Origin of the sequence: Chryseobacterium sp. MDT2-18, assembly GCF_030815285.1 — a bacterium.
GTDB lineage: Bacteria > Bacteroidota > Bacteroidia > Flavobacteriales > Weeksellaceae > Kaistella > Kaistella salivictor.
Genome location: NZ_JAUSWQ010000015.1, coordinates 1 through 57,671, shown reverse-complemented (window position 1 = coordinate 57,671; position 57,671 = coordinate 1). Strand labels below are relative to the sequence as shown.

Annotated in this window: 50 protein-coding genes; 33 read left to right on the top strand and 17 right to left on the bottom strand. The window is 37.2% G+C overall.

All coding sequences use genetic code 11. The features are described 5' to 3' along the window. Nucleotides 1-211: 211 nt before the first annotated feature. The gene (locus QF004_RS13245) at nt 212-1,306 is read right to left on the bottom strand and encodes a hypothetical protein (protein WP_307427180.1); all 1,095 of its coding nucleotides are present in this window, start codon (nt 1,304-1,306) and stop codon (nt 212-214) included. 1 nt (nt 1,307) lies between these two features. Continuing rightward, nucleotides 1,308-2,123: an RNA polymerase sigma factor gene (locus tag QF004_RS13240; protein WP_307427177.1), complete on the bottom strand. Its 816-nt coding sequence runs from the start codon at nt 2,121-2,123 to the stop codon at nt 1,308-1,310. Nucleotides 2,124-2,516: 393 nt separating this feature from the next. On the opposite strand from QF004_RS13240, the gene QF004_RS13235 reads away from it, so the two are divergent. From QF004_RS13235 to QF004_RS13170, 14 genes are all read left to right on the top strand, one after another. Then, a complete protein-coding gene (locus tag QF004_RS13235; protein ID WP_307427174.1) occupies nt 2,517-2,741 on the top strand; it encodes a helix-turn-helix domain-containing protein in 225 nt (74 codons plus the stop codon). A 724-nt stretch (nt 2,742-3,465) separates the two neighbouring features. Further along, nucleotides 3,466-4,455, top strand: a complete 990-nt coding sequence (locus tag QF004_RS13230) for a YafY family protein (RefSeq protein WP_307427170.1) — start codon at nt 3,466-3,468, stop codon at nt 4,453-4,455. Nucleotides 4,456-4,503: 48 nt separating this feature from the next. After that, complete coding sequence (locus tag QF004_RS13225) at nt 4,504-7,491, top strand: hypothetical protein (RefSeq protein WP_307427167.1); 2,988 nt, start codon at nt 4,504-4,506, stop codon at nt 7,489-7,491. A gap of 42 nt (nt 7,492-7,533) precedes the next feature. Further along, a complete protein-coding gene (locus QF004_RS13220) occupies nt 7,534-13,404 on the top strand; it encodes a DEAD/DEAH box helicase (protein WP_307427163.1) in 5,871 nt (1,956 codons plus the stop codon). A 101-nt stretch (nt 13,405-13,505) separates the two neighbouring features. After that, nucleotides 13,506-14,753, top strand: coding sequence for a DUF2130 domain-containing protein (locus tag QF004_RS13215; protein ID WP_307427161.1), 1,248 nt, complete (start codon nt 13,506-13,508; stop codon nt 14,751-14,753). Between the two features lie 19 nt (nt 14,754-14,772). After that, nucleotides 14,773-15,096: an HIRAN domain-containing protein gene (locus QF004_RS13210; protein ID WP_307427158.1), complete on the top strand. Its 324-nt coding sequence runs from the start codon at nt 14,773-14,775 to the stop codon at nt 15,094-15,096. A gap of 94 nt (nt 15,097-15,190) precedes the next feature. Continuing rightward, a complete protein-coding gene (locus tag QF004_RS13205; RefSeq protein WP_307427155.1) occupies nt 15,191-16,753 on the top strand; it encodes a class I SAM-dependent DNA methyltransferase in 1,563 nt (520 codons plus the stop codon). After that, nucleotides 16,753-17,847 carry a restriction endonuclease subunit S gene (locus tag QF004_RS13200; RefSeq protein WP_307427152.1) on the top strand — a complete coding sequence of 365 codons (1,095 nt, stop codon included), beginning with the start codon at nt 16,753-16,755 and terminating at the stop codon, nt 17,845-17,847. The genes QF004_RS13205 and QF004_RS13200 overlap by 1 nt, the downstream gene beginning before the upstream one ends. Before the next feature lie 166 nt (nt 17,848-18,013). Then, nucleotides 18,014-19,138: a Fic family protein gene (locus QF004_RS13195; RefSeq protein WP_307427149.1), complete on the top strand. Its 1,125-nt coding sequence runs from the start codon at nt 18,014-18,016 to the stop codon at nt 19,136-19,138. 19 nt (nt 19,139-19,157) lie between these two features. Further along, a complete protein-coding gene (locus QF004_RS13190) occupies nt 19,158-22,616 on the top strand; it encodes a DEAD/DEAH box helicase family protein (protein WP_307427146.1) in 3,459 nt (1,152 codons plus the stop codon). Nucleotides 22,617-22,807: 191 nt separating this feature from the next. Beyond that, a complete protein-coding gene (rhuM, locus tag QF004_RS13185) occupies nt 22,808-23,077 on the top strand; it encodes a RhuM family protein (protein ID WP_307427143.1) in 270 nt (89 codons plus the stop codon). A gap of 310 nt (nt 23,078-23,387) precedes the next feature. Beyond that, the gene (locus tag QF004_RS13180; protein WP_307427139.1) at nt 23,388-23,915 is read left to right on the top strand and encodes a hypothetical protein; all 528 of its coding nucleotides are present in this window, start codon (nt 23,388-23,390) and stop codon (nt 23,913-23,915) included. Nucleotides 23,916-24,113: 198 nt separating this feature from the next. Continuing rightward, nucleotides 24,114-24,731, top strand: a complete 618-nt coding sequence (locus QF004_RS13175; RefSeq protein WP_282904658.1) for a Panacea domain-containing protein — start codon at nt 24,114-24,116, stop codon at nt 24,729-24,731. Continuing rightward, nucleotides 24,732-25,190 (top strand): hypothetical protein, encoded by a 459-nt coding sequence (locus QF004_RS13170; RefSeq protein ID WP_282904659.1) that lies wholly within the window; start codon nt 24,732-24,734, stop codon nt 25,188-25,190. 77 nt (nt 25,191-25,267) lie between these two features. Here QF004_RS13170 and QF004_RS13165 read toward each other — a convergent pair whose 3' ends face one another. Beyond that, on the bottom strand, nt 25,268-25,444 hold the full coding sequence (locus tag QF004_RS13165; RefSeq protein ID WP_307427187.1) for a hypothetical protein: 177 nt from the start codon (nt 25,442-25,444) through the stop codon (nt 25,268-25,270). 7 nt (nt 25,445-25,451) lie between these two features. Beyond that, complete coding sequence (locus QF004_RS13160) at nt 25,452-25,664, bottom strand: helix-turn-helix transcriptional regulator (protein WP_307427135.1); 213 nt, start codon at nt 25,662-25,664, stop codon at nt 25,452-25,454. 380 nt (nt 25,665-26,044) lie between these two features. Here QF004_RS13160 and QF004_RS13155 point away from each other — a divergent pair, with 380 nt between their 5' ends. From QF004_RS13155 to arsB, 5 genes are all read left to right on the top strand, one after another. Continuing rightward, on the top strand, nt 26,045-26,377 hold the full coding sequence (locus tag QF004_RS13155; protein ID WP_133439683.1) for a helix-turn-helix transcriptional regulator: 333 nt from the start codon (nt 26,045-26,047) through the stop codon (nt 26,375-26,377). A 28-nt stretch (nt 26,378-26,405) separates the two neighbouring features. Further along, nucleotides 26,406-26,870, top strand: coding sequence for a DUF6428 family protein (locus QF004_RS13150; RefSeq protein ID WP_307427131.1), 465 nt, complete (start codon nt 26,406-26,408; stop codon nt 26,868-26,870). Nucleotides 26,871-26,921: 51 nt separating this feature from the next. Further along, a complete protein-coding gene (locus QF004_RS13145; RefSeq protein WP_307427128.1) occupies nt 26,922-27,530 on the top strand; it encodes a protein-tyrosine-phosphatase in 609 nt (202 codons plus the stop codon). Between the two features lie 103 nt (nt 27,531-27,633). Beyond that, nucleotides 27,634-29,421: an arsenical pump-driving ATPase gene (gene arsA / locus QF004_RS13140; RefSeq protein ID WP_307427125.1), complete on the top strand. Its 1,788-nt coding sequence runs from the start codon at nt 27,634-27,636 to the stop codon at nt 29,419-29,421. Nucleotides 29,422-29,424: 3 nt separating this feature from the next. Then, complete coding sequence (gene arsB, locus QF004_RS13135; protein ID WP_307427122.1) at nt 29,425-30,483, top strand: ACR3 family arsenite efflux transporter; 1,059 nt, start codon at nt 29,425-29,427, stop codon at nt 30,481-30,483. Nucleotides 30,484-30,695: 212 nt separating this feature from the next. Here arsB and ppsA read toward each other — a convergent pair whose 3' ends face one another. Next, on the bottom strand, nt 30,696-33,107 hold the full coding sequence (ppsA, locus tag QF004_RS13130) for a phosphoenolpyruvate synthase (protein ID WP_307427119.1): 2,412 nt from the start codon (nt 33,105-33,107) through the stop codon (nt 30,696-30,698). 98 nt (nt 33,108-33,205) lie between these two features. Beyond that, the gene (locus QF004_RS13125; protein ID WP_307427116.1) at nt 33,206-34,045 is read right to left on the bottom strand and encodes a universal stress protein; all 840 of its coding nucleotides are present in this window, start codon (nt 34,043-34,045) and stop codon (nt 33,206-33,208) included. Between the two features lie 335 nt (nt 34,046-34,380). Between QF004_RS13125 and QF004_RS13120 the strand changes: the two genes are divergently transcribed. Next, nucleotides 34,381-35,394, top strand: a complete 1,014-nt coding sequence (locus QF004_RS13120; RefSeq protein ID WP_307427113.1) for a nucleoid-associated protein — start codon at nt 34,381-34,383, stop codon at nt 35,392-35,394. Between the two features lie 39 nt (nt 35,395-35,433). Then, complete coding sequence (locus QF004_RS13115) at nt 35,434-36,162, top strand: hypothetical protein (RefSeq protein WP_307427110.1); 729 nt, start codon at nt 35,434-35,436, stop codon at nt 36,160-36,162. Nucleotides 36,163-36,547: 385 nt separating this feature from the next. Here QF004_RS13115 and cysK read toward each other — a convergent pair whose 3' ends face one another. After that, entirely contained in the window at nt 36,548-37,480 is a 933-nt protein-coding gene (gene cysK, locus QF004_RS13110) for a cysteine synthase A (protein ID WP_307427107.1), read from the bottom strand. A 61-nt stretch (nt 37,481-37,541) separates the two neighbouring features. Further along, complete coding sequence (gene epsC, locus QF004_RS13105; RefSeq protein ID WP_307427104.1) at nt 37,542-38,357, bottom strand: serine O-acetyltransferase EpsC; 816 nt, start codon at nt 38,355-38,357, stop codon at nt 37,542-37,544. 308 nt (nt 38,358-38,665) lie between these two features. Here epsC and QF004_RS13100 point away from each other — a divergent pair, with 308 nt between their 5' ends. Together QF004_RS13100 and pafA are read left to right on the top strand one after the other, a co-directional pair. After that, nucleotides 38,666-39,592: a malate dehydrogenase gene (locus QF004_RS13100; RefSeq protein ID WP_307427101.1), complete on the top strand. Its 927-nt coding sequence runs from the start codon at nt 38,666-38,668 to the stop codon at nt 39,590-39,592. Between the two features lie 256 nt (nt 39,593-39,848). Then, nucleotides 39,849-41,492: an alkaline phosphatase PafA gene (gene pafA, locus QF004_RS13095; RefSeq protein WP_307427098.1), complete on the top strand. Its 1,644-nt coding sequence runs from the start codon at nt 39,849-39,851 to the stop codon at nt 41,490-41,492. Nucleotides 41,493-41,870: 378 nt separating this feature from the next. Here the strand turns inward: pafA and QF004_RS13090 are convergent, their stop codons facing one another. Both QF004_RS13090 and QF004_RS13085 read right to left on the bottom strand, forming a co-directional pair. Then, nucleotides 41,871-42,404: a DUF4136 domain-containing protein gene (locus QF004_RS13090; protein ID WP_133439696.1), complete on the bottom strand. Its 534-nt coding sequence runs from the start codon at nt 42,402-42,404 to the stop codon at nt 41,871-41,873. A gap of 71 nt (nt 42,405-42,475) precedes the next feature. Beyond that, nucleotides 42,476-42,676 carry a DUF5522 domain-containing protein gene (locus QF004_RS13085; RefSeq protein WP_133439697.1) on the bottom strand — a complete coding sequence of 67 codons (201 nt, stop codon included), beginning with the start codon at nt 42,674-42,676 and terminating at the stop codon, nt 42,476-42,478. A gap of 39 nt (nt 42,677-42,715) precedes the next feature. Here QF004_RS13085 and QF004_RS13080 point away from each other — a divergent pair, with 39 nt between their 5' ends. Next, complete coding sequence (locus QF004_RS13080) at nt 42,716-43,045, top strand: hypothetical protein (protein WP_307427094.1); 330 nt, start codon at nt 42,716-42,718, stop codon at nt 43,043-43,045. 82 nt (nt 43,046-43,127) lie between these two features. Here the strand turns inward: QF004_RS13080 and QF004_RS13075 are convergent, their stop codons facing one another. After that, the gene (locus tag QF004_RS13075; protein ID WP_133439699.1) at nt 43,128-43,544 is read right to left on the bottom strand and encodes a PIN domain-containing protein; all 417 of its coding nucleotides are present in this window, start codon (nt 43,542-43,544) and stop codon (nt 43,128-43,130) included. 1 nt (nt 43,545) lies between these two features. Next, a complete protein-coding gene (locus tag QF004_RS13070) occupies nt 43,546-43,800 on the bottom strand; it encodes a DUF6364 family protein (protein ID WP_307427089.1) in 255 nt (84 codons plus the stop codon). A 113-nt stretch (nt 43,801-43,913) separates the two neighbouring features. Between QF004_RS13070 and QF004_RS13065 the strand changes: the two genes are divergently transcribed. From QF004_RS13065 to hemL, 3 genes are all read left to right on the top strand, one after another. Beyond that, nucleotides 43,914-44,819, top strand: coding sequence for a 1-aminocyclopropane-1-carboxylate deaminase/D-cysteine desulfhydrase (locus QF004_RS13065; protein ID WP_307427086.1), 906 nt, complete (start codon nt 43,914-43,916; stop codon nt 44,817-44,819). A gap of 145 nt (nt 44,820-44,964) precedes the next feature. Then, nucleotides 44,965-46,014, top strand: coding sequence for a glucosaminidase domain-containing protein (locus tag QF004_RS13060; RefSeq protein ID WP_307427083.1), 1,050 nt, complete (start codon nt 44,965-44,967; stop codon nt 46,012-46,014). A gap of 120 nt (nt 46,015-46,134) precedes the next feature. Then, complete coding sequence (gene hemL, locus QF004_RS13055; RefSeq protein WP_307427081.1) at nt 46,135-47,418, top strand: glutamate-1-semialdehyde 2,1-aminomutase; 1,284 nt, start codon at nt 46,135-46,137, stop codon at nt 47,416-47,418. Nucleotides 47,419-47,527: 109 nt separating this feature from the next. On the opposite strand, the gene namA is transcribed toward hemL, so the two are convergent. Then, complete coding sequence (gene namA, locus QF004_RS13050; RefSeq protein WP_307427184.1) at nt 47,528-48,574, bottom strand: NADPH dehydrogenase NamA; 1,047 nt, start codon at nt 48,572-48,574, stop codon at nt 47,528-47,530. 147 nt (nt 48,575-48,721) lie between these two features. Next, nucleotides 48,722-49,279, bottom strand: coding sequence for a ferritin-like domain-containing protein (locus tag QF004_RS13045; protein ID WP_307427078.1), 558 nt, complete (start codon nt 49,277-49,279; stop codon nt 48,722-48,724). Between the two features lie 309 nt (nt 49,280-49,588). On the opposite strand from QF004_RS13045, the gene cdd reads away from it, so the two are divergent. Next, on the top strand, nt 49,589-50,068 hold the full coding sequence (gene cdd, locus QF004_RS13040) for a cytidine deaminase (RefSeq protein ID WP_133439705.1): 480 nt from the start codon (nt 49,589-49,591) through the stop codon (nt 50,066-50,068). A gap of 99 nt (nt 50,069-50,167) precedes the next feature. Then, entirely contained in the window at nt 50,168-51,052 is an 885-nt protein-coding gene (locus tag QF004_RS13035) for an exopolyphosphatase (protein WP_307427075.1), read from the top strand. Nucleotides 51,053-51,063: 11 nt separating this feature from the next. Here QF004_RS13035 and QF004_RS13030 read toward each other — a convergent pair whose 3' ends face one another. Together QF004_RS13030 and QF004_RS13025 are read right to left on the bottom strand one after the other, a co-directional pair. Continuing rightward, nucleotides 51,064-51,540, bottom strand: a complete 477-nt coding sequence (locus QF004_RS13030; RefSeq protein WP_307427072.1) for a hypothetical protein — start codon at nt 51,538-51,540, stop codon at nt 51,064-51,066. A 239-nt stretch (nt 51,541-51,779) separates the two neighbouring features. Continuing rightward, complete coding sequence (locus QF004_RS13025) at nt 51,780-52,271, bottom strand: metallophosphoesterase (protein ID WP_307427069.1); 492 nt, start codon at nt 52,269-52,271, stop codon at nt 51,780-51,782. 256 nt (nt 52,272-52,527) lie between these two features. Between QF004_RS13025 and truA the strand changes: the two genes are divergently transcribed. Beyond that, nucleotides 52,528-53,259: a tRNA pseudouridine(38-40) synthase TruA gene (gene truA / locus QF004_RS13020; protein WP_307427061.1), complete on the top strand. Its 732-nt coding sequence runs from the start codon at nt 52,528-52,530 to the stop codon at nt 53,257-53,259. 91 nt (nt 53,260-53,350) lie between these two features. Next, on the top strand, nt 53,351-55,093 hold the full coding sequence (locus QF004_RS13015; protein ID WP_133439710.1) for an ABC transporter ATP-binding protein: 1,743 nt from the start codon (nt 53,351-53,353) through the stop codon (nt 55,091-55,093). Between the two features lie 61 nt (nt 55,094-55,154). On the opposite strand, the gene QF004_RS13010 is transcribed toward QF004_RS13015, so the two are convergent. Continuing rightward, entirely contained in the window at nt 55,155-56,441 is a 1,287-nt protein-coding gene (locus QF004_RS13010; RefSeq protein ID WP_307427057.1) for an aldehyde dehydrogenase family protein, read from the bottom strand. 267 nt (nt 56,442-56,708) lie between these two features. Between QF004_RS13010 and gcvH the strand changes: the two genes are divergently transcribed. Next, nucleotides 56,709-57,086, top strand: a complete 378-nt coding sequence (gcvH, locus tag QF004_RS13005; protein ID WP_133439712.1) for a glycine cleavage system protein GcvH — start codon at nt 56,709-56,711, stop codon at nt 57,084-57,086. Next, the gene (locus QF004_RS13000) at nt 57,079-57,438 is read left to right on the top strand and encodes a VanZ family protein (protein WP_133441074.1); all 360 of its coding nucleotides are present in this window, start codon (nt 57,079-57,081) and stop codon (nt 57,436-57,438) included. Before gcvH ends, QF004_RS13000 begins: the two co-directional genes overlap by 8 nt. Nucleotides 57,439-57,671 lie beyond the last annotated feature (233 nt).

Genomic DNA, 57,671 nt, shown 5'->3' with positions numbered 1-57,671 from the left:
TTGGCACCGGCAATGTTGGTCTAAAAGACCTGTTTCCTGCCAACAACGGATGCACTGAAAAAACACTCCAGATTCCTGCCAATGGAAGTGAATTCCTGCCTTTGTTGCATCAAAAAGAAAACCGCTCTGTTGTATATACTATTCAGTATTTTAGTGAGTGTTCAAGACCTCACCCTACGGGTGTACAAGCACCCTCGTTATTTTTTTTCAGCTAGCCGATGATCAGTTCGATACCTGCCTTTTCTGCTTTGTATTTTATTTTGGTCTGCAGTTCATAATAGCTCCAATTGCGAAGTATAAATTCCTGTTCTTTTGCAATTCCTATTTTGTTTTCCTGATCTTTCAGAATAAGGGTGCCCGCTTGCTGTTGAACGCAGAAATCGATCAACTTCCTGCTGTAGAGATGAAGCCGATGACTTACATACCGGCTTTCCAGGTTTTCTGTTTTGTGCAATGCCTTTCGTTTTCGTTTGGCACCATTTCCCGAATGGCAGAAAGCAATGCCGTTTTGAATCCTTTTCTGACTTGCCTGAATTGCCAACCTGCGGTATAAAAACTCTTCTTTCGTCCCAATATTCATTCGCACCTTATTGGCTTGTACTACGATCGGATGTTCCAAAGACAGAGAAGCTTCTGCAATGATTTCTGGTTTTAAAAGGTGGTCTTCTTTTTCAAATTCAAATACGGCGAGCCAATAGATCTTCCCGGCTTTCAACTGAATCTGTGAGGTACGAAGCTCTATCTCTTTTCGTAAAAGGCGTTCCATAATCACCCGCTTATCGGAGAAGTCTTTCCCTAAATACGTTTTCACCGGAATAGCAAGCATATTGAAACAAAATGCTTTCTTTTCTGGATCATACCGCATTTTGGTGATGCATTTTACCGGAAGCGGAATGGGAATGTCTTTTTTAAAATTCCTTAGTGATTTTAATCCCTGCCAGTAGTCTACCTTGTTTTTAGAAAAGGTTGACTGAATCGTATTGTTCAGGCTTCCCAGAATATCGGTAGGGATCTCTCCTTTGAAACGGTCGAATACCAATCTTGCAGTGGTGTTCGTTTTCGAACGGTTAAACATTCCCATTTCATTTTTGTTGACGTCGGCGAGCTTATATTGAATTTCTTCGGTGAGGTAAAAGAAATCCTTCATCATTTCCTGAACATATAGATGGGAAGCAATTAAATTAGCCGCGCGGAAACAGCGGTTCTGATACCGATACAGTTTATCCCACACCGCCTTTTTTTCCTCGGCAGGCAGATCAATCAGCAGCTGAATTTTTCGGGTCAAAGTCATCGTAGATTTTTCCATGTCAAAGTTTTATTTCAGAAGTGTTTTGATTTTGTAGATATTGGTAGGCATACAGAAATTCACGGTGGACTTCCTTTTCAGGCAGTTCGAGTGCTTTCGCAATTACTGCAAATGAAGATTTCTGTTCAAACCTTCTTTTAACAATCTCCAGCTGTTGACTGCTGAGCTTTTCTCGTTTTTCTTCATTATTGGTAGCTTTTTTCTGTGGCTTTTCAAAAGAACTTCTGTTCAAAATTTTCCGAAGATCATCGATGGCTCTGCTCACCTCATTGCTTATGTCTTTTACGCTGCTTCCCATTGCTTCTGCGATGTGTTTGTACTGAAAGCCATATTCAAGGCAAAGTTTGATCAGGTGTTTTCTTTTGGGATCCAATACGTTTAAAACCTTTTTAACTTCATCGAATCTTTTTTGATCGAATTCCTGGCTATGTAAATACTCTTTATCTTTCAAAGGGTCGTAACCTGCAAGATAATCCTGATAATTCTCAAAACTATCAAGAGAGGCCATTAATCGGTTGAATTTATTTCTTGGAGCAGTGACATACGATATACAGTCTCTTTTCATAACAAACCGTAAAAAGCCAAGAATGTGAGTTGGACTTTCAATGTTGTCGCGGTGTATCCACAATTTAAGGAAGGTATCCTGAACAATAGTGTTCACTACAAAATCATCCTTAAGCACCTGCCATCCAACCCAGAAAAGAAGTCTTTTGTAACGCAGATGAATGTGTTGTAGAGATGTAGGGTCGCCTTTTTTCAGCAGTTCGTACAACTGAAAATCGGTCAATATTCGGGGCAAAGAGTCTGTTCTTTTCATAAGCAGTGTTTTTTAGCAAATTATTGCTGGAAGGAACTGCTCAGATCTAAATATGAATTCTCTGCATCATTCAAAACACTATCTCACTACATCTTGCCCAAAATAAAAGGCGTGGAACTCAACTTACTGACTAGAGGTACTGGTATACCTGTGTACGATAAGTGAGCCCACGCCGAGGTCGTGGGCACATTTACTTATCTTCTCGTACACATAAAAATTACCAGTTTCCTAGTCGAGAATCTAAGCAATAGCTTCGATTATTGTTGAAGTATTGCAAAGTTACCTTTATTGTAACTTATTTAGCAAATATAAAACATTTTTCTCAATGTAGGTTAATTCAACTACAAAAATTTATTAAAAACTTATCATTTTGTTTGTTCAAAGTTAATCGCAATGGATAAATTGGAATTTAGAATAGCATTTGGTAAAAGAGTTGAGGAGTTTAGAAAAAAGCTGAATTTGAGTTACAGAGAGTTGGCTCAAAAATGTGATGTAGATCACAGTAACATTAGCAAAATAGAAAAAGGGGAAGTAGATCTTAGAATCTCTACTGTTCAAGAGTTGGCAAAAGGGTTAGATGTGCATCCACAGGAACTATTTGATTTTAAATTAAAGTAAGAAAAATTACTCTTGAACAATTTTTTAAACTTATAAATGAATAAAATACCGACGAGAGTTGGTATTTTTCTATTTTGTAAAAATGATGAGGAGTAAGTGGGATAGATATTATATCAGAGATAAATGTTGTCTGATCATTTTTTTTGTTTAATCTTTTTTACAAGTAGTAATTGATTGTCGGTAGTCGTTGTTTTTGAGCAAGTAAAAAGAACTGAATATATGGCCAGTTTTCCTGTAAAATAGCAACAGTCACTTGCATAGGAAACGATTGATTAATACTAGGTTTTTTGCGAGAAAATATGGAAAATTTATTTTGGGTAGGGCTGGATAGATGATATTGGGTCTTCTAATTTTGATGACTTCCTTAATCCTTGGTGCCAACTGGTACAAAGAAAGCATTCTATCAAAAAGTGAACTTCGAGAAAATTTTTTAAAGGAAATTGCTTCGGAAGGAAAAGTTATTTATGACAAAAACGAAATAAAATCTTTGTAAGAAAATACAAAACTTATTCAGTTGTAGATTAAAAATAATCCTAAAAAAAGCGGAAGGTTTTTTATGGTTTAAAGATGGGTTTGAGGCTAAAATGGGCAAATAGTAGGATTGATTTCGGTTATTGAATTTGATATAAAAAAAGAGGTTATTTCTATTTTTAGTCAATATTACGGTTTCCCGTATTAGTACAGATTTAGTTTTCATTATATTTACTTTTTTCAAATTTAATTAATGGCAACCAATAAAAACGCACAACTTCGGTATAAAGCACTTGATAAATGCTTTTCTAATCCTTACAAGAAATTTTTTATTGATGATCTAATTGCTTATTGTTCGCAAGTTTTGTCGGAGCATTATTTAGAGGAAACCACTGTTTCTCGTCGTCAGATTTTGATGGATTTAGGTTTTATGAAAAGTTTAGCAGGCTACGAAGCACCTATAGAGTCGTATAAAGATGGTCGAAAAACCTATTATCGTTATTCAGAAAAAGATTTTTCTATTCTGAAAAAACCACTAAATCCTTCGGAATTAAATACGTTGAATGAAGCATTGGAAACGCTTAGTAGAATGAATTCGCTTCCGGGTTTTGATTGGGTAAATTCTTTGCAAACCAAATTGAAATCTGGCTTGGATTTAGACAAAAACAACCGTCAAATAATTAGTTTCGAAGAGAATGAATTTTTGAAGGGTTTAGGATTTCTAAACGTTTTGTATCAATATATTTCCCAAAATCAATCGGCGGAAATTACCTACAAAAGTTTCAAATCTGATGCAGAATCACAATTTACGATTTCTCCATATTACTTGAAACAATACAATAATCGTTGGTTTCTCTTTGGTTGGAATCATCAATTCGGAAACATTCAAAATTTGGCTTTAGACAGAATCATTAATATTGAAAATTCAAATGAAACCTTCATTAACAATGAAATTGATTTCAATGATTATTTTGAAGACATCATTGGTGTAAGCAATAATTTGGAAGAAAATGCGGTGAAAATATCTATAAAACTTTCGGATAATATTATTCCTTATATCATCTCTAAACCAATCCACGGATCACAGAAAATCTCTGGAAACATTTTAAATCTTGAACTTAAATTGAACTATGAATTAGAATCGCTTATTCTATCTTTTGGAGAAAATATTCAGGTTTTGGAGCCTTTCCTTTTAGTTGAAAAAATAAAAGAAAGAATCAATAAAATAAAGTTTATCGACTAGTGCAGATAGACTGCATGAATGGTATTTACATTTGAAAAAATTACATCGATGAGTGAGTTTATTAAAATATTACAAGCGAGAAAACATAACTTTCACACAGGTCAACCTTTATGGAAATACAATATTTCAGATTTTGAATTCGAACAACTGAAAGTACGATTTCAAACTGTTGAAAAGGCTTCGCAACTTGATCCCAGAACATGTGCATTGTATTATGCAGAATGGTGGAAAAGAAAATACAATGGTGGTTATCCATCTAAAATAGAAGTATACGAATCTATTGACCGAAAAAACTTATGTTTCGACGATGAGGAATTTTTCAAGTTGGCAAAAAAGGGAGGTAATTATTTGAATTTTAACTGGATTAGAATTCAAAACACACTATATCTTAAGACATTGTTATTACAAGGAGGCTTACCCATAAATCATATTAAAAATAATAAAGGAAAATACCGTGACTTTCTTGTCAAGATTATACATTTAAATCCCAATACTATAGAGGATTTCTCATCTGATTATAAGATTATAAGTCTTTTACCAAAATCAAGTCAGAATGATATTATCTATTCGAGCTGTTTGGAAATCGTAAGAGCTGTTTTAGATAATGACGAATCGATATTATCTTCATTCCAACAGAACAATGATTTGACGGATATTACAAATGATCTTATTAAAGAAAGAGACAAAGTTGTAAAAAAAGGAAACTCACTAAAATTCAGATGGTTTTATGACAGTAAGAAGAAAGAATTTTTTTTAAATACTTCATTGAATTCAAGATTGACAAAAAACGACTTAGAGTATTTATTAAATGATCAACTTCATGAATCAGTCGGAGAGTACAAGTTATTTGTTGCTAGTAGTTTGATTGCAAAATTAGTAAAGAGAAATGATGACACATTTAAGGTAATTCAGGTAACAAATGCAATTAAACTTGAAGGAAAGCTTGATCCCGAAATATACCTTATCGATAGTTTTGAAAAAACTTATACTGCAAACCATTTGCTATACTATAAGTTGAACCTAGAAACACCAACCCTCTGGAACAGTAGTGATGATGAGATTTATTATTTAGACAAATCAAGATATACCCGTAATAATTCAGCTTTCGTTTTATGTGAAAGTTCTTATACTTGGCAGGGAGAGGTAGATTTAGAGGAAAAGTTAATCGTAAATAATAACGACTATTATTTTGTTAAATTCAAGAATCAATTAGTTTTAAAAAAGGATAGCGAAAATGGCTATAAATTTAAAACTAATATTGAAAACATCTTTGATTGGACAATATTGTCGGAGCGACCTAAGTGGATTCTGAAATCAAATTTAGAGATTATCAGAAATCAACTTCGCTTATTGGTTTATGATAAAAATGGACAAAGAATTTCTAACCCCACTATTCAATGGAAACCTGCAGGTAGGTTCGAATGGAATTCGATGAGTATCCCGCTTGCTAGAGGAGTTATAGATATTAAAATTTCGAAAGACGAGATTGAAGAGTTCGACAGGGTTTTCAACATTGCAGATTTGGACCTTATCGTAATATCTAAAAATCATCATTTTGTTTTTAAGAACAGTGAACCCTTTACTACAGAAATTTATCCCTCGGAACTTTATGATTTTGCAATAGACGGTTTTGTCACTAAGTTTAATATTATCGAACAAAGTTCTTTTCCAACGTCTGTGAAAACAAGATTTAGTATACAAAGTCAATCAGCTGGACTTATTACTGAAATAACTTCTCCCTTTCAAGGATTATGTATTGTTGATCAGAACAACCAAAAAGTTGATGATGAAATTCTATATCTTGATAATATGAGAGGTTGGAGGCTGGTTTCCAATTTGCATGAGAAAGAATTTGAAATTTCTTTTAGAAACAATAAAAATGATCAAATTATCATTCATGAATCAATTGACCGAAAAATAATTCCTCTGATTAAATTCTATGATACGCTCAAATCACTATTTCAGTTGTATAATGTTATTGATGAAGAAAATTACATAGAAGTAACTATTTCGGAGATTCTTCCTAATTCTAAAAGCAAAAAAATCAAAAATTATGTAGTAAAGCAATTTTCTAAAGTTGTAGTTTGGGAAGTGAGTGAGCATAATAAAATTCAATTTATTGATGATGATATAAATTTTGCAGATTCAGTATTTGCATTGCCTTTAGACTGTGAGCTTGATGATATAGATAAAATAGAACTTATAAAAGAGGAAGACTCTTTCTCATTGCAGAAAGGCAGTATCGAGAAATTTATTTTGTTTTCGAGTAAAAATTCATTTCCTAAAATAAAACCAGTGTTCATAAGTGTAAATCCTGAAAACAAATTCACAACTGATGATGATAGAAATGCAAGGATGGTAGATTTTGCATCTCAACTTTTACAACAAGATACTTCGGGCGTTATTTGGAATAAATTCTGGGTATACTATATTTTGTGTAAAGAAAATGATCTGCCTTATGCAACCTTCGATATTATAAAGTCGATTACAACTTCCTCTGAATTAGCGGCAAAAGCTTTTGTTTTTTTATCTGAAAGATTTGATAATGGACAATTTGCTTTTTCTGGGAATGATTTTACTGAACTTGAAAATGACCTGGGCTTTTCCTTCCATTGGGTAAAGCTTGAACACTGGTACAATCACCTTCAAATGAGTGAAGCAATTGCCACGATGTTGGGACATCATTTTCCAGAGCTTAAAGTTTGTTTACTGCAAAACAAATCCAAGAAAGATTTTGTTTTTCTAGCAGAATTGGATAAAGTAAGAAAATTATTGGGAAATCGTGTTCTCAGCAAACTACCTAAATATGATTTATCAACAGATCGAAATTCTTATATAAAACCAATACCAAATCAGCAATGGAATGACCAAGTAAATATTTTAGTGATTGCACCTCTGGCCGTAGCATCCTCTATAAAAAAAGAAAATATTGGGCTATGGCATACCAACGGTGATAACTATCGCAGAATGATAAAATATGTTGAAAATATTAATAAGAAATGGTATGAAGATTCACTTATCTACTATCTAAACTAAACACAAAAGAAACATTTATAATTTCAAAAAAAACTAATACTTATGAGTAACCTTATATTTAATAAAATCTACAAAGAAATTCAAGACAGACTTAAGGATTCTATACTTTCACTATGGGCAACAGGGGATGCACAATTTCAGAACTATCTTGAAGAGTTACTGCACAAAGAAAAACTTTTGGCTGAACCCGTCTTTCAAAATACCTTTCCTTGGACTCCGGCATCACAGACATTTGGAGACTTGACCCACCTTTTTGATAGCAATCTTATTAAAAACTTAGATAAAATAAAAGGAGAGTACGAATTTCCCAAAAATAGAAATCCTTATGTACATCAAATTACGAGCTGGGAAAAACTTCTCTCCAACAAAAAATCTATTGCAGTCACAACAGGTACCGGTTCTGGTAAGACGGAGTGCTTTATGTTACCTGTCTTACAAGACTTATATCAAAACTGCAAAACTGAAACTGGTGTAAGAGCAATTTTTCTTTATCCTCTAAATGCATTAATTGGCAGTCAGAAAAAACGTATTGATACTTGGGTAAAAGCAATCGGAGGATTAACCTATGCTGTATATAATGGAAATACCGAAGAAAATGCAACAGCGGCTCACGCAAAAAATGCTCTTCCTGAGCTTATATCACGAAAACAAATAAGAGATACTCCGCCTCAAATACTTTTTACAAATCCATCGATGCTGGAGTATTTGTTGGTAAGAGATAAAGATGTTCCGTTGCTGGAAAACTCTAAAGGGAAATTGAGGTGGATTTTGTTAGATGAAGCGCACACCCTGGTGGGATCTGCTGCGACAGAAATGGCGTTATTAATTAGAAGAGTAGTTGATGCCTTTGAAGTCGATGTAAAAGATTTACGTTTTGCCATTACTTCAGCAACGGTAGGATCAGGGGAAGAAAGTGATAAAAAATTAAAAGATTTCATGGCAAATCTTTGTGGCATTGATAGCAGCCAAATCGAGGTTATTACTGGAAATCGCGAACTTACTCCGCTGCAAGATGATTTTGAAATTGAAAACAAACAAGGAATTGAGCAACTGAGAACCAGAACCTACACATCGGCAGCGATTAAACTTTCTGAAATGACTAACGGCTTTGTAGGTAATAATAGTTCTACTGAAGATAAACTGGATTGGCTGGATCATATTGTTGAGAAAAAAGATCATCTTGATAATTCTATTTTGCCACTAAGAATGCATATGTTTTCCCGCGGAATCGGAGGCGTATATGCCTGTTCAAATCCGGAGTGTGATAAACACCATAATTTTGAAAACATAAGTCATATGGGGAATTTGACAACGTATACAGAGAAAACCTGTTCTCATTGTAACTTTCCTATGTTTGAACTGGTTGCCTGCAGATCTTGCGGTAACGAACTATTAAAAGCAGAAAAGGAAATAAACAAACAAGGTGTTGAAACACTTCAACTTTCAACATCTCTCAATCAGGATAATTTTGTATTAGATGATATTGATAATGATGAAGATTCTGAAGACAAACTTCCTACGCTTTCTTTTTTCTTTACAAGGAAAAATCCTCACAAAAGATTTGTCTTGGGAACAAATGAATTTGGTATTGATGATATCGGTAAGATAGATAGAAATAGAAATGATTTCGTAGAATCAGATAATAACAATGGTGAATGTGTATGTCCCCATTGCGCAACATCATTAGAAAACCCATTGCATTTTAGAATTTCTTCTTCGTACATGAACAGAAATTTATCCGACATTTTTCTTGAAAACACACCAGAGGCAGGTGAAATTAGACAAGAAACTTTATGGAACGGTCATAAATATATCTCATTTACAGATAGTCGTCAGGGAACGGCCAAAATATCTGCGCTTATTAATATTGATAATGAAAGCAATTGGATTCGTTCGCAGGTCTTTCATAAACTTTCATTAGAAAATTCGGTTGACGCGACACCAGATCCTGTTCGTAGTTTTTTAGAAGAACAAATAGAAAACACAATAAATCCTGTTGTGAAAAGAGAATTCGAAAGACAATTAGCTGCATTACCAATCTCTCCAACTAACTCAGTAAGACTAAGCTGGAAACAGATTTATGACTTTGTAAATCCAAAAACAGATTTAAAGACATTATTTAGAAATAACAATCCTCGGGAAGAAGATATTGTAAACATTGAAAAATATTCACGGGCTCTTTTATTCGATAATTTTTCGAGAAGATTACCCAGAGAGCGTTCATTGGAAAATTTGGGGTTGGTAAGTTTGGTCTATCCCGATTTAGATAATGTACAATTGCCATCAATTGCTGAACGCTGCAATATTTCTTTAGCAGAATGGAAAAGTCTTCTAAAAATTGGTTTAGATTATATAATCAGATATAAATTCAATTTTTTTGTTGATCCCGTAATTTATCCTTATTCAACTTCATTCTTAAGAAGTTCTCTGATTCATAATCCAAATTCGAATATTGTTGGTGCAATAGAATGGCCAACCTTCGAGAAAAACAATCTACGACCAAACAGACTTGCTTTACTACTGTGTGTTGGTTTAGGCTTTTCTGAAAGAGATGAAATCACCAATGAAATTGAGGATAATATTAATGAATTACTAAGGAATATTTGGCAAAATATCAGACCTCTTTTGACAGAAGATGGAAATCAAGCTTATAAATTAAACTTAGAAGAAAAAACGAGATTTCAGCTTGCCAATGAACTTTGGCTTTGCCCTGTGAAAAAACGTCTGGTTGACGCTCATTTTAAAGGTGTTTCACCTTGGATTAATGGAACTTTCACAGACGAGAATGTTCGTCATTACCGAATTGAAAACATACAATCAATAACATTTCCTGAACTCAAATTAAAAAAGGGAGATAACAATATAATGCAATCCGTAAAAGAATGGATTGCCGAAAACTCAGTAGATTGGAAACAAAAAGGTATTTGGAATAACATTCACGAAAAAGTAATTCTAAATAGACCTATTTATTTATCGGGAGAACATTCTGCTCAACAAAATGAGAAACGTTTAAAACAGCTTGAAACTAAATTTGAAAACTCAGAAATCAATATTCTTAATTGTTCTACTACAATGGAAATGGGAGTAGATATTGGAGGGATCTCTACGGTTGTAATGAATAATGTTCCTCCTGGTCCTGCAAATTATTTACAGAGAGCAGGTCGGGCAGGTCGTCGTAATGAATCTAAATCTTTGGCTTTTACCGTGTGTGCACCCAACCCCGTTGGCTTAAATGCGTTCAATACACCTACATGGGCTTTATCTCATAAAATTGCGCCACCCTTTATCTCATTCAATAGTCAGCAGGTTATTGAAAGACATATTAATGCATTCTTTCTAGGAAAGTTTGTTCAGACTGAGCAAGTGGGAGGTATGAGAGTAACTGATAAGATTAGCGATTTTTTCTTTGCCGAAATAAATCCTATTGCTTCAAGGTTCATGAGTTGGTTACTCAATGACGAAATTGCTTCATTCGATAGCAAGTTGAAGAGCATTACTAAAAACACAAGCTTTTCAGAAAGGAATTTTAATTTTATCATTAATAAAGTATTTTCAAATTTCAATAGAATATTACACTTTACACAAGCTAAAAAGCAAGGATTTGAGAGAAAACTTGCAGAGTTTGAGAATGAATTTGGCCAAAATTCCCCTGCTTATAAAGCTGTAAATATTCAGTATATACAGTTTGTAGAAAAAAACGCACTTTCTTTTTTAGCACAGGAAGGATTTCTTCCAACAGCAGGGCTTCCAACCGGAATTGTAGAGTTCGAAACCACAAATATTGATAACCTAAATAGAAGGCAAAAAAAGGAAAATCCTTCCTATTTTATCACCAGAGCACTGACAGAATTTGCTCCGGGCAACCATGTTGTCATTGACGGGATGAATTACAAATCTGCAGGAATTATTTTAGATAATAATCGCGGTTCTCAGGCCAGCAAAGAAATTATCCAGTTGTGTAATAGTTGTGGTTACCAAAGAATTGTGGAAATAGCAGATAATCAAACTATCGATTCTAGCTGTCCACATTGTAATAATCAAAGTTTTAGAGGTTTGATTTTCGATGATGAAGGTAATCGGGGAAGTTTCACCGAAATGATTCAACCTGCTGGTTTTGCAGTAGATGTCTATCAAACTCCTAATAGGAAGATATCTGAAACTTCAAGAACACAGTATGTTGATCCGTTATTGATTAATGTTAAACCATGGGAACAAAATACAACAAATATCATTGATATAAGAGAAAGTGAGGATAATGGGGAGATCTTATATTACAATGTTGGTAACGGAAATGGGTTTCATGTTTGTTTAAATTGTGGTAAAACAGGGTTTTCTTTAGAAGAATTGGAAGATCACAGACGTTTGAGAGGTGGGAAAGACGACCAGAATGGTGCAATTTGTCAAGGAAATTTTACACCTACATCTATTCGTCCCAATGTTATTTTGGGTGGACGTTTTAAAACCAATTTTTGTGAGATTAGAATTAAGGACAGCGATAGATATTCTACAGATGAAACGCTTCTATATTCCCTAGCTTCTGTTTTTGCAAAACAATTGGCATCATATCTTGCTGTAGAAGCTGCAGAGATCGACTTTGGTATAAAAAAATATGATTATTACAGCACAATTTTTATTTTTGATACAACAAAAGGAGGTGCAGGATATTCTACCAAGTTCTTTTTGTACGCCGACGAAATATTAAAAGCAGCTAAAGAAAAATTAGAATGTAATTGCACAGGAGCTTGTACAAAATGTTTAATCGACCGAAAAACCCAATGGCACATTAATCTTTTAGATCGCAATAAAGCTTTGGAGTGGTTGCAAAACATTGAGGAATTGAACATTCCGGAGGAGATAGAAAACAGTTATCCAAATCCAAAAAGAATATTAGGTGGTATAAGAGCAGATATTGTCAAAGTTTCTTATACCAATCAAATTGAAGAAATTTGGTTAAAAGTGGATCATGAAATTTCTAATTGGGATTTAGAGAATATAATATTCTTGGAAAATCTCAAAAAACAGTCAGAGATTAATTTAGTTTTTGAAACGAAACCGATATTATCGAATCCTCAAAATGTAATGACATTAATACAAGTTTCTTCTTGGGCGAAAGTATGGCTTCAGAAAGATAATTATAATGCCCATATTAAAGCTATTGCCTCAATCAAATTATCTGATGTAGATTACTGCTCATATCTCGTTAATGGCCACGTAAGCCTCGATTTAAATCAGTATTGGGGAGATACTGATAACGGTGAATTATATAGAGTCAATCAATTGGTGAAAATTGATTGTGATCCACTTGATGTTATGGATTATCTTAATTCGGATCAAATCTTTGAAGTGTATATCAATCCTACCGAAAATATTTCTTCAAAAAGTCTCGCTTCCATTTTAATTACGGGATTGAAAAATAAATGTGATCTACAATCATTAATGAATGGACAAAAATTCGATGTCTCATATTATGATCGTTATTTAAAAACACCTTTTGGATGCTTTTTGATGTTACAGTTCATTGACCAACTAAAAACAGAGCTAAATTTTGAATTGCAAAATTTTAGTTTTTATGGGCAGGATTTTAATAATGAAAGAAATCCTTTAAGGGTATTTCATGATTTTAGAAATCACAACTCAAGAAAATCATTTATTGAACTTTATAAATATGATCTTGATGTAGAAAATATGGAGATTATTAGTGATCAAATTCCACATTATCGTTATTTTGAATTTTCAAACGATCAATATAAAATTATCATAAGACCAGACGCAGGAGTAGAGCATGGATGGATTTTGGTTGATGGAAATACAGCGATTGAAGATTTAAACAGTTTGAATTACTCAATTGATATTTTAAAGAAAAATAATCTTCCAATTTTATATACCGTAAGTATTGAATCATTACAGAAATGATCATTTATGTACACATTTTAATCATTTATATTCAACTATGCACTTGCACTGCATAGTTGGATTCTACTTTTGCTTTATTAAACCAAGTAAAAGTTTTTATTATGAAAAATGCAACTACAATTCCTTGTCCTCATTGCGGAAAATCTATTGATGTAAATAATGTGCTGAAACTCCAAATTGAAGAGGGTATCAGAAATGAGTTTGAGGAGAAAGCAAAACTTCAAGAAACCGAATTTTCTAAAGAAAAAGAAAATTTAGAAAAAGCGAAAGTAGAATTTGAAAAAAAGAAGAAAGAAGAAAACGATCTTTTTGCGGAACGTTTAGAAAAAGCTAAAAAACTTTCTGAGAAAGAAATTACTGAAAAATTAAGAAAAACACTTGAAGATGAAAACAAAGAAAGCTTCGATTCTCTACAAAAAGAACTTTCTGAAAAATCTGAAAAAGTAAAAGATTATAATAAAATGCAAGCTCAAATTTCAACACTCCAAAGAGAAAAATCTGAAATGAGAGACGCAATAAAAGCGGAGTCTGAAAAAGAACTGAATGATAAAATTCTTGAAGAAAAACAAAAAATAAGAAAACAGTTGGAAGATGATAATGAATTGAAATTGGCAACGCTCAAAAAACAACTTGAAGATCAAAAGAAACTGACCGAAGAAATGAAACGCAAACAAGAACAAGGTTCTATGCAACTACAAGGCGAAGTTTTGGAGCTGGCTTTGGAAGACTTTCTTCATCAGAATTTCAGATGGGACAAAATTGAAGAAGTGCAAAAAGGAACACTTGGTGCAGATGTTTTGCAAACCGTAAACAACGAGATGCTTCAAAACTGTGGCAAAATTATCTACGAAACCAAACGCACCAAAAACTTTGACCAAAAATGGCTTGACAAACTACAACAAGACCAGCTGAATGCAAAAGCAGAAATCGCAGTTTTGGTTACCGAAACGTTGCCCAAAAATATAGAGAAATTTGATGTGCATAACGGAATTTGGATCTGTTCTTACCAAGAAGTAAAATCTTTGGTGGTGGTACTTCGTCAGATTTTAATAGAAACCCAAAAGGTAAAAATAGCCAACGAAAACCGAGGCGACAAAATGGAAATCTTGTACAGTTACTTTACAAGTGGTGAGTTTTCTCAAAAGACAAAAAGGATTTTAGAAATCTACGACGGAATGTTACTACAACTAGACTCTGAGAAAAAAGTAACCCACAAATTATGGGCAAAACGTGAGAAAGACATCAGCGTGATCAAAGAAAACCTTTCCATCGTTTCGGGCGATATTGCAGGAATTACCGGCAAAGAAATCAATCTTTTAGAAGAATATGACGCGCTTATTTTAGAATAATTAATTTTTAAAAAAAATTATGATGAACACAAAGAAAGAACACTTAGCCAACTTCAATATTGCAGGATTCACCTACTACGATGGAGCTTTAGCATTCAAAGATTTGAAAATTGGCTCAAAACTGAAACTCAAATTAGATTCGGATAATAAATATGATGCAAGAGCCCTTGCCATTTATTACAAAGACCACAAGCTCGGTTTTATCCCAAAAGCGGAAAATAGAATTTTTTACAAACTCTTTACAGTTGGTTTGCAGAAGTTTGTGGAAGCACGCATTCAAAGGATTTCCAAAGATGAACATCCCGAAAATCAAATTCAGGTGGTGGCACATCTCATCAATTAGTATTAATGCTAAACATTCGCAGTCTTCATTACAAATTGTTTTGAAGGCTGTTTCTTAATCCTTATTTTTACAAAATTTAACTTACCTATATAACATGATCACAGGCGAAATAAAATCTCAAATAGATAGAATCTGGAACGACTTCTGGACCGGTGGAATCTCTAATCCGCTTACTGTAATTGAGCAGTTTACCTATCTTATTTTTCTAAAGCAATTAGATGATAAACAAATTCTGATTGAAAAAGAAACCACCATTTTGGGATCTTCACTCAAAAAAAATATTTATTCGGCTGCACAAAGTGAACTTCGCTGGAGTTCATTCAAAGATAAAGATCCAGAGTTGATGTACCAATTGTTCACACGTCCTCAAGTGAATATTGATAATCTTACCGCGTTTGATTTTATGAAGACTTTGGGCGCAACTGGTGGTAAGTTTTCCGAATATATGAAAGGCGCAACCTTTATGATTGCTACCCCAAAATTATTGGATAAAGTAGTACAGCAAATAGACAAACTTCCCCTAAATAATAAAGATACCAAAGGCGATCTGTACGAATATATGCTCGGTAAAATTGCCGAAGCAGGAACGAACGGACAATTCCGTACACCAAGACATATTATCCGAATGATGGTCGACCTTTTAGCACCCAAAAAAGACGACACCATTTGCGATCCTTCCTTGGGAACTGCTGGTTTTTTGGTTGCTGCAAGTGAGTATATAAGAGAAACACAACCCGATTGGTTTTTAGAAAAAGATTTCCGAGAGCACTATAATACTCAAATGTTCAACGGAATGGAAATCGATCCTTCCATGATGCGAATCGCTTCGATGAATCTGCAATTGCATGGCATCGAAACACCTAATTTAATGGGCGGAAGTGCTTTGGCAGAAAGCAATGATACAACCAGTAAATATTCTGTCATTTTAGCCAATCCACCATTCAAAGGGGCGCTGGATTACGAAGAAGTAGAAAAAAGTTTACTACAAATTACCAAAACCAAAAAAACCGAACTTCTATTTCTTTCTCTAATTCTTCGAATGTTGAAATTAGGAGGTCGTGCTGCAGTTATTGTTCCAGATGGTGTTTTGTTTGGAAGCAGTACCGCACACAAAAATTTGAGAAAAGAATTGGTAGATAACCAACAATTGCAAGGCGTAATATCTATGCCAAGTGGTGTTTTCAAACCGTATGCAGGCGTAAGTACCGCCATTTTATTATTCACCAAAACCAATTCTGGCGGAACAGACAATGTTTGGTTTTATGATATGAAAGCCGATGGTTATAGTTTAGATGATAAACGGAATCTATTAATTTCTGAAGAGGCGCTGGAACAATGTTTCACCGAACCCGAAAATGTTTTACAAGGAACTGCCGGCAAATGTGATATCCCAAATATTCTTTTAGACTGGAATAAAATTGCCGATTTGTCTTCTTCGGCTGTTGCTGATCTTGTCGAAGCACGCACTCAGCAATCTTTTCTTGTTCCTAAAGCAGATATTGTAGCCAATGATTATGATTTAAGCATTAACCGATACAAAGAAACCATTTACGAAGAAGTGCATTACGAAAAACCAAGTGCTTTAATTGCAGATATTAAATCCATTGATGCAAAAAGACAAGCCGCCATTCTTGAACTTGAAAATATGTTGGGATAATGGAGAGAGTGAAATTAATTGATATTTGTAATCCAAAGCAATGGAAAACTATTTCAGGTAATGAGATTTTGAAAGAAGGCAAATATCCTGTTTATGGTGCAAATGGAAAAATTGGGTTTTATGATAAGTTTACTCATGAGTTTCCTACCGTTTTAATTACGTGTAGAGGCGCAACTTGTGGAAGTATAAATATTTCAGAACCTAAATCATATGTCAATGGAAACGCCATGGCTTTAGATAATTTAGTTAATGATTACGATTTAAACTATTTAGTTTATGTTTTAAAACAACGAGGTTTTCAGGATGTTATTTCAGGTTCAGCACAGCCTCAAATTACGAGACAAGGTTTGTTTAATGTTGAAGTTCCAAAACCTTCACTTTCCACTCAAAAAAACATTGCAGCAAAGTTGGACAAAGCACAGGAAATTATTTCTTACAACAAGCAATTGCTAGAAAAGTACGACCAACTTACCCAATCTCTTTTTATTGATATGTTTGGTGACCCTGTAAAAAATGAAAAAGGTTGGGGGAAAGTAAAGTTGGGAGAGATTTTAGATTTTATGACAAGCGGTTCAAGAGGTTGGGCAAAATATTACAGTGAAATAGGAGATGTTTTTCTACGAATACAAAACGTTGGATACAATAAACTTAAATTAAACGAAATCGGTTATGTAAATGCGCCTTCCAACGCAGAGGCTAAAAGAACAAGAGTAAAAGAGAACGATATTGTTTTGTCTATTACGGCTGATCTAGGAAGGACAGCGGTAATACCGAAGGATTTTCCTGACGCTTTTATAAACCAGCATTTAGCGATTTTAAGAGTAAATAATCAATTTAACCCAAACTTTGTAAGCGCATATATTGCAAGCAAAGGTGGACAACTAATGTTTAATAAGTTAGATAAAGGAGGTGTTAAAGCAGGTTTAAATTTTGCAGATATTCGCTCTTATGAAATATTTTTACTTTCTACTACACTTCAAAACCAATTTGCAGAACGCAGTGAGAAAATAGAAATCCAAAAACAAATGGCGCAGGAAACTTTAGCCAAAAGTGAGCACTTGTTCCAGAGTTTATTGAAAGAGAGTTTTAGATAGAAAGAGAAATAACTAAACTTCTTATTTCAATAAATGGTATTATTTTGAAATAAGAAATATCTTTAATTCAAAATACGCTACAATTTTGAAATAAGACATTGTGTTATTCTATATTTTGTTTTAAATTTGAATTTAATAGAAACCCAAATTCATTAATTCAGAAAAAATGAAATCATTCAAATCAGGAGTCCAAATTAATCAAGGATATTACAAAAGTTTTCAGCCCAATGAAATCTTTCGCGATTGGCTTTTTGATGATATGTCTATGCTCAATTTATTAAGCAAAGCAGATAGAAGTTTGGGAAGATTAGATATGTACTCAGAGTATGTGGATATAGAACACTTTATCAAAATGCACATTGCCAAGGAAGCCACTCAATCTTCTAAAATAGAAGGAACGCAGACCAATATAGAAGACGTTTTCTTGTCTAAAGAAGATGTCACAAGTGAGAAACGAAATGATTGGGAAGAAGTGCAAAATTATATTTCAGCGATGAATGAAGCGGTATTATTACTTCATTCACTTCCATTTTCCTCTAGGCTCATACGCCAAACGCATAAGATTCTTTTGCAAGGAGTAAGAGGAGCAGGAAAATTGCCAGGAGAATATAGAAGTAGCCAAAACTGGATTGGTGGTGCAAGTATCAATGATGCTACTTTTGTACCGCCGAATCAAGATTCGTTATCTGCATTAATGTCAGATTTAGAAAAATTCGCAAATGATGAATTACTGAGTATACCAGATCTTATAAAAATAGCCATCATTCATTATCAGTTTGAAACGATACACCCATTTTTAGACGGGAATGGAAGGGTTGGAAGATTGCTTATTACACTGTATCTCGTTGATAAAGGTATTTTGAAGAAGCCGATTCTGTATTTATCAGATTATTTTGAAAGAAATAGAAGTTTGTATTACGACAACTTAATGCGTGTTCGTACTCATAATGATATCAATCAATGGTTAAAGTTTTTCTTGAATGGAGTCATAGAAACATCAAAGAAAGGAGTAACGACTTTTGATGCGATAATGCAATTGGAAAAAATGACTGAGCAAAAATTAAAAGATACTGGAGTACGAAGTTTAGACGCTATGAAAGTAGTAAAAGCAATGTATAACAAACCTATTATCAATATACAGGATGTTGTAAATATCATTGAAAAATCTACCAATACGGCTTACAAAACAATAAGCCTGCTAGAAGATTTGAAAATACTGAAAGAAATTACTGGAGCACAAAGAGGAAAACTATATTTGTTTGAAGATTACGTGCAACTTTTCGAAAATTAATTGTTTTTACAAATAGCCAATGAATACCAACTTTACCTTTTTAAAAGAGGAGTTCCCGAAAATCTATGAAGAAATCGTAGAAGCAGAACGCCATACTTTTACTGCACCAAGATATGCAGCTTTGTTGTGCAGAAGTACATTGGAAAAAGCACTTTTTTGGCTCTATCAAAATGATGAAGATTTAGAGTTTCCTTACGACACCAAATTGGCGTCTTTACTTTTTAGCGATTCTTTCAAAAATGTCATCAAACCAAGTATGTTTGTAGAGTTAGACATCATTCGCAGATTTGGGAATGATGCTGCTCATGGTAAAAAAGTACGTGCTTTAGAAGCTTTGCAAACTTTAAAAAATGCTTTTAGATTTTTGTCCTGGCTTAGCAAATATTACAGCGAAAACGATCCGGAAATTCCAGCTTTTAATGAAGGTGTAATTCCGTATGGAGATATTAATGACAAATCGAATAAGCAACTTGAAGAACTTGCCAGAAAATTTGATAAGCATAGAAAAGAAACCGAACAAAGCAATAAAAAATACTTGATTCTGGTAGAAGAAAACCGTTTGTTAAAAAAACAAGCAGAAGAACAAGCCAGATTATTTGCAGAAAGAAAAGAAGAACGTACCAAAGAATACCACAACCAAGAAGCAGTTCCACAATTAACATCGGAAGTGGAAACCAGAAAAGTTCTCATTGATTTATTATTAAAAGAAGCAGGTTGGAATAGTTTGGTATCAGGAAAAGATATAGAATACCAAGTAGAAGGAATGCCATTATCTACCAATCCATCAGGAATTGGCTATGCAGATTATGTTTTGTGGGATGATAACGGGAAACCTTTGGCAGTTGTAGAAGCCAAAAAAACTTCACATGATGCAACAAAGGGAAGACACCAGGCAACTTTATATGCCGATTGTTTAGAAAAAGAATTCGGACAAAGACCTGTAATTTATTACACCAACGGTTTTAATACCTATATGTGGGATGACACTTTCTACACCACCAGAAAAGTATATGGTTTCTATAAAAAAGAAGAATTGCAATCCTTAATTCGTCGTAGAACCGAGCGTTTGGATTTACGATTATTTAATGTTAATAAAGATATAGTTGGAAGACCGTATCAGTTACAAGCAATACAGCGTGTTGCAGAAGCTTTAGTTACAGATAATCCGCAACATCAATTGGTAGGTAAAACCCGAAAGGCACTTTTGGTAATGGCAACAGGAAGCGGAAAAACCCGAACTGCAGCAGCAATTGTAGATATGATGATCAAATGCAGTTGGGCAAAAAGAATATTGTTTTTAGCAGATAGAAACGCTTTGGTTAACCAAGCAAAAAATGCTTTTAAAGAACATTTGCCACATCTTTCTGCGATTAATTTAACCAAAGAAAAAGAAGATCCGAACGCAAGAGTAGTTTTTTCTACTTATCCTACCATCATGAATAGAATAGATGGAAGCAAAGTTGAGGATCAAAAAATGTATGGTATCGGTCATTTTGATGTTATCATTATTGATGAGGCTCACAGATCTGTTTATCAAAAATACCAAGCCATTTTCGATTATTTTGATGCTATTTTAATTGGATTAACCGCAACGCCGAAAAAAGATATCGATATTAATACCTATCACTTATTTGAAATAGAAGACGACAACCCTACCTATTCTTATGAATTAGATGAAGCCGTAAAAAGCAATTATTTGGTGCCACCAAAAGCATTCACGCTTCCTGTAAAATTTCCAAGAGAAGGTGTGAAATACAAGGATTTGAGCGAAAAAGATAAAAAACAATTTGAAGAACTTTTTGGTATTGCGGCAAATACCGAAGAAGAAGATTATAATCCAATTATCGCTAAAAGTAAAATCAATAGTTTTCTTTTTAATGCAGATACTGTGGATTTGGTTTTAGATTATTTAATGACTGAAGGTCAACATGTACAAGAAGGCGATAAACTGGGTAAAACCATTATTTTTGCAAAAAACCATCGTCATGCAACTTTTATAGAGGAAAGATTTAATAAAAATTATCCCGAGTATAACGGTAAGTTTTTGCGGGTAATTGATAATTATGAAGACAAAGCCCAAGATTTATTAGAGAAGTTTTGTTTCGATAAAGGCGATGACAAAGATCCGCAAATTGCAGTTTCGGTAGATATGATGGATACTGGAGTTGATGCACCAAGAGTTTTGAATTTGATTTTTTTCAAAGAAGTGAAATCTTACGCTAAATATTGGCAAATGATTGGGAGAGGAACTCGTCTTTGTCCAGATATTTTCGGAATTGGACGTGATAAAAAACATTTCTTGATTTTTGATGTTTGTGGAAACTTTGAGTTCTTTGATGAATTTCCAGAAGGTACAAACGGAAATACGGTAAAATCTTTGCAAAAACAACTCTTCGAAGCACAACTTGAAGTGGTTCAAAGTATCAGAACTAATGAAAATTCTACTACTGAAGAAATGGAATTTGCCAATTTATACACCGATGAATTACACCGAAAAATTCTACAATTAGATGAAAATCGTTTTCAAGTTCGAAAGCATTGGGAATTTGTGGTTAAATATAAAAATAGAGCGGCATGGGAAAATTTGAATAATTCTGCAATGATCGAAATTCAGAATCACTTGTCAGATTTGGCTTCCTATAATGATGACAAAGATGAGATGGCTAAAAAGTTTGATTTAATTATTTATCAACTTCAGAATGCAATTCTTAATGCTTCCAAAAAGCAAAACTATTTTATTCAAAATATTATTCAAATAGGAACCTTACTACAAAAGAAATTGAATATTCCTTCTGTAAGAATGAAAGAACAAACCATTATTGCAATTGTTTCTGATGATTTTTGGAGTACCGTGAATCTTAAAAGATTAGAGAAAGTGCGGGAAGATCTTCGTAGTTTGATTCATTTGTTAAAAGATGAAGAAAAAGAGGTGCCAGTTTATTCTAATTTTGAAGATGTGCTGAATCTTAGTTTAGTGAAAGAACGAGATTTGTTAGAAAATTATACCACTTTACAAAGTTATAAAGACCGGGTAGAAAATTTTATCAGGAAAAATAAGCATCATTTGGTGATCGATAAAATTTATAAAAACATACCGATTACTCCATTAGAATTAACTTCTTTAGAGCAATTTTTAACCCACGAAAAATTTCAACTTTCTGAAATAGAGAAAGAGTATGGAACCAAATCTTTGGGCGTTTTTGTACGAAAGGTTTTAGGTTTAGATATAGAAGCGGCTAATCAACATTTTGCATCTTTTATTCAAGACGAAAACCTCAATGCAAATCAAATATTATTTGTACAAAAAATCATAGATTATTTAAACAAAAATGGAGTGTTAGAAAAGCAGATGTTAACGCGACCGCCATTTACGGATACCAATGACAATGGTGTTTTTGGCGTTTTTGAAGAAGACCAGAAAACTTTCAGAATTATTAAACTAATTGAAGAGATTTCCCAAAGTGCAGATATTGCGTGAGGTATGACAAAAAGATAACAATTCAGATCTATTTTATAAATTATGGAAATTAAAAAGCAGATAGAAATTTATCAAGCCAAACAGTATCCTGCTCAAATAGAAGTGCTATTTGAGCAGGATACTGTTTGGCTTGCACAAGCTCAAATGGCTGAACTGTTTCTACGATTACGGAGCATATTCAAAATATTTTTTTGGAAAATAAACTGTTACAAGAATCAACCTGTCGAAAATTCCGACAAGTTCGAACCGAAGGAAACAGAATTATTGAAAGGGAAATTGAGCACTACAATTTAGATGTCATAATTTCCGTTGGCCGCAGAGTGAAATCCAAACAGGGAACACCATTCAGATCTGGGGAAACAGCATTAAGAGAGTTGGAAATTTTCCAGCCGGCGATTGAACTTCAAAATCTGTTTGTAGAACACATTGAAAAAATAGAAATCCAAAAACAATTGGCGTAGGAAACTTTAGCCAAAAGTGAGCACTTGTTCCAGAGTTTATTGAAAGAGAGTTTTAGATAGAAAGTGAAATAACAGCATTCTTTATTTCAAAAAATGCTCGAAGCTGCACCAGTTTGGTTATCCAGCAATCACACAGGATGAGGTCTATAAAAATGTGCTGGAGCAGGCGGAGAATTTTAAGAGAAATAGATAAAGTTCGAAATGGACATCAGAAGTCAACAGCTTCTAGCGAATCCGGAAGTAAAGGATACTGAGGCTGCGACAATTATGGACTTTATTTTAGCAATTAACACCATCACAAAAGTACGTTATGATTGAAAATTTAGAATTAGAAAAGACCATTACTAAGTTGGGTCTTACCAAAGATGATTACCTTTTTCTAACGATTAAAACAGTTTACCTGTACCATATGAAATCGGGAGAAAAGAATGTTGAATACCGCGAGCCTGGTGACTTTATTCTGTCACGCCTATATAAAGATTTCAGAAAGAATAAATTTTCAGAACCTAAAAAAATCTCTCACGTTTTATTTCAGGCCGGTTATAATCCTGACAGTCCACGGATGCTCATTGAACTGCGCGGTTGGAATAATCAGGGCGAAAATCATCCTAAGAACCTAAATGTATCAGGTCACGAAATTGACCGCTATTCTGTGAATCTTTTGCTGGGAAAAATAGAGTACGAAAATCTGGATATGTCCAGAGAACAGGAATTTCTGAAAAAAAATGACCGCGAATATGCGCCTGCTCAAAAATCTGCAGTAGCAAAGGCCGCACTGCAACAGAAACTTTCTGCGCGCAGAAGTATAATACACAAGGGAAGTAATAGAAAAAGATAAGGTATTTAAAAATTACTGCAGTCAACCAATAAATGGCACTTACCTCAATCAATATAGATCCTCAAGAGTTTAGCTATCCGCCGATTACAGAGAATGAGGAGTATAAGAACGTGCTTTTTTTATGGCATTGTTTTGTATATCAAATAATTATACATTTGTAATGCGAAATTTGTATTTTTGCAAAACCATTTAACAACCATGTCTGCACATACTGAACATATCAAAATTGCTAACGCGCTCATTTATATTGCTGAAAAGTTAGGCGGTGTCTATTTAACGAAGGCATTGAAACTGCTTTATCTGTTAGATGAAACTTCGGTGAAGGAAACTGGCGTGCCTTTTTCCTGGATGGAATATAAAGCATGGAAAATGGGTCCTGTGCCAAAAGAATTATATACGGATTTACGCGAAGTTCTTCCTCACCAAAAGGAAGAGATTTATCTTTCGGAATTTATTGCCGTAAATAAAGTGCCTAATCCTGTGTCATCGGAAACACGTGATGCGTATGTCATCGTACCGAAAAAGCAATTTTCTGAAGATGAATTCTCAGAATATGATATTGAATTAATGGACAGGGTTTTAAAAGAATATGGACATTTATCTGGTGCCGATATCATTGAAATGCTTCATACTCAGGGTTCACTGTGGGATACCGTAGTTAAAGATAAGGAGTTGCAGCTGCAGTTTGCACTGATGCAGAACAGAAGCGATTTCACAATACCATTCACTGATCTGATTAAAGACGACGTGTATAAACAGATGGCCTATAAATCTGCATTTGAATCTTCGCTTTCGCACAACGAATTTTCTTTGTAAATGTTTACGAAGGGTAGTATTTATTTTATTGCAAACTATCGATATGAAGATGGAGGAACGCCCACGAATAAAATATTGCTCGTAGTCGGAATAGATGATGAAAATTCCTTATTACTTCGTGCATTAACAACATCACAGCAAAAGATACCGGATGATCTGGTAAAACACGGATGCACTAATAATGATTTCTTTTCTTTTTTCAGCTTTCTAAAAGACAGGATTATTGGAACTGATAAGAATGGAGGTGATTTTAGTTTTGATAAAAATACCTTTGTTTTTTTTAGAGACAATATTGAAGTAATTTCCTATAAAACCATTTTAAGTTATTTTCCAGATGACGCAAAATTAATGGGTCAGTTGTCAGAAGTAGAGTATAAAAGATTTCTAAAATGTATTACCGGAAGTAAACTGCTTCGTAAAAAACACCGGGAATTCCTGCTTTTAAATTTATCTGATTAGCGCATTCAAAGATTGCGTATTAAATCAAATAACAAAATATCCCGAGAACATTCTCAGGATATTTGTTTTATAATATTTTATTTCTCTTGAATAAATTTTTCCAACCGCCCCATCATCTTATCCTTCTCTTTCAACATCCTTTCATATAAAGCAATTTTGGGTTCAGGATTTTCAGAATTAAGGTATTCAGAATCATACTGAAAATGATAACCTTCACGATCTTCCGTAATAATTCCTGCAAAATTGTTGTGCATAAAAACTTTACCGCTCTTCATGATCTGTTATTTTAGTTGGAGATAACTCATGACCAAACAGTGATAGAACCTGATTCACTTTATCCATTCTCAAAGTGGGCTTGCCTTGTTCAAGTTCACGGATAAATCTTAAACCAACTCCTGCTTTTAAAGACAGATCTTCCTGGGTGAGTCCTGTCGACTTTCTTTTTTGTTTCACAAAATCACTTAAATTAGTCATAATATACCTTTACGGGTATAAAGATATATAAATTCTTTTATATTGTACCCCAAAGGGTATAAATATCTGATCTTTAATGTTTTTATACCCGATAGGGGTTTTTGAAAGTGAACGGAGTAAAAATAATAGAGAAAAGATAATAGAAAAAAGATAATAGAAAAAAGATAATAGAAAAAAGATAATAGAGTAAAGATAATAGAGAAAAGATAATAGAGAAAAGATAATAGAGAAAGATATTAAACCATAGATAACAGAGAGAAAAGATCATAGAGGAACGATGATGTAAGAAAGAACCAAACAGAAAATCAGCATTTTTAAGAAAAAAACATTTCAGTTTGCAAAACATATCGTAATATTGCAATAGAATAATACAGAAGAATATGGGGCTTACAAAAACAGAACATTTTACCGATGAACAGAATGAAATGGCGGTGCTGCTAAAGGCGATGGCGCACCCCGCCCGCATTGCGATTATCGATTACCTGCTTTCCACCGATACCTGTATCTGCAATGATATTGTGGACGTACTTCCATTGGCGCAGGCTACCGTATCGCAACATTTAAAGGAACTGAAAAATGCCGGAATCATCCAGGGAACCATCGAGGGAGCCTCAATAAAATATTGCATCAACAAAGAAACCATCCATCAATTCCAAACCTTTATCGACCATATTTTTCACAAAATCGAAAAACAGGAAAGCGGCTGCTGTTAAACTTTAACCTCATTAAAATCAACCAAATATGAAACTTTCAGAAATTAAAAACATCCTCAACGATCTTCAGGAACTTCACTTTGTTCTGGAAAACGGTGAGCAGGTTCCCCAACATTTCCACGTCACCGAAGTCGGCCAGATCAACAAAAGATTTATCGACTGTGGCGGGGTGATGCGCGACGAAAAAGCCATCAACTTCCAGCTGTGGTTTTCCACAGACAATGACCACCGCCTGGAAGCGGAAAAACTAAAAAAAATCATCGCTCTTTCCGAAGAAAAACTGGGTATTGAAGATGCAGAAATTGAAGTGGAATACCAACAGGCTACCATCGGTAAATTTGGGCTGGAATTCAACGGAAGCGCATTTGTGCTCACTGCAAAAACCACCGCGTGCCTTGCAGAGGATGCCTGTGGAATTCCGCAGGGAAAACCGAAACTTAAAATGGCTGATCTTCAGGGCAGCACCTGCGCTCCGGGATCCGGCTGCTGCTAAAAAAGATAACAATATCATTCAATACTTCTTTAATCAAATCACCATAACAGCATGTTCAAAAACGTAATGGAAAGCATTGAGGTCATTGCCATGATGACGATATCAGATAAAAGAATGGAAATCTTGAAGCCGCTGGCGGAATTCATTCAGAAAAAGGCAGACGCCGGTGAAAGAATCAACCTCAACTTTATCTGCACTCATAATTCGCGCAGAAGCCACCTTTCTCAGATTTGGGCGCAGGTGATGGCAGAACATTTCGGTATCAAAAATGTGTTCTGTTACTCCGGCGGTACCGAAGCCACGGCAATGTTTCCTAAAGTGGCAGAAACACTGGAATGGCAGGGACTGCAGATTCAGAAACTTTCAGAAACAGAAAATCCGGTGTATGCTGTAAAATATGCGGAAAATGCGCATCCGGTCATCTGTTTTTCCAAGAAATATGATGATGCCTTCAATCCTGTTTCGGGCTTTGCCGCCATCATAACCTGTTCCAATGCTGACGCGGGCTGTCCTTTCATAGCGGGAGCTGAGAAGCGAATTCCTGTACCGTTTGAAGATCCCAAATCCAGCGACGGTACGCATGAAATGGACCGCACTTACTTCAACCGAAGTCTGGAAATCGCAGCGGAAATGCATTATGTGATGAGCCGGATTAAATGATCCGCCCGGGGTTCCAATGAAGTGGAAAAACTTTGAGATAGCCACTGATACAACCCCTGTAAAGATGGATGGCGGAAACAGCTGTGATCCTTAACTCCTAAAAATGAAAGAGATGACGACAACTCCTTATTTGTTTTTCACCGGCAAAGGCGGTGTAGGAAAAACCACCATTGCATGCGCGGCCGCCATACAGCTTGCAGAAGAAGGAAAAAAGGTGCTGCTGGTCTGTACGGATCCAGCCTCAAACCTTGCGGAAGTTCTGCAAAGTGACGTCAACGGGCATACCAACCCTGTAAGCGGCATTAAAGGTCTTTTTGCCATCAATATTGATCCGGAAGTTGCAGCGGAGGAATACAGAAAACGTGCAACAGAACCTTTAAAAGATATTTTACCGGAGGCCGAACTTAAAAAAATAAAGGAAGAGCTTTCGGGAGCCTGCACGACAGAAATATCCGCTTTTGATGAGTTTTCGCGCTTTATCTCCGGCGAATATGAAGGCGACCCCTACGATGTTATCATTTTTGATACCGCCCCCACCGGTCATACATTGCGCCTGCTGGAACTTCCCGCGGCCTGGTCCTCATTTACCGAAGAAAATCCCGGTGGAGCTTCCTGTCTTGGCCCTTCTTCAGCTTTGAAAAGCAGTCAGCAGCGGTACAGAAAAGTAGTTGACCGGCTGAAAGATGCCTCTGAAACCACTTTTAATATTGTTACAAGACCTGAAAAATCATCGCTGAAAGAGGCTGCCCGCACCAGTGACGAACTGCGTGAACTCGGAATGAATAACCAGCAGCTGTATATCAACGGTGTTTTCTCTGCGATTGCGCGTAATGACGCCTTCGCTCTTAAAATGGAGGCCTTGGCAAAAGAGCAGATACAGCAGCTGCCATCCTCTCTAAAAGCGCTTCCACAGTATATACTTCCACTTTTGCCGTATAATATTCTGGGTATCGGAAAACTTCGCTCTGTTTTCCAGCCTGCGCTGCAGGCGGAATATTCTGCAGTTCCGGAGCAAAGTGTTCCGCTGGATTTTCATCTGAAAAATCTGAATGATTTGGTGGAGGAACTCAGCGCCGATCGGCAGTCCGGACTGATCATGACGATGGGGAAAGGCGGGGTAGGCAAAACGCTTACCGCTTCAGCAGTCGCACTGCTTTTGGCGCAGAAAGGTCTGGAAGTACTTCTGACCACTACGGATCCTGCGGCGCACCTTCAGGATTTCATCAGCCAGATTCCCCTCATCCCATCAAATCTTACGGTTGACCGTATTGATCCAAAAGAAGAAACCCAGCGGTACATCGATAAAATTCTTCAGCAAAAAGGGAAAAATCTTGATGAGGAGGGCCGCAAACTGCTGATGGAGGACCTGAAATCACCCTGCACCGAAGAAGTTGCCGTATTCCACGCATTTTCAAAAGCCATCAGCGAAAGCCGGAGGAAATTCGTAGTGATGGATACGGCACCGACCGGACATACCCTTTTGCTTTTGGACACTGCGGGAAGCTATCACCGGGAGGTCATGCGAAACATGCAGACTGAACACGGGAAAATCCGCACGCCGTATATGGCACTTCAGGATGTCTCACATTCGAAAGTGCTGCTGATCTCATTGCCTGAAACCACCCCCATGCAGGAAGCTGCTTCGCTGCAGGAAGATTTGAAAAGAGCCGGCATCAGTCCCTATGCGTGGATGATCAACCAAAGTTTATCCATGGTTCCGGGAATCACCGATCCATTGCTGAAAAGCCGTGCCCACGCAGAGGAAGAAATCATCAGTAACATTAAGGAAAATCTAACTGAAAGAATTTTCGGCATTCCATATATGCCTGTCAAAGATTTACTTCCGGAATTATTGGAACATGTAAAAACAAACTCCTCTCTTAAAAAATAAACAATGTCAGCAAACAACTGTGCACCCCACGAAAGAAAAGAGCTTTCCTTTCTGGATAAAAATCTTACGCTCTGGATCTTCCTGGCGATGTTCCTCGGAGTGGGTATCGGGTATTTTTATCCGGGTTCTTCCACCGTGATCAATAGGTTTTCTTATGGCACCACCAATATTCCTTTGGCCATCGGTCTGATTCTGATGATGTATCCGCCTTTTGCAAAAGTGCGGTACAAAGAACTGCCGAAGGTTTTCAAAAACACAAAGATCCTCGGAGTCTCCCTTCTTCTGAACTGGGTGATCGGGCCCCTTCTGATGTTTCTTCTGGCTGTTATTTTCCTGCATGACCAACCGGAATACATGACCGGACTGATCCTCATCGGTTTGGCAAGATGTATTGCGATGGTCATGGTCTGGAATGAACTCGCCGATGGAAACCGCGAATACGCAGCGGGGCTGGTTGCAATCAACAGTATCTTTCAGGTGATTTTCTACAGTTTTTACGCGTATCTTTTTATCACCGTTTTGCCACCGCTTTTTGGAATTTCGGGCTCCGAAGTCGATATTACGGTTGTGCAGATTGCTGAAAGTGTGGCCATCTATCTGGGAATTCCTTTTGTTCTGGGTTTCTTGACGCGGTATTTCCTGCTGAAAGCAAAAGGGGAGGAGTGGTATGACCGTGTTTTCATTCCGAAGGTTTCTCCCGTTACCTTAATCGCGCTGTTATTCACGATCGTCCTCATGTTCAGTCTAAAAGGAGACATGATCGTGCAGATCCCTTTTGATGTGTTGCGCATTGCTGTACCGCTCGTCCTCTATTTCGCGCTGATGTTTCTGGTAAGTTTCTTTCTCGGCAAAAAGCTAGGTGCGGATTATTCGCAAAATGCGGCGGTTTCCTTTACCGCTGCGGGCAATAATTTTGAACTCGCTATTGCCGTGGCGATAGGGGTTTACGGCATCAATTCCGGGCAGGCTTTTGCGGGAGTAATCGGTCCCCTGGTGGAAGTTCCCGCGCTGATTGCCTTGGTAAATGTCGCCTTTTGGCTGAAACGGAAATGGTATCCTTAAGAAAACCGAAAGACACAGTTATTCTAAAATAGATAAAGTGCAGGGCATGTGACACTCCAGAACATGCGCAGCTTCCTGAACAGACTCATTGAATGTCTGGAATATTAAATAAGAGAGGGTAGATTATAACAGATTTTTTTATCCGGTAAATAACAACTGCATTAATCCATGCCGTCGTTTTTCTCTGAAGCTGCCACTAAAGTGCTTTCCCATTATTGCTGTTTGACCAGACCATTATCGGGTTTCCTCCTCTTTAATTCTGCTTTTGAAATATTTTCAATTCCTTTTATCAATGAATCGGGTGTAAAAGAAATGGAATCGATACCCTGCTCTACGAGGAACTGGGAAAACTCCGGAAAGTCGCTGGGTGCCTGGCCGCATAAACCGATTTTAATCCCTGCTTTTTTTGCTGCAGCAATGGCCTGCGCAATCAGGATGGTGACCGCTTCATTGTTTTCATCAAATAAATGGCTTACGATATCCGAATCCCTGTCAAGACCCAAGGTTAACTGAGTAAGGTCGTTGGAGCCGATCGAAAAACCATCAAACAGTTGTGCAAACTGATCTGCCAGTATCACATTGCTTGGGATCTCGACCATTACATATACTTCCAACCCATTTTCGCCGCGTTTTAATCCGAATGATTCCATGGTCTGCAATACCATCTTCGCTTCATCAATTGTTCTGCAGAAAGGAATCATCACTTTTACATTCGTGAGGCCCATTTCATTTCTCACTTTTAGCACTGCTTCACATTCCAGTCCAAAACCGGGTAAATAACGCCGGTCGTAATACCGGGATGCACCCCGGAAACCAATCATCGGGTTTTCTTCTTTCGGCTCATAATACTGTCCGCCAACGAGTGAGGCATATTCATTGGTTTTAAAATCACTCATCCGCAAAATCACCTGATTGGGATGAAAGGCTGCTGCCACTTTTGCTATCGCTTCCGCCAGCTGCTGTACAAAATATTCGGTTTTGCTGTTGTAGCCCGCTGTCATCTGAGCAATGGTGTTTTTCACCGGACCTTCGGGCAACTGGTCAAACTGTACCAGTGCCATTGGGTGGATAAGAATACTGTTGTTGATGATAAACTCCATCCGAAGCAAACCTACGCCTTTCGCGGGATAATGTGAAAGCTCAAATGCCCGGTCCGGGTCAGCCAATATAAAGAGTGGAGTGGTCTCCGTTTCCGGTACTTTCGATAAGTCAGTCGTCACCATTTCAAACGGAATATTGCCCTCCAATACATGGCCTTCATCGCCTTCGGTATTGGCGACTGTTATGATCTGCCCATCACTGATCACCTGTGTGGCGTTGCCTGTTCCTACAATTGCGGCAATACCCAGTTCACGGGCAACAATGGAAGCGTGACTGGTGCGTCCGCCTTTGTTGGTTACAATACTTACGGCTTTTCGTAAAAGGGAATTCCAGTCGGGGTTCGTAATGTCTGCAACCAATATGTCGCCCTGCTGCAATTTGTGTGCTTCGCTTAAAGAATGAATGATGCAGGCACGGCCACTGATGATTTTTTTACCTACTGCTTTTCCCGTGCAGATCACCCTGCCTTTTTCTTTTAATTTATAAGTGTAAACTTCCCCATGGGTTTTCTGTGAATGAACCGTTTCGGGCCTTGCCTGTAAGATGTATATTTTATTACTGATACCATCCTTTCCCCATTCGATATCCATCGGAACCCGATAGTGTTTTTCTATTTCACAGCTCCATTTGGCCAACTGTAAAACTTCGGGGTCCGATAAAATCCAGGCGGTGCTTTTATTCAGGGGAGTCTCAACAGTTTTAACGGGTCTGCCTGATTCACCTGTTTCATCATACACCATCCTGTGTTTTTTTTCGCCTTTTTTACGGCTGATCAGTCCGTTTTTACCCTGAGCCAGCGTGGGCTTGAACACCCAGAACTCATCAGGGTTTACAGCGCCCTGTACCACATTTTCACCCAGACCCCATGCTCCTGTGATATAAATGACATTTTCAAATCCGCTTTCGGGGTCGATGGTAAAAATTACACCCGCACAGCCTTCATCTGACCGTACCATGTACTGCACGCCTACCGATAAGCCCACCTGCATGTGATCAAACCCATTATCAATCCTGTATTTTATGGCCCGGTCATTGAACAGAGAGACATAACATTGTTGTACGGCATTCAGTAAATTTTCCTCACCCCGAACATTTAAAAACGAATCGTGCTGTCCTGCAAAACTCGCGGTAGGAAGATCTTCAGCGGTAGCACTGCTCCTGACCGCTACCGGTAAATTATTTTTATCGGCTGCCAACAGGCGGTACGCGTTGATTATTTCAGTCTTCACCTCTTCCGGCAGATGGGCATTTGTTATCAGTGTGCGGCACTGTGCGGCCACTTTTGGAAGATTGGAAAGCGATTCGCGGTCGATGGTATCCAGTAATTGTTGGAGGGTTTCCCTCAGCTGATTCTGCAGCAGAAACGACCGGTAGCTTTCAACGGTCACCGCAAATCCGTCCGGCACTTCAATACCGAGTGGAGACAGTTTATTGAACATTTCGCCCAGAGATGCATTCTTGCCTCCTACCTGCGGAAGGGCACTAAGTTCGATCCTGTTAAAGGGAATGGTATATGCGTTCATTGGTTTGTATTTTTAAACTTTATCGGCAGGCTTTACGAGCCTTCGTTTTGTCTGGCAAGCAGGCAGAACCGCAATTTCCGAAGGGCTGGAAGATGTTGCTAAAGATGTGCGATAAACAAGGGCGTATCCAGTTCTGTCATCAGTATATCTGCCAGACTGGTCTTCAGCCAGCGGCTAAATTCACTGCGCCGGTAGGCGCCGAGCACGACCAGTTCATTTTCCTTATGATGGCGTAAATGGCCGGTGATCTGATTTTCAACGGTACCTTTAATAACAGTGAAACTGGCTTTCGGGAAATGTCTTTTGATAAACTCTCTCATCAGTTTATTATCAGGCAACCTTGAGGTAGCCATCGCATCCTCTTTTACGGTAACCACCTCCACCGGCACCTCCATAAAACTGTCAAAAAGGTAGCTGAACATTTTTACCGCATATAAAGACGAAGCCCCTCCATCATACAACAGGACTATTTTGTCAACCTTTTTAAAATTATTGGGCACCACCAGTACAGGGCACTGCACATCGCGAAGCAGATCTTTGATAAACCATGTCGGCGATTCCTGTTTGTTTCTTGTAAATGCTTCAAACTCATTGATCACCACCAGATCGGCAAACATGCTTTCCTGTTTCAGGTCGTTGATGGCAAAGCCCTTATCTCGGTGGATGGAAAAGTGGATACCGGCTTTGTTACATGCTTTCTGAAATTTCTGGGCAGCCGCATCTCTTTTCTTTTGATCTTTTGCGTCCAGTTCTTTCATTTTTTCTCCGTAATTCTCGTACGTCTTCATCACTTTTACCAGATTATAGCTTCGGTAAATAAATTCATCGAGAAATACACCCACCAGGTGGGCATCTGCAACTTTTGTAAGTTGTACCGCATAATCCAATGTGCTTTTTGACATATTAAATCCATCAAAAACTGCCAGAATTTTTTTCATATGATATTGTTTTGAATAAGGAGTTCTCCCTGTATTTGCTGTTGTGATTGGTGTAAAAGTAGCAGAGAAATCCGTTTCAGGCAATGATGCTGGTCATGATATAGAATGACAGTTGTCATTGGTCATCGGTAGTAAAAAAACACTCAGTACAGGCGTTCTGTATTATTTACTGAAAAAATTGCGGTTTTTGATGTCAACAATAATTTCACGCTTCTGCATTTTTTGAAAGTTTAATGGTTTTATAAAAACTTAACTTTTAACGGCTTTATTTTTCTTTAAAAATTTCCTGCTTCAATCTTTTAAAAATATCTTTGCAGTCTTAATTTGTCTAAACCATGATCGCCAAAATAATCATCCATAAAGTCGGAAACAAAATCAATCAGGAATCGCTGGTTCTTTCACAGGAGGAATATCAACCTGAGGAAGGCATGCTGGAATTACTCGAAGATTTTTTCCTCAAAGCCTTTAAATCCGAAGAACAGTTTCAGTTTTACAGTGATACCTATTTGGTTAATAATCCGGTGTTCAGTTCGGTTTCAGAAATTTTTGAAGACCCTGCCAAGTTCAGATATGAGTCCGAAAACATAGCCGAACATCTTTATGATATTACCGAGAATCCCCGTGTGCAGCCTGGTGAACTTTTTATATGTTATTTCGAAGGGGAAGAAACCGATGGCATAAAGATCGATTCTATAGGGATTTTTAAAACAGAAAGTAAAAACCCTTTCCTGAAAATCTCCCCCCAAGGCGAAACTTTTGAGATCGAAAAAGATTACGGAATCGGACTTACAAAACTGGATAAAGGCTGTATCATTTACAACAATTTCAAAGAATCCGGTTATGCGGTTTCTGTCGTAGACAATAATAAGAACGGCGATATGTATTACTGGTTCGAAGATTTCCTGAAGGTAAAACAACGCGACGACGAATATTTCCATACTCAGGAAACATTGTCCGTTTACAAAGAATTCATCACCAAACAATTGCCGCAGGAATTTGAAACTACAAAAGCGGATCAAGCGGAATTTCTTAATAAATCAATTGAGTTCTTTAAAGAGAAAGAACAGTTCGACTATGATGAATTTACCAAAGAAGTTTTGCGGGATGAGAACGTGATCGAAAGTTTCGGAAACTTTAAATCCGATTACGAACAGGAAATGCAGGTGTCGATTTCAGAAGATTTTGCCATCAACGAATCTGCCGTGAAAAAACAGAGCCGCGGTTTCAAAAGCATTATCAAGCTCGACAAAAACTTCAGTATTTACGTCCACGGTGACCGAAAAATGATTGAACAGGGCCAGGATGAAAATGGAAAATATTACCGGCTGTATTTCGAGAAAGAACAATAAGCTGTTCGACTGATTTACTCAACTTTTAAGAATTAAAAAATGCCGGAAGGACCATTCCTACTTTTTCTGAAAAATAAATTGCAACGTTACAAAGGGAAAACCGTTTCTGAAGTTTCGGGTGATGCCGCAATCGATAACACTTTATTTAATAAGGTAAATCTAATCGATATTCAGACTTTCGGTACACATTTCCTTTTTCTTTTTAAAGAATTCTTCGTGGCAATCGAAGTCAATTCGGTTGGAAATGTTTTGGTCAACAAACGCAAGAAAATCAACGCTGGTTTTTCATTCCATTTTGAGGAAAATGAAATCAATTTCTATAATTCCGAGCCTACAGTTTATCAGGGAAAACCGACCGATTATTTTAATTTCAAAACCGATATCTCCAAACCGGAGTTCGATGCTGAATTTGTTTTAAATGAATTGCAAACCAGGCACGCGGAAGAAAGTATTGGCGATGCTTTATTGAACCAAAATATTCTTGCAGGTGTTGGACCAATTATCAGAACTGAAACTTTATACCATGCCAAAATTCATCCAGATAGTTTGATTAAAGCTATTCCTGAGAAAAAGTTAATATTTCTGCTGAAGGTAACAGTTGATTACGCGGAAGAGATTTTGACTTTATTAAAAACAGACAGCGTAGAAAAAAACGCTTTAATCTTTGAAAAGAAAATCTGTCCGAAAGATAAATCTGCAATTATTATTGAAGAGAGCGGAAATAGTAAAACGTACGTTTGTCCAAAGTGTCAGAAGTTATTCAAATAAAAAGAAGCCGTCTCATAACTCAATGAAACGGCTTTTTTTGTAGTTTTCTCACGGACTCCTGTCCGAGCTTGGGTTGCGAATATCAAAATCTCAGAGCGCTATTTGAGGTATTGAGACACTTTCTTATGTTAAGCCTTTTTCTCTCTTTAAGAAGAAATTCTTTAAACTTTATGATCCAAAACTTTTGTGGTTAAAACTTTCTGGTTAAAAAAACAGAACCCTTATTTTTCACCATTAAGAAATTGAGGAAAATTAAGATTTCACTCGCAGATTTTATCGAAAGCCTTTTTTTCTCTTTAAGAAGAAATTCTTTAAACTTTATGATCCAAAACTTTTGTGACTGTTGTGGTTAAAAACTTCTTGTTAAACTTGTAGTATCACGACATTACGCCTTGAAAAGATTCTCTTCAAAAAGACCATCCACAGACCAATATCTTTCACCGGTATCATAATTAAAGGTTAAAATCTTAGAGCCTTCCGGAATTTCTGCCAGTTTTTTATTTATCGCCGCCAAAGAAGCGCCGGTAGAGATTCCACCTAAAATGCCTTCTTCGCTGGCCAATCTTTTTGTGAAGGCAAAAGCTTCATCTTTTTCGATCTGAACTGTTCCATCTAAGATCGCGGTATTCAAAACTTTTGGTACAAAGCCTGCGCCAATTCCCTGCAAAGGATGCGGTCCGGGCGCTCCTCCGGAAATTACGGCTGAATCTTTCGGTTCTACTGCGAAGCTTTTCATATTGGGGAATTTCTGTTTCAAAACTTCGGTGACACCAGTGATGTGTCCGCCGGTTCCAACACCGGTGATGAGGTAATCAAAACCTTGTGGGAAATCATTTAAAATTTCCTCTGCCGTCGTTTTTGCATGGATTTGTGGATTTGCAGGATTTTCAAACTGCTGCGGAATCCAGGAGTTTTCAATCTCAGCGGCCATTTCCGTCGCTTTGGCAATCGCGCCTGAAGTTCCTTTTTCTTTCGGGGTCAGAACAAACTGAGCGCCGTAGGAACTCATCAGTTTCCGGCGTTCTACACTCATGCTTTCCGGCATTACCAAAACGAGTCTGTAACCTTTCACCGCGCAGACCATGGCCAGACCAACCCCCGTATTTCCTGAAGTGGGTTCGATAATTAAAGTATCCTTATTGATTTTTCCTTCCTGCTCCGCTCTTTCAATCATCGCCAAAGCAATTCGGTCTTTTAAACTTCCGCCGGGATTTTGTCTTTCTAATTTCATCCAAACTTCTACGTTGGAGGGAAATATTTTATTGATTTTCACGACCGGTGTATTTCCGATGGCTTCTAATATGGTATTCAGTTTCATAAATGTCTTTTTTGGGTTAGTATTTGTGTTGGTAATTATTGATATGGAAAAATGATTTTATTTAAATGCTGAAAATGATCGGTTCATTACCCGGGAATTTATTTTTCACCGTGACTTGTCCTTTATGAAAAACCACCGAATTCGGGGCAATGCTTTGTGTAATCCAGACGTTTCCGCCAATCAATGCATTTTCTCCGATGACCGTGTCGCCACCGAGAATAGTGGCGTTGGCATAAATGACCACATGATCTTCAATCGTCGGATGGCGCTTGGTATTCTGCAAATTCTTAGTCACCGAATGGGCACCCAAAGTTACGCCCTGATAGATTTTCACATGATTTCCAATAACGGTGGTTTCACCGATGACGATTCCCGTGCCGTGGTCGATAACGAAATTATTACCGATTTCTGCTCCCGGATTGATGTCGATTCCGGTTTTACTGTGGGCAAATTCTGTCCATATTCTTGGGATTAACGGAACATCGCTTTTGTAGAGTTCGTGGGCGAAGCGATAAACGGCAATGGCAAAAAAACCTGGATAAGAAAACATGACCTCTTCCATACTTTTTGCGGCAGGGTCGTTATCGAAGATTGCCTGGGCATCTTTTTCCAGAGATTCGTAGATTTTGGGGAAGCTTTCAAAGAAAAGCTCTGTTTCAGGACTTTCTTTATCATCTGTAACCGAATACAGGATTTCTTTAAACTCATTTTTAAAATGATTCAAACGCATCTGGATGTCGCTAAGTTCTGAACACCGCTGATATTCCAAAAAAAATATAAAGCGGAAAAACCGGTCGATGAAGTTTTCGATCTTCTTTTTATCAAGGTCATATTTCCGGTGGGCATAACCCTGATGTAAACGTTTAGAAAAATCCATTCGGCATTTATATTTTGAGCAAAGTTACAGCATAAGCTTTGCCAAACAGGTTGATCTAGGGTAATAAATAAAAATAAAAACCATCATTGGCCTCAGCAGGAATTCTGAAAACCAGAACAGAACTTTAATAAGTGCAAAAATTGGTCAAAACTTTAACATTTCGTAAATTTGAATGCTGATATTTAATAAGATTCAGGAGTGTAAATGAAAACCCAGGTTTTGATGATCATTTAAAAAAAACAATAAATTAATAAATAGGAAAACGCAGGTTTCCATATTTCCATTAAAAAATAAATAAATAAATTAATATGAAAGTTACCGTAGTTGGAGCAGGAGCCGTTGGTGCAAGTTGTGCAGAATACATCGCGATGAAAAATTTCGCAGCAGAAGTTGTTTTGGTTGACATTAAAGAAGGTTTTGCCGAAGGGAAAGCCATGGATTTGATGCAAACTGCTTCTCTGAATGGATTCGATACTAAAATTACCGGAACAACCGGAGATTACAGCAAAACCGCTGGGTCAAAAGTTGCCGTAATTACTTCCGGAATCCCAAGAAAACCGGGAATGACCCGTGAGGAACTGATCGGGATCAATGCAGGAATCGTGAAAGAAGTGACTGCAAACCTGGTAAAACATTCACCAAACGTAATCATCATCGTGGTTTCTAATCCAATGGATACGATGGCGTATTTGGTTCACAAAACTTCTGGTTTACCAAAAAATCAAATCATTGGAATGGGTGGAGCTTTAGATTCTGCACGTTTCAAATACAGATTGGCGGAAGCATTGGAATGTCCAATTTCAGATGTTGACGGAATGGTCATCGCTGCTCACAGTGATACAGGAATGCTTCCTTTGATGACTAAAGCAACAAGAAACGGAGTTCCGGTGACTGAATTCTTAAGTGAAGAACAACAGAATTACGTTGCCGAAGAAACCAAAGTTGGTGGTGCAACATTGACGAAATTATTAGGAACTTCCGCTTGGTATGCACCGGGAGCAGCAGTTTCTGTAATGGTACAGGCCATTCTTTGCGACCATAAAAAAATGATTCCGTGTTCATTAATGTTGGACGGAGAATATGGTGAAAGCGACATCTGCTTAGGCGTTCCGGCAATTATCGGCGCAAACGGTGTTGAGAAAATCGTTGAAATCAGTTTAACTGACGCTGAAAAAGAAAAATTCGCAACCGCTGCAAAAGCAGTAAGAGAAGTGAATGGCGACTTGAAATTCTAAGAATTTTCTGTAATGATATTGAAAACGCATCTTGAAAAAGGTGCGTTTTTTTTAGTTTAAAACAGCAATAATTCTTCGTTATTAAATTGAAAATACGGCTTTTAAAAATGCTGAACACCGAAAAAATGACGCCCGCAGATCTGATAACATAACTCAGATTTGCTTTTGACCTAAAACCCCAAAACCTTTCAGATCATGAAAGGTTTTTAAAATCTGATAAGAAACATTACCTTTACAAAAGCTAAAAATTTATTAAATGTTCAGAAAAATTCAGATTATTGGGATTCTTGCGCTTTCCACTTTTTCGTTGAATGCACAGAAAAATAGATCAACACAACTCGAAAGACCCAAACTTGTGGTTGGATTAGTCGTCGATCAGATGCGTTGGGATTACCTCTACCGCTATTATGAAAAATACGGGAATGACGGTTTCAAAAGATTGTTGAACCAGGGTTATTCTCTCAATAATGTTCACATTAATTATATTCCGACCTATACGGCAATTGGTCACACTACCATTTATACTGGTTCTGTGCCTGCAATTCACGGGATTTCAGGCAATGACTGGTTTGATAAAACGACCGGAAAAAATGTGTACTGTACGGCAGATGATTCGGTAAAGCCGGTTGGGACCACCGATGTTAAAGTCGGCAGTCATTCGCCAAGAAATTTGTGGTCAACCACCATTACAGACGAACTTCTGTTGGCAACCAATTTTAAAGCAAAAGTGGTAGGCGTTTCTTTAAAGGATCGCGCGTCGATTCTTCCTGCCGGTCATAATCCTACGGGAGCTTATTGGTTCGATGATACCACCGGAAATTTTGTAACAAGTTCTTATTACAGGAATGAATTGCCAAAATGGGTGAATGATTTTAACAGCCAGAAAATGGGAGATCAACTGGTGAAAAACGGCTGGAGCACTTTGCTTCCTATTGCCGAATATACCGAGAGTTCACCTGATAATTCTCCGTGGGAAGGACTTTTGGGAAGTGCGAAAACGCCGACTTTTCCTTACAGTAATTTGGCCGCAGATTATCAGGCCAAGAAAGACAATATCCGTTCTACACCTTTCGGAAATACTTTAACATTGAAAGCAGCAGAAGCAGCCATCAAAGGAGAGCAGCTGGGCGCTGATGCCATTACCGATTTTCTCGCCGTCAATCTGGCTTCTACCGATTATGCGGGACATAAATTCGGCCCGAATTCTATTGAAGTTGAAGATGTTTATCTGAGATTAGACCGGGATTTGGCAGATTTCTTTAAATATTTAGATCAAACAGTTGGTAAGGATCAGTACACCGTTTTCCTTTCTGCAGATCATGGCGGCGCGCATTCCGAAGGTTTTATGGAAGAACATAAAATGCCGACCGGTTTTTATGGCGAAGACAATAAGGAATTTAATAAACAGTTAAAAGATAAATTTAACGTCGATAAATTAATTACTAAAATAACCAATAATCAGGTTTATTTAGACGATAAATTAATTGCTGATAATAAATTAGATGCAGAACAGGTGAAGCAATATCTAATCGATATTCTGAACAAAGACAAATCGGTCTTATTCGCGGTCGATATGAAAAAAGCAGGTTCGTCCTCCGTTCCGGAACCGATTAAAACGCGGATTGTGAACGGTTACAATTGGCAGAGAAGTGGTGATATTCAGGTGATTTACCACGATTCCTGGTTGCCAAGTTATTCGAAACTGGGCACCACGCACGGCTCGTGGAATTCTTACGATTCCCATATTCCTTTAATTTTTATGGGTTGGGGAATTAAAAGCGGCGAGAGCAATAGAGATTACAACATGACCGACATCGCACCAACTTTGGCTGCATTATTAAGGATCCAGTTTCCAAGTGGAAATATCGGAAACCCGATTGTAGAAGCGATTGGGAAATAAGTTTTAAATTCTTAAATTTTGTATAAATATAAAACCGCTTTTGGGCGGTTTTTTTTGGTCTGAAAAATCACTTTTTTAGTACTAATGAATTAGCATTCTTTCTGCTTTTTCAGAATCTGAAAGCGAATAATTAAATATCTTCCAACTATTTCTGCTCTTTAATTATCGTGTAATTATTGAAAATGTTTGTGACTTTAGTGTTGAAAAATTTTATTTAATTTAAACATTACAAAATGAATATTTATGAATATTTTTTTCAGAAACTCATAGTGAAAAGCGCTGAAAGTTCATGTCTTAAAAAACACACAAAAAAATATGACTCTTTGTGGTTAAAAAAAGACTGATTACAAAATCAGTCTTCTCTCTATTTAAATAAAATTATTTGTTTCTGTTCGGAGGATAATTCGCCATGATTTCCGAAACAATTTCCGGAATCTGTTTTTGTTTCGCTTTTGGTGAATCTACAGCAATTCCGCTTCCTATTCCCTGCCAAACCAGTTTTTGGGTTCTGGCATCTATTAAATCTACAATCAGGGTGCCTTGAGAGTAATTCTGTGTCCAGGTTCTGTTCATTCCCATTCCCCAACCGAAAGGTCCGCCCCAACCGTAGATTCCGTAAGGGTTTGAAGACTGGATGTCCTGAATTTTTTTATGGTTGGCTTTTACGTTCACGATCAAATCCGGAGTTTCTGAAACACTTAAGCCTTTTGTTTGCAATTGTTTCGAAACTTCATTCAGTACCCGGTCTTTATCGATATCGTTCAGTTTCAGATCGTCGATCCGTAATTTATACGTTTTGTAAGAATTGAAATTGGCGGTTGCGGCATAATCAGATTTTATCTGAAAAGGGCTGCAAGAAGAAAGTCCCAATGTGGCAGAAGCCAGCAGCAGTAAGATATATTTTTTGCTCATGACGTTTATATTTTCTTGTTTATTTAAATTTTTAAAAAAGTTCAGTTTATATCACAATCACCCGAATACTCTCAATCTTCCCCAAATTTCTTCGTCTCAGGTCTAACAATCTTTTTAAACGTATCCGTTTTTTTATCATAACCATACGGACAATGTTTGCAGCCGCTTTTGCAGCAATAACCGCGTTTTAAATGGTATGCTTCTGTAAAAACCTTATAACCCTGTTCGTTATAATAAAAGTCCTCGTGCTCTTTGATGATTTTCTGGTACATAAGTTAAATCAGATTTCCCGAAATGAATATCTTTGTTTCATGATTGTGATTTGCCAAAGACTTCTCAAAAATACAAAAATTTCAGGGATTACTCTTTTCCCGTTCATCATTCTGAGAAAGCCGGAATATAGGCACGATCCCATTCTCATCAATCACGAAAAAATCCATCTGAGACAGCAATTGGAACTTTTAATTATTTTCTTTTATCTCTGGTACGTGATGGAGTATTATTACCGGTTGTTCAAACTTAAAAATCGCGATCTCGCCTACAGGTCCATTTCCTTCGAACGCGAAGCCTACGCCATGGAAGCCAATCCGGATTATTTGGAAAACAGGAAACACTGGAGTTTCTGGAAGTATATCAAGTAGTTTTTATTTGAGCACTTTTTTAGTTTTCTCTACCTGCTTGTTTGTGGACGGAAAAAAGCTGTTAGAAAAAGTTTTCCAGTGACTACTTCTTCAGCGTTTGCAAAAAACTCTCGGCATTCATCACGGGAATTAAAGCATTTTTAAAATCTTTTTCATTTCGGGTGACGATTAAATCACAATGCGAAGCAACAGCACTATAATATTGCATCGCATCTTCAAAATCTTTGAAATCAGAATTAGTTGCTTTTTCAATAACTTCATCATCCATTATCGAAATGGAGCAGAGTACTTTAAATTTTCTAATCTTTTCCAACGCCATTTTTGTGTTTTCAAATTTTGACAGCAAATAAAAAGTGGTAGAAATGCTTATTGGCGAAACGAAAACTTTAATTTTCTTTTGATCTGCTAAAGTCATCATTTTTGCAGCAGGAAGATAAAATTCTTCACGTTCGCCCAAAAAATCGATAACAATATTTGTATCTAAAAATACCTTTTGCATTTTATTGGTATTTTTGTCTTAAATATTCGGTGTAGTCTTTGCGCAAAGTTTTCTCGTCCAGATCTGCAGGAATACTTTTTCCGCTCGAAATGCTCTTGACAAATGGAGAGATTTCAAAATCGTCATTTTGTTCATTAGTCAAAGAGTCGAGATAGTTTTCTATCAGTCTTGATAAGCTTAGGTGTTTATTTGAAGCGTATTTTTTAGCACGTTTAATAACACTTTCGTTGAGCTTAAGAGTGAGTTTAGAATCCATAATGCTGTTTTATACGAACAAAGATAATAATTTTATACGTACAATTGTAGGTTAGTTGTACAACTTTTTGCATCTAAGAAGATTTTTTCAATTATTTCTCCGAAATTTGCTCCATGAAAATCCCTGCAATTTCAATTCCTATCGTTGAAATCCCTTTAGAAAAAAACATCCGGCTTTTTCTGAAAAGAGAAGACCTCATTCATCTACAGATTTCAGGGAATAAATACTGGAAATTATTTTATAATATCAATTCCTATCTAGACCGTAATCCGGCAGATCCTTTCCTGATTACTTTTGGTGGCGCTTTTTCCAATCATATTGCTGCAGTTGCCGCTTTGGGAAAAGAAGGTCATTTAAAAACTTTAGGAATTATCCGGGGGGAGGAAATTCAGGATAAATGGCAGGAAAATCCAACCTTGAAACTCGCACAGGAAAACGGTATGGATTTTCGGTTTGTGACGCGCGAAATGTACAGAGACAAAGAAACTTTAACCCAAATTTTAGAAAAAGAATTTCCTCAGGCTTTGATTATCCCTGAGGGCGGAACCAATGAACACGCTGTGGAAGGCATAAAATATATGCTCACAGAGGAAACAAAAAGTTTTGATTATCTTTGCACCGCAGTCGGAACGGGCGGAACAATCGCCGGAATTTCGAAGTTTGCAGAAGAGAAACAGCAGGTTTTGGGTTTCAAAGCAGTAGATGATCCGTCCTTATATAATAAGGTGTCGGACCTTTCAACCAGAAATAACTTTCAACTGATTGAAGCACACGATGGAAAGTACGGTAAAATAACCGACGAAAATATTCGTTTTATCAATGACTTTAAACAAAAGTTCGGTATTCAGCTCGACCCGGTTTATACCGGAAAGATGATGAAGACGCTTTTCGAAATGATTGAAAAAAAGGAGTTTCCGGAACAGAGCAGGATTCTGGCTTTTCATACCGGTGGTTTGCAGGGGATATTTGGAGCTAATGAATTGCTGAAAAAACAAAACCGCGAACTGATTAAGTTTTAAACCACATAGATTTAACCACAAGTGATGTGAAGATGTTCAGAAATATAAGTTCATAAAGATGATCTTATTGAATAAAAATTAAAACCAAACTTGGTGACTTTATGGTTCATCACTCAATCAGTTTAAAAGTCATTAAATATAATATATGAAGAAAATATTTTTTGCTCTTGCATTAATATTATTTGCAAAATTCAACGCCCAGGGTTGGAAGACGGATGAGCAATACATTCAGAAATTTGCGACCTACGCCGTCGAAGAAATGGAAAAATATAAAATTCCGGCTTCAATTACTTTAGCACAGGGACTTCTGGAAACCGGTGGCGGGCAAAGCCGGCTCGCACAACAGGGAAATAATCATTTCGGCATCAAATGTAAAGAAGATTGGAACGGAAAAACCATGACCCATACTGATGATGCGCCGAATGAATGTTTCCGGGTTTATGATGATCCCCGGGATTCGTACGAAGATCATTCGAAGTTTTTGGCGTACAGACCGTATTACGTGAATCTTTTCAAACTCGACATGATGGATTATAAAGCGTGGGCGCATGGTTTGAAAAAAGCCGGCTATGCGACGAATCCAAGATACGCCTATATTCTGATCGATAAAATTGAAAAAAACAAACTCTACGAATTTGATAAAACCAATTCCAGGGAAGTGTTGTATGCGGTTTTGAAAATGTATCCCGACTTAAAGAACGACCGTATTTTTATGGCCAGGTTGGATCAGAGCGGGAGTTCGGGTAACCCTGTCACCGTAAAGGTTCCTTACGAACAAACCTCTTATGCAAAACAGCAGAAAAATGTAGAGAAAATAGTCTCAAAGGCAGAAACCTTGCAGTCTATTTTAATTAAAAGTCATCCGAATGGCGGCAAGAAATTCGTAATTGTTCCTGAGGATATTGATTTGGCAGCAATTTCAAAAAAATTCCAGATTACAGAAACTACGCTGATGAAATGGAACGAGCTCAACGGAACTCAATTAAAAAGAAATGACATTCTGTTTCTGGAACACAAATCTTCCACCGGAAACGTAGCGACTTATAAAGCCCAGGTTGGAGAATCGATGCACGATATCGCCCAGAAATTCGGAATCAAACTCAAGAAGCTTTATTCCAAAAACAGAATGGATTACGGCCAGCAACCAACAAGCGGCCAGTTAATTTACCTTCAAAGCAAAAAACCAAAAAAGTAATCTAAGACCGAAAACTTGATAAATGGAAATCGAAAATAAACTCTTTGATCTGCCTGTCATCTATTCGTCTATTCGTCTATTATCTATTCGTCTATTATCTAATATCTCATATCTGAAAAAATGTTATACCAAAGAAGTTCAGCTTTATTTGATGAAGCCTATCACTATATTCCGGGCGGCGTAAATTCACCGGTTCGTGCTTTTAAATCCGTGGGAGGCGTTCCCATTTTTATGAAATCTGCCAAAGGCGCTTATATGACCGATGCAGATGATAATCAATATATCGATTACATTAATTCCTGGGGTCCTGCGATTCTCGGACATACGCATCCCGAAGTTTTAGAAGCCATTACAAAGCAGGCAGAAAAGGGGTTTTCTTATGGAACTCCTACAGAACTCGAAACTGAAATTGCAAAGTTTATCGTAGAAAACGTTCCCAATATCGATCAGATCAGAATGGTTTCTTCCGGAACGGAAGCGTGTATGAGTGCCATCCGTTTGGCCAGAGGTTTTACCGGAAGAGATAAATTCATCAAGTTCGAAGGTTGCTACCATGGACATTCTGATTCTTTTTTAATTAAAGCGGGAAGTGGAATGGCAACTTTCGGAAATCCAAATTCTCCGGGAGTCACTGCAGGAACGGCAAAAGACACTTTGCTCGCGACATACAATGATATCGGGCAGGTCGAAGATTTGTTCAGACACCATCAAGGTGAAATTGCCGCCATCATCATCGAACCGGTTGCCGGAAATATGGGGTGTGTCTTGCCTGAAAATGATTTCCTGCAAAAACTGAGAAAACTCTGCGACGAAAACGGAACTCTTCTTATTTTTGATGAAGTAATGACGGGATTTCGTCTCGCTTTTGGCGGCGCGCAGGAATTATACGGCGTGAAAGCTGATTTAGTCACTTTCGGAAAAGTAATCGGTGGAGGACTCCCCGTGGGTGCATTTGCCGGAAGAAATGAAATCATGGACCATCTGGCTCCAAAAGGTGCGGTTTACCAAGCCGGAACTTTGAGCGGAAATCCTTTGGCCATGCGGGCGGGTTTAACCACTTTGCAACTCATTAAAAATGATGAAAATTTTTATCAAAATATCAATAAAACGACAGAAACTTTAGATTTTGAAATCGGGAAAATTCTTAACCACAAATCAATTCCGCACCGGATCAATAGAAAAGGGTCGATGATGAGTGTCTTTTTCCACGTGAATGCCGTTTCTAATTTTGAAGAAGCCGCCAATGCCAATCATGCTCTGTTCAATAATTTCTTCCACCAGTTATTGGCGGGCGGAATTTATTTGCCGCCAAGTGGTTACGAAACCTGGTTTATTTCAAATTCCATTAAGGAAAAGGAAATCGACAGAACCCTGGGAGTCATCAGAAATTTTGAATATTCATAAAGAAAAAAATCCGCTTCAAATTTTATTGAAGCGGATTTTTTTTTGTCTATAATTTTTGCCACGAATTCACCAATAAGAACTCATTCGTGTATTCGTGGCAGTTTTAATATTAAATCCTCGCTCTTTCGTATTGGTGCGGAAAATCGCAGTCTCCTTTTCCCTCAAAAGATCCCTGAATTGCCAGATATGGATTTCTTAAGATTTCACGGGCAACAAGAATTAAATCTGCGTCATCGTTTTGCAGAATTTTCTCTGCTTGTTCTGCAGTTTTAATTAATCCCACCGCACCGGTTTTCATGCCGGTTTGCTTTTTAATTTCTGCAGCAAACGGAACCTGATAACCATCAAACAAAGTGATTTTTGCTCCATGAATATTTCCACCGCTTGAGATATCCATTAAATCAACATTTTTATCTTTCAGGATTTTGGCAAGCTGTACGCTTTCTTCAATATCCCAACCATTTTCAGCGTATTCAGTGGCGGAAATCCGGACCAGTAACGGATGGTTTTCGTCCAGTACTTCATTCACAGATTCCACGATTTCTACCAAAAAACGAATTCTGTTTTCGAAACTTCCACCGTATTCATCGGTTCTTACATTGGATAATGGGGATAAAAATTCATGAATGAGATAACCGTGCGCAGCGTGAATTTCAATCAAATCAAAACCTGCATCGATTGATCTTTGGGCAGCCGCTTTAAAGTCCTGAACCAGCTGTTTGATTTCTTCAACCGTTAATTCATGGGGGATTCTTTCCCCTTCAGCATACGGTATTTTTGAAGGCGCAACCGTTTCCCAGCCTTCTTCCAGAGAAAGCTGTTGGCCATTCCAGGTGGACGCTTTTCGGCCGGCGTGACCTAACTGGATTCCAATTTTGCTTTCAGAATTTTGGTGCACGAAATCCACGATTTTTTTCAGACTTTGCGCCTGCTCATCATTCCAAAGTCCCATGCATTTGTGCGTAATCCGGCCTTCGGGAACTACGCCGGTTGCTTCTACAATGAGCAAACCTGTTCCGCCTTGTGCACGGCTGCCGTAATGAACAAAATGAAAATCATTGGCAACGCCGTTTTCGCAGGAGTACATACACATCGGCGACATCACCCAACGGTTCCTGAGTTCGAGGTTTCTAAGTTTTAGCGGAGAATATAAAATCATATTTCTTATTATTTTATTAAAGTGCCAAATTTACGAAAAGTGAAGAGGACAATGTAGATTACATTATTTATAATGCCTATGATAAAACAAAAAAGCATCCACAAGAAAAATTTTAAATGTGTAAATGAAGCTGAAAAAACTGCTTTAATTTTTATAGCCCTCTACATGGGACGCCAGAAAAGTACTGATGATGTCATCCAAATTTTTGGAAACATACTCTTCTTCCTCCTGAACGCTGATTGCCAGTAGGGTTGCCGCTTTATAATAGTTCAGATTGATGGCTAGATGAGCCAGGCCACCGTAAGAAGCAATTTTATAATGAGCCAGTTTTTGCGAAAGAAGAATAAGCGCGATTTCCCAGTTGACGATATCATCTGAAAAAACGGAAAGGTGATTTTTCCCCTCAGTAAGTAAAGCGTTAAAGGTTGGGCAGGTTTTACTTTTTATACATTCATTTCTCTGTTGGAAGATTTTTTCGAGTCGCGCCTTATGTTTCAGGTGAATTTCATAATGAGTTTTAAGAATTTCCCTTAATTTTAAAGAAACAATTTTATCCTTTATAAGGGCGAATTCCTCTGCTATTGCAGTTTCTGCAAAATACATTTCCCGTAAAGAATTAATGAAAAAGTTGTCTAACAGAGATCTGGAATGTGAATGTTCATCCTTTTTCGCTGACTCAAGGGGGTGATGTGAATTTGGCATAAGTCTTATTTATTGGGTTGATCAATACAGATAACCAGAAATTGAACCGGCGAAAATGCGATATTGATGATATAACGTTTTTTTTAATAGGTTTATTTTTTGCTGCCGGAAAGAATGAATTTATAAACAAAATCCAGACCTAACGAATGAAATTCACAAATTATTCCCAAAAATGTTTAAGAGATTCATGCCAAAGTGATGATTGTTAAATGACGTTTTTTAAAGAACCTATTAAGCAACTATTCCTTTTAAAAGAGAATACAGGCAATCTAAAAAAAAGCCTTATCTTTACTCTCCGATTTTTAATAAATGGAAAAACAATTTAAAATTAATTTCGAAGCCATCGAAAGTTACGACCACCTCGATGCGATTGAGAAAACGCTTTTCGATAAAGCAATGCAAATCCGCGATTTAGCGTATGCACCCTATTCTGATTTCACCGTTGGTTGTGCCATTTTGCTGGAGAACGGCGAAATTATAACAGGAAGCAATCAGGAAAATGCGGCTTATCCTTCGGGACTGTGCGCAGAAAGAACGACAATTTTTTATACCGGAGCTAATTTTCCGGAAGTGAAAATTAAAAAACTCTTTGTAATCGGTGCGCCGAGAAAAGCTACTTCTTCTATTCCAATTCCGCCGTGTGGAGCCTGCAGACAGTCGATTCTGGAATATGAAGCGAAACAGAAGGATGATATAGAAATCTATTTTGCGTCATTGGGCGGCGAAATTTACAAAACCAAATCAATCCGGGAACTGTTACCCTTTTCTTTCGACGCTTCTTACCTTTAAAACTCAAAAACAAAAGTTTCCGATCGCTGAATTTACCTGAATTTTGGCATTATTTTTTGTGGATTTAAAGAGCAATTTTATAAAATTTATTTTTAACGAATGAGAATAGCAGCGATAGATATCGGAAGTAACGCAGCCAGACTGCTGATTAATGAAGTAACGGAACCCAAAAAAGGGAAACCGCAGTTTACCAAGCTGAATCTCCTCAGGATTCCACTGCGTCTGGGAATGGATGTTTTCACCCATGGTGAAATTGGTCCGGAAAGAGAACAGATGGTAATCGATTCCATGACTGTTTTCAGTAATCTGATGAAAATTTATAAAGTCGAACATTTCCGTGCCTGCGCGACCAGTGCGATGCGCGACGCAAAAAACGGAAAAGAAATCATCAGACAGGTTAAAAAATCTTCCGGGATTGATATCGAAATTATTACCGGTGATCAGGAAGCAGCTTTGGTTTTTGAAAATCACGTGGCAGACGCGCTCGATAAAAACAATGCCTATCTCTACATCGATGTTGGCGGTGGTTCTACCGAACTCATGTTTTATGAAAACGGAAAGATGGAATATGAGAAATCCATTAACATCGGTACCATCAGATTGCTGAATGGTTTGGTGAAAGACGATTTGTGGAAGGAATTAAAAGAGGAAATCCGCAAAAATATCAACAGTAAAAAACCAATTGTTGCCATTGGTTCCGGCGGAAACATCAATAAAATTTTCTCGATGAGCAAAACAAAAGACGGGAAACCGATGTCAACTGCTTTTCTGAAAAAATATTACAAAGAAATGAGCGGTCTTTCGGTAACCGAAAGAATGAGCAGATTCAACCTGCGCGAAGACCGGGCCGATGTTTTGGTTCCGGCGCTGCAGATTTTCAATAATGTGATGTCCTGGAGCGATATCGATAAAATATTTGTTCCGAAAATTTCTGTTGCTGATGGTTTGATTCACAGTATTTATGAAGAGTTGCGACAGAAATAGCCTCGTATATTTTAGAATTCCCCGTCATCATCTTCGTCCAAAAAATTGAGTTCGTCATCTCTCTGTTCATAATCCTGCGGAATTCCCGGAGGATTAAAAAGACCCCATTCATCAACAATGAAATGTTTTGGATTAAAGCCGGCTACCCAATCTCTGAACAGCAAACGGAATTCTTCCAGTTGTACCCGCACAATTTGATAATAATCTGCATCGGAAAAACCAAAAGCTTTCAGCGAATGCTGAAGGACCATTAATTCTCTCGCGCACTTTCTGATAAGAGCGGCATTTTCCATTTTCAAATCCCAAAATTTTACGGCTTCAGCACCCACCAGTTTTGCCTGTATGGTGTAAATGTTTTCTAAAATGTGGTGTTTGGTAAATTCTAAATGTTCGTTTTCCTCAGGAATTAAGTCGGTGATAATCCGTAAAGTGTCAAAGATTTCCTGCGATTTTTTAAAGATCGGCGTATTGCGGTATTTTTGCATCATTTTACATTTTAATTAAAGTGATAATATTCATCATAATAAGTTAAAAGCCAGTTTGAATTTGTTTAAAAAACCACAACAGTCGCAAAAGCGATACTTTTTAAGTTTTTTCTAAAGATCAAAAAAGGAAAGTGGTCTAAAAAAGTTGCTTTTTTGGCGGTTTCTCTTTTCAAATGTTCTTTTGTGGTTTAATTATTTTATATCATTTAGGTTTCCGTAAATTTAATTAAAATGAAACTTTTCTACTTTTTCCCCAGTTCAATCACTTCCAGATTTTCGATTTGATCGCCGTTGATTTCAAAACGCATCATCGTGCGCATCTGATGCCAACCGACTTTTCCCATCGCACCGGGATTCAGGTGAAGGAGTTTGTTTTTCTGATCATACATCGCTTTCAGAATATGAGAATGTCCGGAAATAAATAGTTTCGGCGTTTTCTCTTCGATTTCTTTTTTGGCCAAAGGCGTGTATTTCCCGGGATAGCCACCAATGTGAATCATCAGAACTTCTACATCTTCGCATTTAAACCGTAAAACTTCCGGGAATATTTTTCTGATTTCTGCTCCGTCGATATTGCCGTAAACGCCGCGTAAAGGTTTTATTTTTTCCAGTTTCTCAATGACTTCCATGTTTCCGAAATCTCCGCAGTGCCAGATTTCATCTGCGCTTTTGGCATACTCTAAAATTCGGTCATCGATATAAGAATGAGAGTCGGAGAGGAGGAGTATTTTCATGTTGTAAATTTCTTAATTTTTTTTAAAAGGTAATCTATCAATTAGAAATTTTCCTATGCTCAATTGCTCATGCAGATTCTTTAATTTTTGATCGTAAAAAATGTGAAAAACAACCTGCTTTATATTTTAGCCCCGATAGAAGCGGCATCCTCTGGCTTTTTTGAAAAGAAAGGCACAGATATAGCGGATAGCGGGACTGCTTTCCTAACATATTTCCCATTTTGTGGCTCCTGAAAATTCAGTAAATTTGCAGGCGATGAGGTATTTTATAGAGTTTTCGTATTCGGGTAAAAATTATTTTGGCTATCAGATTCAGCCGGACCAAATTTCTGTTCAGGAAGTTTTGGAAAAAGCCCTATCTACCATTCTTCGTGAGCAGATAAAAACGACCGGAGCGGGAAGAACAGACACTGGCGTGCATGCGAAGAAAATATTTGCGCATTTCGATACTGAGAAAAATATCGGGGATAATCTGGCTTATCAGCTGAACAGTTTTTTGCCGCAGGATTTCGCGGTGAAAAGAATATTTGCGGTGAAAAATGATTTCCACGCCCGGTTCGATGCGACTTTTCGAACGTATGAATATTATATTTCTCTGGATAAAAATCCTTTTACGCAGGATTCTTCCTGGCAAATCTGGAAACGGGATTTGGACATCGACCGGATGAATGAAGCCTGCAAAATTCTTTTTGAGTACGAAGATTTCACAAGTTTTTCTAAATTACACACCGATAATAAAACCAATAACTGCAAAATCTATAAAGCGTTTTGGGAGCAGGAGGGTTCTGAACTGAAATTTACCGTTTCTGCGGACCGCTTTTTACGGAATATGGTTCGGGCAATTGTGGGCACCATGGTGGAAATCGGAAACGGAAAATTAGAACCGCAGGATCTGCACCGGATTATCAAAGATAAAAACCGTAATTCTGCCGGAACATCGGCGCCGGCGCAAGGTTTGTTTTTGGTAGATGTGGGTTATGATTTTTAATTTTCGATTGCGGTAATTTCAAAACTCAATCTTTAAGCATCTTTCATCCCTGCAAAATTCTGTATTTTTGCAAAGAATTTTTAAATAAAATATGAAGAAGCAATCGACCTGGGATATTATTAAACGACTATTTGTAATCGGAATGAAATTTCGTTCCTGGTTCATTTTGACGCTGATTATTTCCATCGTTCTGTCGGTTATTTCTACCTACCGGCCGTATTTGACGATGCAGATTGTAGATACAGACATTATTCAGCTTCGCGATAAGGGGTTGATGATGAAGCATATTTATATTTTGGTGGCGCTGGTTTTCGGTGAAACGGTTTTGAATTTCTTTCTGGTTTATTTCTCCAACTTTATTTCGCAAAACGTCATTCGGGATATCCGCGAAAGACTGTATCATAAACTTATTTACTTCCGCACTTCTTTCTTTGATAAAACCGCAATCGGACAACTGGTAACAAGAGCAGTTGGCGATGTAGAAACGATTGCCACGGTTTATACCGATGGATTTCTGATGGTTTTCGGTGATATTCTGCGCATCGTTTTCGTATTGATTATGATGTTTCAGGTGGATGTTCATTTAAGTTATATTTCTTTGGCGATTCTTCCGCTGATGGTTTTGATTACGAGGTTTTTTCAGAAAAGATTAAAGAAAGCTTTTGGCGATGAAAGAACCTGGACGTCTAACCAGAATTCATTTGTACAGGAAAGACTTTCGGGAATGTCGATTGTGCAGGTTTTCAACAGACAGCAGGCGGAATTCAAAAAGTTCGATGATATTAATATTATTTTGAAGTCGGCTTTGCTGAAAACGGTTTTTATTTTTTCGCTGTTTTTTCCCGTTGTCGAATTAATCTCTTCCTTATTTATAGGATTCATCCTTTTCTACGGCGGATTCATTACCATTAAAGCAGGTGCGGTAATCGCTTTTATTCAATATATTTCGATGTTGATCCGTCCGCTTCGGCAAATTGCGGATCGTTTTAATAATATACAAAGAGGAATTGTTGGTGCAGAAAGAGTTCTTGGCGTGATGGACGAAGATTTTGCGATGCCGAATCACGGTACAATTGCTAAATCTCATTTTGAGGGAAAAATAGAATTTAAGAATGTTCATTTTTCTTATGACGAAAAACAGGAGGTTTTAAAGGGAATCAGTTTTAAAGTAAATCCAGGTGAAACCGTTGCGATTGTTGGCGCGACCGGTGCCGGAAAGTCTACGATTATCAGTTTGATTACAAGATTATACGATATTAATTCCGGTAAAATTTTATTGGATGATGTTGAGCTAAAAGAATATGAACTTTATAACCTGAGAAGTCATATTGGCGTTGTTTTGCAGGATGTCTTTTTATTCCACGGAAGTATTTTTGAGAATCTTGCTTTCGGTGATGAGACCGTTACTTTAGAAAAGATAAAAAGTATTGCGAAAGATATTGAAGTTGATGATTTTATTGAAAGTCTTCCCGGCGGTTACAATTATGTTGTCCGCGAAAGAGGTTCTTCAATTTCTTTGGGGCAAAGGCAGTTGTTGTCATTTTTAAGAGCTTATCTTTCAGATCCGAAGATTTTAATTCTCGATGAAGCAACATCTTCCATCGATCACGAAAGTGAAAAATTAATCCAGCGTGCTACTGAAAAAATAACCAAAAACCGAACCTCAATTATTATTGCACACCGGCTTTCTACGATTGAAAATGCAGATAAAATAATTGTGATGGAACACGGGAAAATTGTCGAGGAAGGTAAGCATGCCGAACTTTTGGAAAGAAACGGTTATTACGCGACTTTATACAGATCACAATTAAAAGTTGAAGCGAAAACGCTGTAAAAAAACCTTCAGGATGTGAATAATCCTGAAGGTTCTGGTTTCTGATGATTAAAGTTGCCTTTTAATTGGCAACTACAGTTTTTACATTTACAAATTCCTTCAGCGCAACCAATGAAAGTTCTGTTCCATAACCGGAAGATTTCGTGCCGCCAAAAGGCAGTCTAGGATCTGAACTGGTTCCTTTATTAATGCTTACCGTTCCGGATTCCAAATTATCGATATAGAATTGCTGTCTTTTTTTATCTTTGGTCCAAACCGAATCAGACAGTCCAAACGGAATTTCATTTGCCAGTTGAAGAGCGTGCTTATCATCTTTTGCAGTCATCACCATTCCGAGTGGTCCGAAAAGTTCTTCCTGAAGAATAGGATTTCCGGATTTTACTTTAATTAATCCGGGAACAAATTCATTTGCTGAAAGTCTTACGAGCGGCAAAATAATTTCGGCACCGTTTGCAAGCGCTTTATTATATTGCTGTTCCAACTCATCAGCCAAATCCGGACGCGCCATTCCCGCCATATTGGTTTTCTTTTTTAAAGGATTGCCTGGTACAAATTTTTGATATTCTTTAACAAAAATAGGAAGGAATTCTTTTTCTATATTTTTCTGAATGATGAATCTTTTCGCTGCGTTACAAGCTTGTCCGCAATTCATTAAGCGCGATTTTGCGCCGGATTCTGCCGCTGCTGCGAAATCTGCATCATCCAAAATGATGAATGCATCACTTCCGCCTAATTCCAGCAAGGATTTTTTAATGTTTTTTCCGGCGATTGAAGCGACTTCTGCACCGGCTTTCTCGCTGCCCGTTAAACTTACACCTCTCACAACAGGATTTTCCAACACGGTTTTCACTTCAGCGTGACCGATTTCTAAATTTTGGAAAACTCCTTTCGGGAAGCCGGCCTCCAAGAAAATCTTTTCAATTTCATTTCCACTTCCGAAGCAAATGGAAGCATGTTTTAATACCACTGTATTTCCTGCCAAAATCGCAGGAACTGCGAAACGGATAACCTGCCAAAAGGGAAAGTTCCACGGCATTACCCCCAAAATAACACCTTTAGGAATATAATGAATTTTAGAAATTCGGAATTCTGTTTTGATCTTTTCAGGTTTAAGGATATTTTCCGCAGCGGCATAATAGCTGACCATCGTCGCGCACTTCTTAACTTCCGCTATGGACTGCGTGATCGGCTTGTTCATTTCCTTAGTGATGATTTTCCCGAATTTTTCAGCATTATCGTCAAGAAGTTTCGCTAAAGTTTTGAGCAGTAGCTGCTTATCTTTAAATGGAACAGTTCTCCAAGTGTTAAAAGCTTTTTGGGAGATTTTTAATTTATTTTCAATGTTCATTTTTTTTAAAATTTTTTGGAATTGCAAAGTGCTCTTTATATAAAAGTAAAAGACAGCAGAAGACAATATATTAATTTAGAATCAGCAAATTTAAGAAAACAAGATAAATTAAAGGATTGATGCAGGCAATAATCGTCATTTCAAATGATAAGATGGATCAATCGGAACAATTCCCGCAGTAAATTCTGGAAATGTGTTTACTAAAAACGGGAGAAACTTTTGAATATCACATAATTTTAATTATTTTTGAAGAATAAAATAAAAAAAATGAATTTACCAGTTGAATTAAAGTACACCAAAGATCACGAATGGGTGAAGATTGAAGGAAACACCGCAACCATAGGAATTACAGATTTTGCACAAGGCGAACTGGGTGATATCGTTTTTGTAGATGTTGATTCTGTAGACGATGAACTTTCTTCAGGAGATGTTTTCGGAAGTGTAGAAGCCGTGAAAACAGTTTCAGATTTATTCTTACCGTTGAAAGGGACTGTTTCAGCATTCAATACAGACCTGGAAGATCAGCCAGAACTTCTAAATACCGATCCTTACGGGAAAGGATGGATTATTAAATTAGAAATAGCAGAGGATGCTGATCAGTCAGAACTCCTTTCTGCAGAAGAATACCAAGCATCACTTGGATAAAATATTAAAAATATTTCGTAAGATATTGCCCATTTACTGGGCATTTCTTACTTATATGCTTCTAAAACCCGGCGTAGAAAATTTCGAATATCCTTTTATGTTCGAGGGTATAGACAAGGTTTTGCATTTAAGTATTTTCGCGTTTCTAGGGTTTTCTTTCGTTGCGGCATTCCCGAAAATCAAGTTTGGTTATTTTATTCAGATTATGATTAGCTATGCTTTGCTCACTGAGATTCTTCAGGACGAAATGGGTTTAGGCCGCTCCTTGGAAGGTCTGGATTTAGTAGCAGACATTATTGGAGTCCTTATCGGATACTTTATCTTTAAAAAATTACAGCGTACTATTATATAGTACGTTTTTTTAATTAGGGCGGTCCCCTCTGCGGGTTTAGCCAAACACCGTATCGTTTTCCCACTTTCGGGTCGGGCTATCCGTTTCAATTCCTCACGCCTTGGCTAAAGCCTGTGCTTGCTGCGGGATTTCCACTTCTATCCCTACCGCAAAATGGATACTTTAGATAAAGTGGATAACTTTATGAAGCTGTAGCATTCTGTCAATCATAGCATTATAAAAATATTTTCTTC

Bases quoted from the DNA above. Each gene is read 5' to 3' on its own strand.
- QF004_RS13225 (WP_307427167.1), top strand. From the start codon at position 4,504: ATGAGTGAGTTTATTAAAATATTACAAGCGAGAAAACATAACTTTCAC.
- QF004_RS13145 (WP_307427128.1), top strand. From the start codon at position 26,922: ATGTTCAAAAACGTAATGGAAAGCATTGAGGTCATTGCCATGATGACG.
- pafA (WP_307427098.1), top strand. From the start codon at position 39,849: ATGTTCAGAAAAATTCAGATTATTGGGATTCTTGCGCTTTCCACTTTT.
- epsC (WP_307427104.1), bottom strand. From the start codon at position 38,357: ATGGATTTTTCTAAACGTTTACATCAGGGTTATGCCCACCGGAAATAT.
- QF004_RS13205 (WP_307427155.1), top strand. From the start codon at position 15,191: ATGATCACAGGCGAAATAAAATCTCAAATAGATAGAATCTGGAACGAC.
- QF004_RS13120 (WP_307427113.1), top strand. From the start codon at position 34,381: ATGATCGCCAAAATAATCATCCATAAAGTCGGAAACAAAATCAATCAG.
- QF004_RS13045 (WP_307427078.1), bottom strand. From the start codon at position 49,279: ATGCCAAATTCACATCACCCCCTTGAGTCAGCGAAAAAGGATGAACAT.
- QF004_RS13025 (WP_307427069.1), bottom strand. From the start codon at position 52,271: ATGAAAATACTCCTCCTCTCCGACTCTCATTCTTATATCGATGACCGA.
- QF004_RS13175 (WP_282904658.1), top strand. From the start codon at position 24,114: ATGTCTGCACATACTGAACATATCAAAATTGCTAACGCGCTCATTTAT.
- QF004_RS13015 (WP_133439710.1), top strand. From the start codon at position 53,351: ATGAAGAAGCAATCGACCTGGGATATTATTAAACGACTATTTGTAATC.
- cysK (WP_307427107.1), bottom strand. From the start codon at position 37,480: ATGAAACTGAATACCATATTAGAAGCCATCGGAAATACACCGGTCGTG.
- QF004_RS13010 (WP_307427057.1), bottom strand. From the start codon at position 56,441: ATGAACATTGAAAATAAATTAAAAATCTCCCAAAAAGCTTTTAACACT.
- truA (WP_307427061.1), top strand. From the start codon at position 52,528: ATGAGGTATTTTATAGAGTTTTCGTATTCGGGTAAAAATTATTTTGGC.
- QF004_RS13085 (WP_133439697.1), bottom strand. From the start codon at position 42,676: ATGTACCAGAAAATCATCAAAGAGCACGAGGACTTTTATTATAACGAA.
- QF004_RS13030 (WP_307427072.1), bottom strand. From the start codon at position 51,540: ATGATGCAAAAATACCGCAATACGCCGATCTTTAAAAAATCGCAGGAA.
- arsA (WP_307427125.1), top strand. From the start codon at position 27,634: ATGAAAGAGATGACGACAACTCCTTATTTGTTTTTCACCGGCAAAGGC.
- QF004_RS13190 (WP_307427146.1), top strand. From the start codon at position 19,158: ATGAATACCAACTTTACCTTTTTAAAAGAGGAGTTCCCGAAAATCTAT.
- QF004_RS13170 (WP_282904659.1), top strand. From the start codon at position 24,732: ATGTTTACGAAGGGTAGTATTTATTTTATTGCAAACTATCGATATGAA.
- QF004_RS13240 (WP_307427177.1), bottom strand. From the start codon at position 2,123: ATGAAAAGAACAGACTCTTTGCCCCGAATATTGACCGATTTTCAGTTG.
- ppsA (WP_307427119.1), bottom strand. From the start codon at position 33,107: ATGAACGCATATACCATTCCCTTTAACAGGATCGAACTTAGTGCCCTT.
- arsB (WP_307427122.1), top strand. From the start codon at position 29,425: ATGTCAGCAAACAACTGTGCACCCCACGAAAGAAAAGAGCTTTCCTTT.
- QF004_RS13215 (WP_307427161.1), top strand. From the start codon at position 13,506: ATGAAAAATGCAACTACAATTCCTTGTCCTCATTGCGGAAAATCTATT.
- QF004_RS13200 (WP_307427152.1), top strand. From the start codon at position 16,753: ATGGAGAGAGTGAAATTAATTGATATTTGTAATCCAAAGCAATGGAAA.
- QF004_RS13210 (WP_307427158.1), top strand. From the start codon at position 14,773: ATGATGAACACAAAGAAAGAACACTTAGCCAACTTCAATATTGCAGGA.
- QF004_RS13060 (WP_307427083.1), top strand. From the start codon at position 44,965: ATGAAGAAAATATTTTTTGCTCTTGCATTAATATTATTTGCAAAATTC.
- QF004_RS13080 (WP_307427094.1), top strand. From the start codon at position 42,716: ATGATTGTGATTTGCCAAAGACTTCTCAAAAATACAAAAATTTCAGGG.
- QF004_RS13245 (WP_307427180.1), bottom strand. From the start codon at position 1,306: ATGGAAAAATCTACGATGACTTTGACCCGAAAAATTCAGCTGCTGATT.
- QF004_RS13220 (WP_307427163.1), top strand. From the start codon at position 7,534: ATGAGTAACCTTATATTTAATAAAATCTACAAAGAAATTCAAGACAGA.
- QF004_RS13090 (WP_133439696.1), bottom strand. From the start codon at position 42,404: ATGAGCAAAAAATATATCTTACTGCTGCTGGCTTCTGCCACATTGGGA.
- hemL (WP_307427081.1), top strand. From the start codon at position 46,135: ATGTTATACCAAAGAAGTTCAGCTTTATTTGATGAAGCCTATCACTAT.
- QF004_RS13180 (WP_307427139.1), top strand. From the start codon at position 23,388: ATGATTGAAAATTTAGAATTAGAAAAGACCATTACTAAGTTGGGTCTT.
- QF004_RS13035 (WP_307427075.1), top strand. From the start codon at position 50,168: ATGAGAATAGCAGCGATAGATATCGGAAGTAACGCAGCCAGACTGCTG.
- QF004_RS13230 (WP_307427170.1), top strand. From the start codon at position 3,466: ATGGCAACCAATAAAAACGCACAACTTCGGTATAAAGCACTTGATAAA.
- QF004_RS13125 (WP_307427116.1), bottom strand. From the start codon at position 34,045: ATGAAAAAAATTCTGGCAGTTTTTGATGGATTTAATATGTCAAAAAGC.
- QF004_RS13155 (WP_133439683.1), top strand. From the start codon at position 26,045: ATGGGGCTTACAAAAACAGAACATTTTACCGATGAACAGAATGAAATG.
- QF004_RS13070 (WP_307427089.1), bottom strand. From the start codon at position 43,800: ATGGATTCTAAACTCACTCTTAAGCTCAACGAAAGTGTTATTAAACGT.
- QF004_RS13150 (WP_307427131.1), top strand. From the start codon at position 26,406: ATGAAACTTTCAGAAATTAAAAACATCCTCAACGATCTTCAGGAACTT.
- QF004_RS13235 (WP_307427174.1), top strand. From the start codon at position 2,517: ATGGATAAATTGGAATTTAGAATAGCATTTGGTAAAAGAGTTGAGGAG.
- QF004_RS13165 (WP_307427187.1), bottom strand. From the start codon at position 25,444: ATGCACAACAATTTTGCAGGAATTATTACGGAAGATCGTGAAGGTTAT.
- QF004_RS13075 (WP_133439699.1), bottom strand. From the start codon at position 43,544: ATGCAAAAGGTATTTTTAGATACAAATATTGTTATCGATTTTTTGGGC.
- cdd (WP_133439705.1), top strand. From the start codon at position 49,589: ATGGAAAAACAATTTAAAATTAATTTCGAAGCCATCGAAAGTTACGAC.
- QF004_RS13065 (WP_307427086.1), top strand. From the start codon at position 43,914: ATGAAAATCCCTGCAATTTCAATTCCTATCGTTGAAATCCCTTTAGAA.
- QF004_RS13195 (WP_307427149.1), top strand. From the start codon at position 18,014: ATGAAATCATTCAAATCAGGAGTCCAAATTAATCAAGGATATTACAAA.
- QF004_RS13160 (WP_307427135.1), bottom strand. From the start codon at position 25,664: ATGACTAATTTAAGTGATTTTGTGAAACAAAAAAGAAAGTCGACAGGA.
- gcvH (WP_133439712.1), top strand. From the start codon at position 56,709: ATGAATTTACCAGTTGAATTAAAGTACACCAAAGATCACGAATGGGTG.
- QF004_RS13100 (WP_307427101.1), top strand. From the start codon at position 38,666: ATGAAAGTTACCGTAGTTGGAGCAGGAGCCGTTGGTGCAAGTTGTGCA.
- QF004_RS13115 (WP_307427110.1), top strand. From the start codon at position 35,434: ATGCCGGAAGGACCATTCCTACTTTTTCTGAAAAATAAATTGCAACGT.